Annotated in this window: 36 protein-coding genes (1 of these 36 only partly in view); 28 read left to right on the top strand and 8 right to left on the bottom strand. The window is 35.9% G+C overall.

The window, feature by feature from the left end:
* From B5X51_RS12680 to B5X51_RS12665, 4 genes are all read left to right on the top strand, one after another.
* On the top strand, positions 1 to 509 hold a 509-nt coding region (locus tag B5X51_RS12680), incomplete at its 5' end, for an IS1595 family transposase (RefSeq protein WP_139374892.1).
* Between the two features lie 426 nt (positions 510 to 935).
* Entirely contained in the window at positions 936 to 2804 is a 1869-nt protein-coding gene (locus B5X51_RS12675) for a TIGR00341 family protein (protein ID WP_079721556.1), read from the top strand.
* A gap of 246 nt (positions 2805 to 3050) precedes the next feature.
* Positions 3051 to 3530 (top strand): DUF4168 domain-containing protein, encoded by a 480-nt coding sequence (locus B5X51_RS12670; protein WP_079721555.1) that lies wholly within the window; start codon positions 3051 to 3053, stop codon positions 3528 to 3530.
* Between the two features lie 225 nt (positions 3531 to 3755).
* On the top strand, positions 3756 to 4334 hold the full coding sequence (locus B5X51_RS12665) for a hypothetical protein (protein WP_079721567.1): 579 nt from the start codon (positions 3756 to 3758) through the stop codon (positions 4332 to 4334).
* Here the strand turns inward: B5X51_RS12665 and B5X51_RS12660 are convergent.
* Positions 4331 to 5857 (bottom strand): GH3 family acyl-acid amido synthetase, encoded by a 1527-nt coding sequence (locus tag B5X51_RS12660; protein ID WP_079721554.1) that lies wholly within the window; start codon positions 5855 to 5857, stop codon positions 4331 to 4333. The genes B5X51_RS12665 and B5X51_RS12660 overlap by 4 nt on opposite strands.
* Positions 5858 to 5964: 107 nt before the next feature.
* Complete coding sequence (locus B5X51_RS12655) at positions 5965 to 7524, bottom strand: NAD(P)/FAD-dependent oxidoreductase (RefSeq protein ID WP_079721553.1); 1560 nt, start codon at positions 7522 to 7524, stop codon at positions 5965 to 5967.
* Between the two features lie 172 nt (positions 7525 to 7696).
* Here B5X51_RS12655 and B5X51_RS12650 point away from each other — a divergent pair, with 172 nt between their 5' ends.
* From B5X51_RS12650 to yidC, 6 genes are all read left to right on the top strand, one after another.
* Complete coding sequence (locus tag B5X51_RS12650; RefSeq protein WP_079721552.1) at positions 7697 to 8269, top strand: carboxymuconolactone decarboxylase family protein; 573 nt, start codon at positions 7697 to 7699, stop codon at positions 8267 to 8269.
* Positions 8270 to 8280: 11 nt separating this feature from the next.
* Positions 8281 to 9147 carry a hypothetical protein gene (locus B5X51_RS12645; RefSeq protein WP_079721551.1) on the top strand — a complete coding sequence of 289 codons (867 nt, stop codon included), beginning with the start codon at positions 8281 to 8283 and terminating at the stop codon, positions 9145 to 9147.
* The gene (locus B5X51_RS12640) at positions 9144 to 9512 is read left to right on the top strand and encodes a response regulator (RefSeq protein ID WP_079721550.1); all 369 of its coding nucleotides are present in this window, start codon (positions 9144 to 9146) and stop codon (positions 9510 to 9512) included. The genes B5X51_RS12645 and B5X51_RS12640 overlap by 4 nt, the downstream gene beginning before the upstream one ends.
* Entirely contained in the window at positions 9513 to 9749 is a 237-nt protein-coding gene (locus B5X51_RS12635) for a DUF3820 family protein (RefSeq protein ID WP_079721549.1), read from the top strand.
* 121 nt (positions 9750 to 9870) lie between these two features.
* Entirely contained in the window at positions 9871 to 11505 is a 1635-nt protein-coding gene (locus tag B5X51_RS12630; RefSeq protein WP_079721548.1) for a CTP synthase, read from the top strand.
* A 52-nt stretch (positions 11506 to 11557) separates the two neighbouring features.
* Positions 11558 to 13429, top strand: coding sequence for a membrane protein insertase YidC (gene yidC / locus B5X51_RS12625; protein ID WP_079721547.1), 1872 nt, complete (start codon positions 11558 to 11560; stop codon positions 13427 to 13429).
* A 174-nt stretch (positions 13430 to 13603) separates the two neighbouring features.
* Here the strand turns inward: yidC and B5X51_RS12620 are convergent, their stop codons facing one another.
* Complete coding sequence (locus B5X51_RS12620) at positions 13604 to 14245, bottom strand: protein-L-isoaspartate(D-aspartate) O-methyltransferase (protein ID WP_079721566.1); 642 nt, start codon at positions 14243 to 14245, stop codon at positions 13604 to 13606.
* A 136-nt stretch (positions 14246 to 14381) separates the two neighbouring features.
* Here B5X51_RS12620 and B5X51_RS12615 point away from each other — a divergent pair, with 136 nt between their 5' ends.
* From B5X51_RS12615 to miaA, 7 genes are all read left to right on the top strand, one after another.
* Positions 14382 to 15347, top strand: a complete 966-nt coding sequence (locus B5X51_RS12615; protein ID WP_079721546.1) for a Gfo/Idh/MocA family protein — start codon at positions 14382 to 14384, stop codon at positions 15345 to 15347.
* Positions 15348 to 15401: 54 nt separating this feature from the next.
* Complete coding sequence (locus B5X51_RS12610; protein WP_079721545.1) at positions 15402 to 16289, top strand: 3-hydroxyacyl-CoA dehydrogenase family protein; 888 nt, start codon at positions 15402 to 15404, stop codon at positions 16287 to 16289.
* 206 nt (positions 16290 to 16495) lie between these two features.
* Complete coding sequence (locus B5X51_RS12605) at positions 16496 to 17740, top strand: DUF1015 domain-containing protein (protein WP_079721544.1); 1245 nt, start codon at positions 16496 to 16498, stop codon at positions 17738 to 17740.
* 12 nt (positions 17741 to 17752) lie between these two features.
* Positions 17753 to 18403, top strand: coding sequence for a YggS family pyridoxal phosphate-dependent enzyme (locus B5X51_RS12600; protein ID WP_079721543.1), 651 nt, complete (start codon positions 17753 to 17755; stop codon positions 18401 to 18403).
* A 26-nt stretch (positions 18404 to 18429) separates the two neighbouring features.
* Positions 18430 to 19803, top strand: coding sequence for an exonuclease domain-containing protein (locus tag B5X51_RS12595; protein ID WP_079721542.1), 1374 nt, complete (start codon positions 18430 to 18432; stop codon positions 19801 to 19803).
* A 65-nt stretch (positions 19804 to 19868) separates the two neighbouring features.
* The gene (locus tag B5X51_RS12590) at positions 19869 to 20702 is read left to right on the top strand and encodes an ion transporter (protein ID WP_079721541.1); all 834 of its coding nucleotides are present in this window, start codon (positions 19869 to 19871) and stop codon (positions 20700 to 20702) included.
* Positions 20692 to 21615: a tRNA (adenosine(37)-N6)-dimethylallyltransferase MiaA gene (gene miaA, locus B5X51_RS12585; RefSeq protein ID WP_079721540.1), complete on the top strand. Its 924-nt coding sequence runs from the start codon at positions 20692 to 20694 to the stop codon at positions 21613 to 21615. Before B5X51_RS12590 ends, miaA begins: the two co-directional genes overlap by 11 nt.
* 365 nt (positions 21616 to 21980) lie before the next feature.
* Here the strand turns inward: miaA and B5X51_RS12575 are convergent, their stop codons facing one another.
* From B5X51_RS12575 to B5X51_RS12560, 4 genes are all read right to left on the bottom strand, one after another.
* Complete coding sequence (locus tag B5X51_RS12575; RefSeq protein WP_079721538.1) at positions 21981 to 22556, bottom strand: DJ-1/PfpI family protein; 576 nt, start codon at positions 22554 to 22556, stop codon at positions 21981 to 21983.
* Positions 22557 to 22775: 219 nt separating this feature from the next.
* Positions 22776 to 23882, bottom strand: coding sequence for a sensor histidine kinase (locus B5X51_RS12570; protein WP_079721537.1), 1107 nt, complete (start codon positions 23880 to 23882; stop codon positions 22776 to 22778).
* A gap of 11 nt (positions 23883 to 23893) precedes the next feature.
* Positions 23894 to 24658 (bottom strand): LytR/AlgR family response regulator transcription factor, encoded by a 765-nt coding sequence (locus B5X51_RS12565; RefSeq protein ID WP_079721536.1) that lies wholly within the window; start codon positions 24656 to 24658, stop codon positions 23894 to 23896.
* Positions 24659 to 24972: 314 nt separating this feature from the next.
* Positions 24973 to 25527 carry a hypothetical protein gene (locus B5X51_RS12560; protein ID WP_139374891.1) on the bottom strand — a complete coding sequence of 185 codons (555 nt, stop codon included), beginning with the start codon at positions 25525 to 25527 and terminating at the stop codon, positions 24973 to 24975.
* A 246-nt stretch (positions 25528 to 25773) separates the two neighbouring features.
* On the opposite strand from B5X51_RS12560, the gene B5X51_RS12555 reads away from it, so the two are divergent.
* The 3 genes from B5X51_RS12555 to B5X51_RS12545 all read left to right on the top strand — a co-directional run bounded on the left by B5X51_RS12555 (position 25774) and on the right by B5X51_RS12545 (position 31208).
* Complete coding sequence (locus B5X51_RS12555) at positions 25774 to 26955, top strand: GAF domain-containing sensor histidine kinase (RefSeq protein WP_217699549.1); 1182 nt, start codon at positions 25774 to 25776, stop codon at positions 26953 to 26955.
* A 1090-nt stretch (positions 26956 to 28045) separates the two neighbouring features.
* Entirely contained in the window at positions 28046 to 29497 is a 1452-nt protein-coding gene (locus B5X51_RS12550; protein ID WP_217699546.1) for a sulfatase, read from the top strand.
* Positions 29498 to 29594: 97 nt separating this feature from the next.
* Complete coding sequence (locus B5X51_RS12545) at positions 29595 to 31208, top strand: glycoside hydrolase family 31 protein (protein ID WP_079721534.1); 1614 nt, start codon at positions 29595 to 29597, stop codon at positions 31206 to 31208.
* A gap of 122 nt (positions 31209 to 31330) precedes the next feature.
* Here the strand turns inward: B5X51_RS12545 and B5X51_RS12540 are convergent, their stop codons facing one another.
* Positions 31331 to 34246, bottom strand: coding sequence for a ligand-binding sensor domain-containing protein (locus B5X51_RS12540; RefSeq protein ID WP_176132761.1), 2916 nt, complete (start codon positions 34244 to 34246; stop codon positions 31331 to 31333).
* Positions 34247 to 34727: 481 nt separating this feature from the next.
* Here B5X51_RS12540 and B5X51_RS12535 point away from each other — a divergent pair, with 481 nt between their 5' ends.
* The 8 genes from B5X51_RS12535 to B5X51_RS12500 all read left to right on the top strand — a co-directional run.
* Complete coding sequence (locus tag B5X51_RS12535) at positions 34728 to 37862, top strand: SusC/RagA family TonB-linked outer membrane protein (RefSeq protein ID WP_245828751.1); 3135 nt, start codon at positions 34728 to 34730, stop codon at positions 37860 to 37862.
* Between the two features lie 12 nt (positions 37863 to 37874).
* A complete protein-coding gene (locus B5X51_RS12530; protein ID WP_079721531.1) occupies positions 37875 to 39860 on the top strand; it encodes a RagB/SusD family nutrient uptake outer membrane protein in 1986 nt (661 codons plus the stop codon).
* A 1711-nt stretch (positions 39861 to 41571) separates the two neighbouring features.
* Positions 41572 to 43686: a BACON domain-containing protein gene (locus B5X51_RS12525; RefSeq protein WP_079721530.1), complete on the top strand. Its 2115-nt coding sequence runs from the start codon at positions 41572 to 41574 to the stop codon at positions 43684 to 43686.
* 62 nt (positions 43687 to 43748) lie between these two features.
* Positions 43749 to 46961: a SusC/RagA family TonB-linked outer membrane protein gene (locus B5X51_RS12520; protein ID WP_079721529.1), complete on the top strand. Its 3213-nt coding sequence runs from the start codon at positions 43749 to 43751 to the stop codon at positions 46959 to 46961.
* A gap of 107 nt (positions 46962 to 47068) precedes the next feature.
* On the top strand, positions 47069 to 48979 hold the full coding sequence (locus B5X51_RS12515) for a RagB/SusD family nutrient uptake outer membrane protein (RefSeq protein ID WP_079721528.1): 1911 nt from the start codon (positions 47069 to 47071) through the stop codon (positions 48977 to 48979).
* Positions 48980 to 49097: 118 nt separating this feature from the next.
* Positions 49098 to 50636 (top strand): sulfatase family protein, encoded by a 1539-nt coding sequence (locus B5X51_RS12510; RefSeq protein WP_079721527.1) that lies wholly within the window; start codon positions 49098 to 49100, stop codon positions 50634 to 50636.
* 112 nt (positions 50637 to 50748) lie between these two features.
* Positions 50749 to 52425 (top strand): sulfatase family protein, encoded by a 1677-nt coding sequence (locus tag B5X51_RS12505; protein WP_079721526.1) that lies wholly within the window; start codon positions 50749 to 50751, stop codon positions 52423 to 52425.
* 9 nt (positions 52426 to 52434) lie between these two features.
* On the top strand, positions 52435 to 53836 hold the 5' portion of the coding sequence (locus B5X51_RS12500; RefSeq protein WP_217699545.1) for a beta-N-acetylhexosaminidase. 359 nt of this gene lie beyond the right edge of the window; the window shows 1402 of its 1761 coding nt (coding positions 1–1402); its start codon is at positions 52435 to 52437; its stop codon lies off the right edge, out of view.

The following is a 53836-nucleotide window of genomic DNA, read 5'->3' as shown; positions in this document are numbered from 1 at the left end:
ATTTTTCTGTCGAAGCTTCGGCAGTAGAGCGCAATAAGCAGAAAGCCGGTCGGGGCAGCAAGACTAAATCCAATGTGATGGTGATGGCAGAGAGTACTATACTTGAGGATATAGAAACCAGGAAAATAAACCGGCAATGTCGTTATTTTAAGGCAAGGGCGCTCGACGATCACAAGGCAGACAACGCTGACCAAGCACTAAAAAAGGCCATTGATGGCGAAAAAGCTATTATATTTTCAGATAAAAGCACATCCTATCTTAATATAGAAGATTATGTGAGTATACATATGACCGAAAAATCAAGCCAGCAGACAACAAAGCAGACCCTAAGATGGGTTCACATTGCTATTGGAAATGCAAAAAAAGACTTGCAGAAATTCCATAAAATAAAGAGAAAATATCTGCAATTATATCTCAATGAGTTCATTTACAAACTCAACAGAAGGTATTTTGGAGACAAAATATTCAACAGGTTAATAATAGCAGGCATTACAGCTACTGGACGTTAAACGGATATGCAAAAAAGTTTTCTTCAAAATAGTAATAAAGACCATTTTTTACAAAAAAACTATTCTTCTGTATATTTAATTAAAAAAGAAGATAAAGCCGGTTACTGAAGCAAGCATTTTTACCTATTGAAAATAGAAATTCAACAGATCTAACGCCGGGTAAAGTAAACTACCTCGGGGCAAGCCCACGAGGCATTCGTTGGAAACAAATTTTTAATTTCGAAGCAAGCGTCGGGGTATTACATCCTTTGGCGGTGCCAATAAAAAAGTACGCTTTGAGAATTGGAACGACAATAAAACTGGCGTCTACTATATTTCTAATAAATGAAAACTAAAACTGCTTTAGGTTAACTCCAAAACTCAGGTTAAACATTTAGTACCGATTTCAAAAAACCGTACCTTGCTTTGCAATCGCAATAACTAACTATGCTGTATATTGTACATCACCCTAAGGATAGGGCGAAAATGGAAGAGGATATTTTTCCATTATTAGAAAATACTGAAAAAGAAATTCTAAATTATCCAGAAGTAGATTTTAAAATTAGCGATGAGGATATTTTAGTAACTTATTTAAGTGATGAGTTCTTAAGGGCATTTTTACCCAAAGCAGCACAGCAAAAAATCAAAATTGGTATTTTACCTCATCCCGAAAATACGTATACCACGAAAGGTTTAGGTATTTCAAACGATCCAGAAAAAGTTATAGAGGAAATCCTAAATAATAAAGAAGTACATAAACTGGATATGCTCTTCTGTAATAACACGCCCGTATTCCAATCGGTAAATATTGGTAATGTTTTTATTTTTACTGAAGAACATCAGAATAATAATGTATTTCGTGAACTCTTTTCCTTCTATAAAAACATTAGACGCTTATCTTCCCTTTCCCATAATTCCTATGAAATAACTTCTGAAGACGAAAAGATAATTCACACATCGGCTTTGGGGATAATTGTGGTGGAACATGCACTAAGTTCGGTAGTAGCCAGAAGATTGGTTTCAGATAGTACTTTAAATGATGGAATGTTTAGTGCACTTATTATTTCGCCTACCAATCTATTACAATTAGTCTGGTTTTTATTGCGCAGTTTAATCCCTTTTGGAAAGCAATTAGATATAGCTCCATCTTTTATAGGAAGAATAAGAATTACCAAACTTAAAATAAAAAACAATGCTTCTATTGAATTTACGGTAGATGGCGAAAAAGACCAGGCAGAACAAATAGCCATTAGGGTAGAGCCAGAATCATTGCTCCTCGCCCAATCCAGTAAATATGGCTCGGAAAAAGAAGAAGCTAATCTCAAAAAAAGTATTAAAACCAATACTTTACCAACCGGAGAAAAACGTGAAGAATTAACCAAACGCACCCTTCCCATATATCCCAGAGCTACCACTGAAGAATTTCAGGAATTATTTAAGGTATTACGGGAGAACTCTAAAACCACTTCTGTCTATGTTGTCATGATGATTTTATCTACCCTAATTGCAACATTTGGCCTTTTTGGTGATTCTTCTCCTGTAATAATTGGTGCCATGATCCTGGCTCCAATTATTGCTCCAATCGTCTCTTTCGCAATGGGTATGGTACGTTATGATAAGAGAATGCTCAAACAGGGAGTTATTACAATTTTAATTGGAACGGGAGTTTCTTTATTGTTTTCAGCGGGAGTAAGTCTTATTATCCCTATAAAACTAATAACTTCTGAAATAGATGCCAGGCTCTCTCCTACCCTATTAGATATGGGTATTGCCATAGTCTCTGGAGTCGCTGCCGCCTATGCCCACGCCAAAGAAGGTATTGCAAAAAGTTTGGCAGGGGTAGCTATTGCAGTTGCTTTAGTGCCTCCATTAGCAGTAGCCGGCATAGGAATTGGCTGGTGGGACTGGCAGGTATTTTCGGGAGCATTCCTATTATATCTAACCAACCTCGCCGGGATTATTATGTTTGCCGGGATTACCTTTCTTGTGTTGGGGTTCGCTCCATTTAAAAGAGCTAAACTAGGCTTAATCTATACCTTGATTCTAATTGGAATGGTAATGGTCCCCCTATCACTCTCCTTTAACCGTATTCAAAAAGAAGCAAGTATAACCCGCGAATTAGAAGGAGCTACCATAAATGAATTGGTTATTAGAAACGTAAAAGTGAGGTTTGGCACTCCACTTAGAGTTTCCCTTACCCTGGTAAGCCCAAATAATTTGGGAGGAGCTGAAATTAGAGAAATTAAAAGAGAGATAGAAGAAAATATTGGTGAACCTATTAGCCTGGAAGTTATTCCTGCCAGGGGATTTAAATAAACTAAAAACCCAGTTGTTCCCAAAGAATATTGAAGTATAGAAATCTATTCTTCTTAAAACTGATTTATAAATAATTGGAATTACAAAAGTTTAAATCGAAAATCATACTATTAGGTCGTGAAATTTAACATCCTATTCAATTTGAGTTAAGCTTCTCTAAAAAACAATAATTATTGATCTATATTTTTTGAATCGCAATAACGTATTTATAGATTGCAAGCTATTCAAAAACTTTAAACAAAGATTATGATTAAGTCAAAGAAGATTGCAGGTTTATTAATCGCTTTCGCCCTTATGGGTAGCACAAGTGTATTTGCTCAAACCCAGCAATTACCGCAACAGCAACAAACTGTAGAAATAGATGTTAGCGACGCAGAGCTTTCTAAATTTGCTGATGCTTATCAAAGAATTAGAATGGTAAATCAGAAGGCGCAACAGGAAATGGCGAAGAAAGTTGAAGATAGCGGATTTGATATTCAACGTTTTAATGAAATTCACCAGGCAGCTCTAGACCCAAATACCGAAAGTGATGCCACAGAAGAAGAAAAGAAGAAACATAAAGCTGTAGTTGCAGAAATTGAAAGTATGCAAGGTAAATTCCAAAAAGAAATGGAAGATGCTATTTCAAATCAAGGTCTCGAGGTTGCCCGTTACGAAAAAATAGCCATGGCACTTCAAACCGATACCGAACTACAACAGCGTTTACAAAAGCTAATGCAAGGATAATCTCTAATATCTTTAGAAATTTTAAAAAAGGTCCCTTCTAAAGGCGACCTTTTTTTATGTTTATTTTATAACCTCATTTTTGGTGCAAACTGCTAAGTATGCTATATTTTTAAACAGAAAATAAAGAAATTAAATTTGACAACTTGGCCTAAAACTTACGTTATAACACTAACTTCAATTTTAATAGTTCTATTGAATTGGAGTGCCCTTTATGCACAAAATACCATGAAACAAAAAGACACTTTAAAGTTTGAAAACAAAATAGTGCCAGATGAAATTTGGCGGGAAACCTACATTGCGCTTTCCCATTATCCTGAATTAAAAAATACGCCTATTGAGTTCAAATTTAAAAAGAAGATCCAAAAATCTTTTATGCAAGCTCAGCCTAAACTTTCAGGCTTATTAAAAAATAAGAAAAAGCGTTCTTATTTTGTTATGATCAGTGAACATATAAAAATTGAAGATGAAATTTTTGATGTAAAAAATGTTCCTTCAGAAGTATTAATTGGTTGGATTGGCCACGAATTGGGACATATCATGGACTATCGCGAACGCAGCGCGCTAAATATGGTTTGGTTCGGCATTAAATATCTAACCTCAAAAAAATCTATACAGGAAGCTGAAAGAGCCGCAGACACCTATGCGGTAAACCACGGCCTTGGTAAATATATTATCGCTACTAAAGACTTTATCTTAAATCACACACATCTTGCAGATGCTTATAAAGCACGAATCAAGAAATTATATCTCTCGCAAGAGGAAATTATGACTTTAATTGACGAAATAGATGAAGATGACGATTAAGCATTTTTATCTTTTACGAATTTTTCCCACTTCGCAAATTTTTCTTCGTCCATAACTTTTTCCATTTTCACCTGTCCGCCTTTTTTCTTATTGGCAGCACTCCACTCTGGAAACATATTTGGATTAACTTTAGTTACTTTAACTCCTTTTAAAGCTTTAGAACGAGCTACTTTATAATTTTTATTAGCATTTTTCAAAGATTCATCTAAGGCCTCTTTCAGTTCTTCCTCTGGCGTCTCACCTTCAGTTCCTAAATACCAGTGATGATGAAATTCACCATCAATTCGTACTGCAGCTAATGTAAATTCTGGAATTTTTATATCAAATTTCTCTTCAAGCTCCTGCAATGCATCATTCATTTTATTAACCGAAAGTTGAGAGCCTACAACGTTTAAGAAGAACTTTGTTCTTCCGGTTATGCGAATTTCCTTTCGTTTTACATCAGTGAATTTAATAGTATCTCCAATTAGATATCTCCAGGCACCGGAAACGGTACTAATTAGCAATACATAATCTTTTTCTTCTTCAACTTCATCTAAAGAAATAACTGGCGCATCATCAACTATAGAACCATCTTGATTAATATATTCAGCCTTAAACGGAACAAACTCAAAGTAAATTCCATTATCCAAAATAAGCTTCATTGCATTAGTTTCAGGTCTTGCCTGTACTGCCAAAAACCCTTCTGAAGCCAGGTAAGTATCAATAACTGTAATAGGTCTCGCCAACAAAGCGTTAAAACTTTTTTCATAAGGCTCAAAGGCAACTCCACCAGAAGCATACACCTGCAAGTTTGGCCAAATGTCATGTATGTTTTCAAGGTTATTGTATTCAATTACCTTTTTCATCATTAATTCCAACCAGGAGGGAATCCCGCTAAGGGCACCAATATCCCAATTTTTAGCATTTTCAGCTATGCGTTGTACCCGCTCGTCCCATTCTTCAATTTTAGAAATTTCTTCACCTGGTTTGTAGTAGCCGCGAAACCAGAAGGGAATATTACTGGCGCTAATTCCGCTAATTTCACCTTCCTTATGGTCTCCTTCCTTTTCCAGGTCGGTAGAACTTCCCAGCATCATAATTTCCTTTTCAAAAAAATCTGGTGGAAGATCAAAATTGCTCAGGGCACTAACCTGCTTTATCCCAGCTTTTCTAATAGATTCCAGCATTTCATCGGTCACGGGAATACGTTTACTTGATTTCCCCGTGGTTCCAGAGCTCACCGCAAAATAAGGCGGTCTTCCCGGCCAGGTAATATCTTTCTCGCCATCATGAAGTTTATGCCACCATTCGTCATTTAGTTTATTATAATCAAAATAAGGAACCTTTTCAGCAAAGGTTTTTTTAATATCCTCGGCTTTTAATATAGCTTCAAAATCGTAATGCTTTCCAAACTGTGTGTCTTTGGCTTTCTTTAGTAATTTAATGAGCACTTCCTTCTGCGCTTCTTCTCCTTCAGGCTCTGAAACTATAGTATCACGAAGGTCTATAAGACTTTTTATTAAGGAACCTACTATGGGCATAATTCTGGTTTTTATTGATGGTTATTTTCAAAAAATGAAGATAAAAAAAACCAAAATCAACATTATTAATGTCTTGACAATTATCAAGAATTTAACCTTTCAAAACACTAAGAATTCTGTGAACTCTCTACGCATTTTTCGGCACATCTTTCTCCATCTATTGCCGCAGAAATTATTCCGCCAGCATAACCGGCACCTTCCCCGCAAGGATAAAGTCCTTTTATTTGTACGTGTTCAAAACTATATGGATCCCTTGGAATTCTTACGGGAGAAGAAGTTCTGGATTCCGGCGCGTGAACCACGGCATCGTTGGTTAAAAAACCACGCATACTTTTATTGAATTCCTTAAAGCCTTCCTGTAAAGTTTTATGAATGAATTCTGGGAATACATTTCCTAAATCGGCAGAAGTTACCCCGGGCTTGTAGGAAGTTATGGGAAGATTTTCCGATATTTTCCCTTGCGTAAAATCTACTAAGCGCTGCGCCGGGACTTTTTGTGTGCTTCCGCCTTCCAACCAGGCTTTTTGCTCTATTTTTTTCTGAAACTCCATTGCCGCCAACGGATTCTCTTTAACATTAACAAAATCTGACAGTCTTAATTCTATTACAATTCCTGAGTTTGCCGTAGGTTGATCGCGCTTGCTGGGAGACCAGCCATTGGTAACCACCTCTCCCGGGGAAGTTGCACAGGGAGCAATAATGCCACCGGGGCACATGCAAAATGAATACATTCCCCTACCCTTTATCTGTTTTACAATACTATAGGGTGAAGGCGGAAGAAATTCTCCCCTGGAATCGCACTTATATTGAATTTGATCTATGAGCTCCTGCGGATGTTCAACCCTTACCCCAAGTGCAAAAGCTTTGGCCTCTATCTTTATATTTTTTTTGTGTAATAGTTCAAAAATATCCCGCGCCGAATGTCCTGTAGCCAGGATAATCTTTTTGGCTTTAATACTTTCGCCACTTAAAGTTTTAATTCCTGCTACTTGATTATTTTCAATAAGAATATCGGTTAGCCGGGTTTCAAAAAGAACTTCACCTCCACAAGCAATAATACGCTCACGAATATCAGCAATAATTGCCGGAAGCTTGTTAGTTCCAATATGCGGGTGCGCATCTACCATAATCTCTGGAGTAGCACCAAAACCTACCAATAGTTTTAGAATACGGTCTACATCGCCCCGTTTTTTAGAACGGGTGTATAATTTACCGTCACTATAGGTGCCCGCACCGCCTTCCCCAAAGCAATAATTAGAGTCTTCATTTACAATATGCTCTATATTAAGAGCCTTGAGATCGCGACGGCGTGTTCTTACATCCTTTCCGCGTTCAATAATTATAGGCTTAAATCCTAATTCGATACAGCGTAAGGCGGCAAACAATCCTGCCGGGCCTGCTCCTACTATTATAATTTCCTCTTTATCACTTACATTATTATATTCGGGTGGAGTAATTTTTTCTTCAGTAAACTTTTCATTTACATAAACATCTAACTTTAAATTGATCTTTACCGCCCGCTGTCTGGCATCTATAGATCTTTTTAGAATATTTATTGCAGTTATTTCTTCCTTAGGAATACTGGCGTGGCCAGAAACAGCTCTTTTTATGTGTTGCTCATTTGCAGCTTCTTGCGGACTTAGTCTAATTTGGTATTGATATTTCATGAACTTATATCTGTTGCAAAAATATACTTTTCAAAATTACTCGATCAGAAATTTTGTTATTAGACGCTTGTTATAGAAAAAAATAATTCAGTATTTTTCATTTAATCTATTAAATTTTTAACTTCATTTGTGTAGATTTTTAACCCCAACTATATTAAAAAAAATTACTAGAATGAATTTAACCTCAAGATATCCTATGGTTTCCTATGAAGAAGCCACGCCAGATGTTCAGGCTATTTATGATGATACCAAGAAGACCCTACAACTTCCTTTTGTTCTTAACTGGTTTAAATGCCAGGGCAATAACGCTACATTACTAAAGGGAAATTGGGGTAAATTGAAAAGTACATTAATGGAAGGTGACGTACCTAATGTACTCAAACAACTTATTATTTACAATGTATCCAAACAGCGCGGTTGCAATTACTGCTCACACGCACACGGAATATTTGCCGATAGTATGAGTGCAATGATTTCTGAAGAGGAAGGTTTTAGGGCTACAGAGCATATTGATTCTCCTACTATGCCTGCCAGTTTTAGAACAGCTGTAAAAATTGTTACTAATGCTGCGCTTAATCACAGTGAAGTATCAGACGAAGATTTTCTGGAACTGGAAAAAGTAGGTTTCACTCAAAATGAAATTCAGGAACTAATGGCACAGGCAGATCTAGTGAATATGCTAAATACCATTGCTGATGTTTCTGGAATCAAGATAGACAACGAATTACTGGAAACTCCAGAATAAGTTCAGTTCTTATGGAATCCCTACAGGATAGGAACTCTCGGGTTTATAGAATTACCTACGAAACTTTTTCAAAATTCAGCAACAATTTAAACCGTTGTAAAAGTTTGGATGATGTTTCGCGGGTTTCCGTGCGTTTCTTAAAATATTTGCTGAATTTTCATCTTTTCAGGATTAGTGTCAACCAGGTCGGTTCTTACCTGGTTTACTGCCAATGTAATTCCACAGGACGCTTTGAACTTATTCAGCGCGAAAATCTTTTTCCGTATGAAATAAAAATAATGGAAGACAATATTCCTATTAGAACAGGAAATGTCCCCACTGAATTAAGCGAAAAAATTTCTGAAACCAATTTAGAGGCGCCATTTCTTTGGTCTTGGACCTTTAAAAAAATGGATCTAGATTTCACCGTTTCTCTGGTTGCCGATAAAAACAAAGCCTTTGATGTTGGTGATATTGAAATGCTAAAATTAATAAGTGATAGTTTCCAGGCCAAATTTCAGGAAATCTATCTTAAAGAAGAATTAGACCATAAAAACAAATCGCTTCTTCAGGCCTTAGATGTTATTAAAAATCAGAATAAAAAGATCAATCAAATTGTAGAAAATCAAAAGCAAACTATTGCCGATCGTACGAAGGAAGTGGTTGAAAAAAATGAGAAACTACTTCGTATTTCTGCTCTAAACGCACATAATGTTAGGGAACCATTATCCAGAATTCAGGGTATAGTTCAGCTTTATGATGTTTTTGATGATAAGACCTGCAGGGAAGAACTTTTACCAAAGCTTAAACAATCTTCAGAAGAAATGGATCAGGTTTTGCAAGAAGTAATTAATATGGCAACAGCCGAAATAAATCAACTAAAAGCTAAAGAGTTATGAGCACTATTATCCTGGTAGACGACCAGCCCATAGCAAATTTTATAACGCGCAAACTCTTAGAGATTGAAGGGTTTAATGAAGATGTTTTAGATTTCACCAATCCCGAAAAAGCATTAGCCTATTTAAAAGGAAAGCAAAATGCTCTTATTTTTCTAGACTTAAATATGCCTGAAATGAATGGTTGGGAGTTTCTGGATCACTTAAAATCCAAAGAGCAAAGCCATAAAATAATCATTCTTACTTCAAGTACCAGCGCAATAGATAAAAACCGGGCTAAAGAATATGACTCGGTAATAAAATATGTAGAAAAACCCTTAAACAAAAATAAGTTCAATCAACTTCAACCTTTATTGAAGACTTTATAAATGAGCCTAAAACCAAACCACAAAGCACTCTTAGAACTTGCACACGCTAAAATGCATTTTGGGAAATATAGAGGCTATTATTTAAGTGACATTCCCGAATATTATTTGGTATGGTATCGCCAAAAAGGCTTTCCCGAAGGAAAGCTTGGGATGCAAATGAGTGAAGTCTTTGAACTTAAACTTAATGGAATGGAACAATTGCTTAGGGATATTAGAAGAAAATTTCCAAAATATTGAGCTTTTCGCACTTAATAAGCTACTTTTTACTTATAAAATATTAGGTTTAAAATTAACGGCTTTTCTATTCTTCTTTGTAATTTAGCGCCCTGAATAAAACAACGCAACAAACACTTCAAAGATGGCCGAAACCAAGTATATTTTTGTCACCGGCGGCGTTTCTTCTTCTCTTGGAAAAGGGATTATAGCAGCTTCACTGGCAAAATTATTACAAGCACGCGGATTTAGAACCACGATTCAGAAACTCGACCCTTATATTAACGTAGATCCCGGTACACTTAATCCTTATGAACATGGCGAATGCTATGTAACCGAAGATGGTGCTGAGACAGATCTAGACCTTGGTCATTACGAACGATTTTTAAATGTTAATACTTCTCAGGCAAATAATGTAACAACGGGACGTATCTACCAAAGCGTTATAGAAAAAGAACGACGCGGAGAATTTTTAGGAAAAACCGTTCAGGTGGTTCCGCATATTACCAATGAAATTAAAGACAGAATCCAGATCCTTGGACAAAATGGGGATTACGATATTGTAATTACTGAAATTGGGGGTACCGTAGGAGATATTGAATCTTTACCATATATTGAAGCGGTACGCCAATTAAAATGGGAATTAGGAGATGAAAATGCTTTAATTATTCACCTTACACTTGTTCCTTATCTTGCTGCTGCTGGAGAGCTCAAAACAAAACCTACCCAACATAGTGTAAAAACTTTGATGGAAAGCGGACTTAAAGCTGATATCCTAGTTTGTAGAACCGAACACGAACTTTCTGATGATATTCGCCGCAAACTGGCTATTTTCTGTAATGTAAGACAGGAAGCAGTTATTCAAAGTATTGATGCCGCCACTATTTATGACGTTCCAAACCTTATGCTAAAAGAAGGCCTGGACACAGTAACTCTAAAGAAATTGCATTTACCAGACGAAGTTACACCTAATTTAGATAGATGGAACCAATTTTTAAATAGACATAAAAACCCTAAAGCCGAAATCACTATTGGTTTAATTGGAAAATATGTAGAATTACAGGATTCTTATAAATCTATTCTTGAAGCTTTTATACATGCAGGTGCCGAAAATGAAGTGAAGGTGAATGTAGAAAGTATTCATTCAGAATTTATAAATGAAAATACTATAGACCATAAATTCGCGAATTTAGACGGAGTTTTGGTTGCGCCCGGTTTTGGAGAACGCGGTGTAGAAGGAAAAATTGATGCTGTAAAATATGCAAGAGAACATAATTTGCCATTTTTAGGCATTTGTTTAGGAATGCAAATGGCAGTGATTGAGTTTGCCAGAAACGTATTAAAGTTAAAAACTGCCAATTCTACCGAAATGGATCCTAAAACCAAACATCCGGTTATAGATCTTATGGAAGAGCAAAAAGAGGTAACTCACAAAGGCGGAACAATGCGACTTGGAGCCTGGGATTGCAAACTTACTGAAGGCTCTAAAATTCAAGATGCTTACGGCAAAACCGAAATTAAAGAAAGGCACCGTCACCGTTATGAATATAACAACAAATATAAAGACGAGCTTGAGAAATTAGGGATGCTAAGCACAGGAATTAATCCTGAAACAGGCCTGGTAGAAGTTATAGAGTTAAAAGACCATCCATGGTTTGTAGGTGTGCAATACCACCCCGAATATAAGAGTACAGTTGCTACTCCGCATCCGGTATTTATCGCCTTTATTAAGGCAGCATACGATTTTTCAAAAAATAAAGAAAATGCCAGTCTGGCATAAAATAAATAATGGCCGACTTATTGACCAAAAGCAAGTTATAGTTTAGAAAAGCATGGAAGAAAAGAAATTTGATGTTCAGTCCTTAATTGGATTTATACTTATTGGTGGAATATTAATTTGGATGCTCTACACCAATAGTGCTTCAGAAGAGGTAATAGATCCACAACAAGAAACCGAGCAGGTTGAAATCCCCAAAAATACAGATTCCAACCAAACACCATTACAAGAAGAGGAAGTACAAAGCCAGGGCGCAGACTCTACTGCACTTGCACAGGCCCGTGAGCGTTTAGGCGCTTTTGGTTACTCGGCAAGTCTTCCATCAGCTACAGAAAACACCACTACAATTTCTAACGATGTTTTAGAACTTAAAATAGACAATAAAGGTGGGTATATTTCAGAAGCAAGGTTAACCAATTACAAAACCTTCGATTCTATTCCGGTTTACTTAATTAAAGATGGAAATGCTTCCTTCAACATTAATTTTACCACTACAGACGGTAGAACGCTAGACACCGAGAACCTTTATTTTGAACCCGAAGTAACACAAAGTGGAGAGAACCAAATTATCTCTATGAAGCTTAAAGTTTCAGAAAACGAATTCCTGGAATATCGTTATGTGCTGAAACCCGGTGAATATATGTTAGATTTCAGTATAAGCTCTCAAGGCTTAAACGGTGTTCTAAACAGCTCTCGTGATATTAACATGAATTGGCAATTAAAAGGTTACCGCCACGCGAAAAGTATTTCTTACGAAAATCGTTATACCGATCTTATTTATGAGTATGATGATGGCAACGACGATTATCTTGGGGCAGGTGATTTTGAAGAACAGGAAGACGAAAATATCACTTACGTAGCTTTTAAACAGCATTTCTTTACTTCAATTTTATTAACAGATAATCCATTTACCCGCGGAAAATTCATTTCACAAAACCTTGTAGATGATGAAGAAGTAGACACGGTTTATACTAAAGATTTTGCAGCACAACTACCTTTAGAATTAAAAGGCGGCGAGCTTAATTATAATATGAACTGGTATTATGGGCCAACAGATTATAAGATCTTAAACGATTATGACCGTAACCTGGATGAAGTTGTACCCTTAGGTTGGGGAATTTTTGGATGGATTAACAAATATGTATTTATACCATTTTTCGCATTTTTAAGCGGAGTGCTACCAAGCTACGGTATTGCAATTATTGTAATGACCATTGTAGTGAGAATTGTACTTTCTCCGGTTACTTACAAATCTTATCTCTCACAGGCTAAAATGAAGGTTTTAAGACCTGAAATTAACGAGCTGAACGAGAAGTATAAGGATAATGCTATGAAAAAGCAACAGGAAACTATGAAACTGTATAGTAAAGCAGGAGCCAGCCCAATGAGTGGTTGTTTACCGGCTTTGATGCAAATTCCGGTTTTCTATGCGCTGTTCCAGTTTTTCCCAAGTGCTTTCCAATTAAGACAGAAAGGATTTTTATGGGCAGACGATTTATCAAGTTATGATACTATAGCTCAATTACCATTCAACATTCCGTTCTACGGAGATCACGTGAGTTTATTCCCAATTTTAGCATCTATTGCCATATTTATCTATATGATGATGACTACGGGACAAAGTATGCAGCAGGCCCAGCAACCGGGAATGCCTAATATGAAATTTATTATGTACCTGTCTCCTCTAATGATGTTGTTCTTCTTTAACAACTATGCCAGTGGACTTTCACTGTATTACTTCACCTCTAACCTTATTACCATTGGAATTATGCTGGTAATTAAATATGTGATTATTGATGAAGATAAAATTCATGCTAAAATCCAGGAGAACAAGAAAAAGCCTAAAAAGCAGAATAAGTTCACCAGGAAAATGCAGGAAATGATGGAGCAGGCTGAACAGCAAAAAAATCAACAGAAGAAGAAATAAGCTTTCAAAAGCTTAAGCATAAAAAAGCAGGTTTAAAATATTTTAAACCTGCTTTTTTATTACGTCATCCTGAACTTGTTTCAGGATCTAATAAGCTTAAAAATTAAATCAAGTTAGAAGCTGAAACAAGTTCAGCTTGACGGAAAGAGCATTTTAAACAAGCTATACTACTATTTAATTCTTATCCCCAAGTAAAGGCACGAACCTGAATTGTCCAAATTCGGTTTTATCAAATTCTGTAGGAGATTTTCTTATAAAAAGAGTCATAGTTTGCACATCGTCTCCTACAGGAATTACCAACCTTCCTCCAATTTTTAATTGTCCTAAAAGATCATTAGGCACAAAAGGAGCACCAGCAGTTACAATTATTTTATCAAATGGCGCATAATCTGGCATTCCTTTGTAACCATCTCCAAAACTAAGATGTTTAGGACGATAACCTATTTTACTCAAAAACATTTTTGTTTTTCTATATAGCTCACGTTGGCGCTCTATGCTGTAAACTTTGGCACCTAATTCACACAAAACAGCAGTTTGGTATCCACTTCCCGTGCCTATTTCCAAAACCTTTTCTCCCTTTTCAATTTCTAATTTTTCTGACTGAAAAGCTACGGTGTAAGGCTGGGAGATCGTTTGATCTGCAGCGATAGGAAAAGCTTTATCCTGGTAGGCATGATCCTCAAAACTACTATCCATAAATAGATGCCTGGGAATTTTCCCAATGGCATCTAAAACTGCTTTGTCGGTAATTCCTTTCTTTTTGACGGTTTTTACCAATTGCTGCCTTTTCCCTTTATGTCTAAAATTGTCCTGAATCACTTAATTTCCCGTTTAGCTTGCAAAAATACTCATTACAAGTCAAAGTTGCCAATTGAAATCGGGGGAGATTCCCCGCCGTATTGCTAAACTATTTGCTATCAAAATGCTATTTTTGTGAAAAATGCTAAAAAATATGTTGAAAGTTGGCGTACTTGGTGCAGGACACTTAGGAAAGATACATTTAAAATTACTCAATCAGTCTGAAAAATATGAGCTTGTAGGTTTCTACGATGCAAATTCTGAAAATGCTGAAAAGATTTCTGCTGAATTCGGTTATAAAAAATTTGATACTATACAAGATCTCATCGCAGCAGTAGATGTGGTAGATGTAGTCACTCCTACCCTTTCCCATTTTGAAGTAGCTAAAAGAACAATTACCGCAGGTAAGCATCTCTTTATAGAAAAACCCATTACCAACACTTTTGCTGAAGCCGAAGAACTTATTGCATTAGCCAAAGAATACGGTGTTAAAGGCCAGGTTGGTCACGTAGAACGTTTTAATCCTGCATTTAGAGCGGTAGCTTCCAGAATTGAAAATCCTATGTTTATTGAGGCGCATCGTCTTGCAGAGTTTAATCCGCGTGGTACAGATGTCCCCGTAGTTCTGGATTTAATGATCCACGATATTGATGCTGTTTTAAGCGTAGTGAAATCTAAAGTGAAAAATATTAATGCCAGCGGAGTTTCAGTAATTAGTGATACTCCAGATATTGCTAATGCAAGAATAGAATTTGAAAATGGATGTGTGGCCAACTTAACCGCCAGCCGAATTTCAATGAAAAACATGCGTAAATCAAGGTTTTTTCAGCGAGACGCTTATATCTCGGTAGACTTTCTAGAGAAAATATGTGAGGTTGTAAAAATGAAGGATGCTCCCGAAACTCCCGATGACTACGCGATGATCTTGCAAAATGCTGAAGGGGTGAAAAAACAAATCTATTTTGATAATCCTGATGTTTCTCCAAACAACGCTATTTTAGATGAATTAGAAACTTTTGCCGACGCCATAAATAATAATACCACTCCAATAGTGACACTGGAACAGGGGGCTGAAGCTTTGCGTGTTGCCAACGGAGTTATTGAAAGTTTTAGTAAATAATATAAAATCTATTTCAGTCTGTATTTAAGCTGAAATTCATAAAAACCACACACAATGAAAAATATAGCAGTTATAGGAGCAGGAACTATGGGCAACGGAATCGCCCACACTTTCGCCCAGTTTGGATACAAAGTAAACCTTATTGATATTTCAGAAGAAAGTTTAGATAAGGGAATGAAAACTATTTCGGGGAATTTAGACCGTATGGTTTCCAAGGAAAAAATAAGCGAAACAGATAAAGAAGCAACGCTTATCAACATCACTACATTTACTGATATTCCTAAAGGTGTAAAAGATATAGATCTTGTAGTGGAAGCAGCTACCGAAAATGAAGATCTAAAGCTTAAAATATTTAAGCAACTGGACGAAAACTGTTCGGCAGAAACCATTTTGGCAAGTAATACTTCCTCAATTTCTATTACAAAAATAGCTTCTGTAGTCTCCAATCCAGAACGTGTAATTGGAATGCATTTTATGAACCCGGTGCCAATCATGAAATTGGTAGAGATTATTCGCGGTTATAATACCAGCGATAAGGTTACTAAAAGCGTTATGGAACTTTCAGAAAACCTGAAAAAAGTTCCTGTTGAAGCTAACGATTACCCGGGCTTTGTTGCTAACCGTATTTTAATGCCTATGATAAACGAGGCAATTGAAACTTTTTATAATAATGTGGCTGGTGTTAAAGAAATTGACACCGTAATGAAACTTGGAATGGCGCACCCAATGGGTCCACTGCAATTAGCAGATTTTATTGGTTTAGATGTTTGTCATTCTATTCTTGAAGTAATGTACGACGGTTTTAAAAACCCAAAATATGCACCCTGCCCCCTATTGACCAATATGGTGATGGCCGGCAAACTGGGAATAAAATCTGGTGAAGGTTTTTATGATTATTCTGAAAGTAAAAAAGCCGAAAAGGTTTCTTCACAATTCAGTTAATTGAGAAAATATTTTGAAAAATAAGAGTAAAATTAAGTAACAAATTAATGAGTTTTTCTATTAGTTTTTACTCGTTACTCTGAACTTGTTTCAGAATCTAAGTTGTCTTTAATTAAAAACAGGTTAGAAGCTGAAACAAGTTCAGCTTGACGAATTTAGACTTTATTTTAAAGCTCAATAATTAAGTGAAATTTCAATAATTACATTTGACCAAGATACTTCCATTTAGGGCGGTTAGACCGCAACGGGCCAAAGCTGGTCTTGTAGCTACAAAATCTTTTGAAGATTATAATGAAGCTGAAATAAGAGCAATCTTGCAGTATAATCCGTATTCATTTTTACATATTCTGAATCCGGGTTATAAATTTCAGCACGAGATTACCGGCGGACAACGATTTCAAATGGTGAAAAATCGCTACCTGGAATTTAAAGAAGAAAACTCTTTTATAAAAGATGAAAAACCGGCTTACTACCTTTATAAGATTGTAAGCAGGGAAAGTAGTTGCTGCGGAATTATAGCCGCGGCCAGTGCCGAAGATTATGAAAATAATCTCATAAAAAAGCACGAAGATACCATTGCCCACCGCGAAACCATGTTCAAGGATTATCTAAAAGTGGTGGGCTTTAATACCGAACCGGTATTGCTTACCTACCCCGATAATTCTAAGATAAATGAAGTGATAGACCAGGTTATGCAAACCCGAGCCGAATACGAATTTGCTACTGTAAACCGGGAAATTCATTATTTATGGAAAATTGATGAGGAGGATTTACTGGAACAAATTAAAGAAGAGTTTGACCAGATGCCGCATCTCTATATTGCCGATGGCCACCATAGAAGTGCTTCCTCTTATTTGTTGGGCCAGGAATCTAAAGCAGCCAATAAAAATCACACCGGGAAAGAAGCTTATAATTATTTTATGAGTTACCTTATTTCAGAAAGCAATTTAAAGATCCACGAATTTAGTAGATTGATAACCGATTTGAATGGGCATACCAAAGAAGAATTCCTTATTTTACTGGATGAATACTTCCGAATTGAAAATCATGGCATGGAAGTGTATGAGCCGCAACAAAAACATCATTTCAACATGTATTTGGATGGGGAATTTTATTCCCTTTATTTACGTAAAACAAACTACGAATTTAGTGACTCTTTAAGTAAATTAGATCCTTATATCCTGTATAAGAAAGTGCTTCAGCCAATTTTGGGCATTGAAGACCTTAGAAATGACAAGCGTATTTCTTATATTCACGTTAAGAACGATCTCATAGAAATTAAAACCCGTATAGATAAAGGAGAGTTTGCAGTAGGTTTTGGAATGCTTCCATTAAGCATAGAGGAAATTAAGGAAACTGCAGATGAAGGATTAACAATGCCTCCAAAAAGCACTTATATTGAACCCAAACTATTAAGCGGATTAACCATCTATGAGTTTGAAATCAACTAAAAATTAAATTGCATGAATATTTCAGAGAATATTAAAAATTTTCAGGATGAACTACCTGATGATGTAACCCTGGTGGCTATTTCAAAAACCAAGCCTGTAGACGATCTTTTAGAAGCTTACGAAGCCGGTCAAAGACATTTTGGGGAGAACAAAATCCAGGAAATGACTGAAAAATGGGAAAAACTTCCCAAGGATATTAAATGGCATATGGTGGGTCATGTTCAGCGAAACAAGGTAAAATATATGGCGCCATACGTTTCCCTTATTCACGCCGTAGATAGTTTAAAATTATTGAAAGAAATTAATAAAGAAGCCGACAAAAATGACCGTGATATAGATTGCCTGTTGCAAATTAAAATTGCTGAAGAAGACAGTAAATTTGGAATTTCAACAGAAAAGGCTAAAGAGATTTTAGATTCAGAGGAGTTTAAAAAATTAGATCACGTAAAAGTAAAAGGCCTCATGGGAATGGCTACTTTTACCGATGACGAGACACAGGTAAAAAAAGAATTTGAGCACCTAAAATCGGTTTTTAAAGATTTTAGTGAACAATATGTAGATATGAAAGTACTTTCTATGGGAATGAGCGGCGATTATAAAATTGCTGTAGATTCCGGTAGTAATATGGTACGCATAGGCAGTGATATATTTGGTGCCAGATAATTAATTAAAAAAACATAAGCTAATTTTTGTACGCAGTAGTAGACATAGAAACCACCGGTGGTAAGTATAATGAAGAGGGAATAACCGAAATTGCTATCTATAAATTTGATGGTCTTAAAGTAGTAGATCAATTTATAAGCCTTGTAAATCCGGAAAAAGCCATTCAGCCATTTGTGGTTAACCTTACCGGCATAAATAACGACATGCTTCGTAATGCGCCTAAATTTTATGAGGTTGCCAAACGTATTGTAGAAATCACCGAAGATTGTGTTTTGGTAGCTCATAACTCAAAATTCGATTATCGTATTCTTCGCACCGAATTTAAAAGATTGGGCTTCGATTTTGAAAGAAGATCGCTGTGTACGGTAGAGCTTTCCAAAAAACTTATTCCAGGCCAGGAGTCCTATAGCTTAGGGAAACTGGTTAGAGCTTTGGGAATTCCTTTAAGTGACCGGCATAGGGCTAGCGGAGATGCTCAGGCAACGGTAAAGCTTTTTAAAATGTTACTTGCCAAAGATGTGGAAAAGAATATTTTAAAAGATGCCGTAAAACTGGAACCCAAGCGCCAGGTTGATACCCGCCTGGTTTACATTTTAGAAGATCTCCCGGGTATTACCGGTGTATATTATTTACATAATGCAGAGGGCGATATTATTTACATCGGGAAAAGTAAAAATATAAAAAAACGAGTAACCCAGCATTTTACCAGTGAGCAACACAAAGCCCGCCAAATGCAAAAAGAAGTTTCTTCTGTAAGTTATGAGGCTACTGGTAATGAACTCGCGGCATTATTAAAAGAAAATCAGGAAATAAAGCAGAACAAACCAAAATATAACAAAGCTTTAAAAAAGAATATTTTTAGTCATGCGCTTTACCATTCTACAGACGAGCAAGGCTATATAAACCTATATATAGCCAGGGCAGGGAAAAAGAATAGTATCACTACATTTTCTTCCTTAAAAAGAGCCAGGAATGTATTGGAAATGTGGATAGAAAAATATGAACTCTGCCAACGACTTTGTTCCCTGGAAAAAGGATCTGGAAATTGTTTTAATTATAGTATTAAAAAGTGCCACGGTGCCTGTATCCAGGAAGAACCGGCAGAAACTTATAACGAAAGGGTTAGAGAACTAATTAATCAGCATTCTTATAAGAACCAAAATATGCTGGTTATAGACCGCGGCCGTGAAATAGATGAAAAAAGTGCTTTGCTTGTTGAAAACGGCGAATTTAAAGGTATTGGCTATTTTAATCTAAATCATCAAATTAACAATATAGATATTATTAGATCTATAATAACGCCAATGAAAAACGACAGGGATTCCCAGCATATTATTCAGAGCTATTTGCGTCGCAATTCCAGGTTAAAGATTGTTCCATTAAATCCACTAGCTAAATAAGTTCTAAATTACTGACTGGCTTGAGTAATTTATTTAAATTTGAATAATTCGTAAATCACTAATTTTTGCCGAAAATAGAACCAAAATCAGGCTGGAAAGCAAAACTTCATGAAGTAATTTATGAAGCCGACACACCGGCAGGAAAGTTTTTTGACGTGGCCTTACTTATTGTAATTGCCATAAGTATCGCATTGGTAATGTTAGAAAGCGTAGGTTCCCTTAACACAAAGTATTACTGGCATTTCTATATCGCTGAATGGATAATTACTTTAATTTTTAGTGTAGAATACATCCTTCGAATAATATCTATTAAAAAACCCAAACACTATATTTTAAGTTTCTATGGAATTGTAGATCTACTTTCTACACTACCAACCTATCTGGCTTTTATTTTCGGTGGGCATAATCTGCTCTTTGCTGTAAGAGCTTTAAGATTACTAAGAGTTTTCAGGATTTTAAAAGTCTCCAGATATATAGGCGAGTCTAACCGACTTTTATTGGCTTTACGAAATAGTAGACCTAAAATTACTGTATTCTTATTTGCCGTACTTATAATCTGTATTATTATGGGTACAGTAATGCACTTAATAGAGGGCGAAAAAGGAGGTTTTGATAATATACCACTTAGTATTTATTGGGCAATTGTAACCCTTACTACGGTAGGCTTTGGTGATATACATCCGGTAACCCCATTGGGCCGGCTAATCGCATCATTTATAATGATTGTAGGTTATGGTATTATTGCGGTTCCTACAGGAATAGTTACTTCCGAAATTACTCGCTCCCAAAAAGATAAAATTCCTAACAACACGCAAGTCTGTCCGCATTGTAATGAAACAAAGCATTTAGATGATGCTGAATTTTGCCATAACTGCGGAAAATCACTTCATGAACACTAATTATCTTCTTAATATTGTAGGGCCAACGGCAATTGGCAAGACTTCCTTGGCCATAAAACTCGCAAATAAGTTTAATACTGAAATAATTTCAGCAGATTCCAGGCAGTTTTATAAAGAAATGAGCATAGGTACTGCTGTTCCTTCAAAAGAAGAATTAAGAGCGGCTAAACACCATTTTATTCAGCATATCTCTATTGAAGATAATTATAATGTAGGTGATTTTGAAACTGAAGCCATTCAGAAGTTAAATGAATTATTTCAGCATAAAAATTTTGCAATCATGGTTGGTGGCAGCGGACTGTACACTAAAAGTGTTTTGCAGGGTTTAGATTATTTTCCTGAAGTTTCATTAGAAATTAGGCAGGAGCTTAATCTGAAATTAGAAAAAGAAGGTTTAGCACCATTGCAGCATCAATTGCAAAAGCTGGATCCACATTATTTTAAAATTGTTGATATAGAAAATCCGCATCGGGTAATCAGGGCACTGGAAGTTTGTATAAGTAGCGGAAAACCATATTCCTCCTATCTAAACCAACCAAAGAAAAAACGTGATTTTACTACAATAAGTATAGGACTTGATGCCGACCGTAAAATAATCTATGACCGCATAAACCACAGGGTAGATCTTATGATGGAGGAAGGATTGCTGCAAGAAGCTAGAAGCCTCTTCCCAAAACGCCAACTAAATGCCTTAAATACCGTTGGTTATAAAGAGCTTTTTTCTTTCTTAGAAGGAAAAGATTCCCTGGAAACTGCAATTTCAGAAATCAAAAAAAATACCAGGAGATTTGCAAAAAGGCAACTTACCTGGTTTAGAAAAGATCAGGAAATCAACTGGTTTGATAACCAAACGCCTATAGAAGAAATTCAGCAATTCATTGAAACAAAAATCAGTGATAGATCTCATTCTTGAACAATAGAAAAAATTTCAACAACAACCCCTCCACCCTGCGGCCACCTCCCCTTGAAAATAAGGAGAGGAGCTTTAAAAGTTCTTTTGAAACTGCAGCCTGTTTCCCTTCAAAATACCTGGAGGAGCTGAAAAAGTTCTTCTAAACAATCATTGAAATCAGGAATCAATGTTTAAAAAGCTTTAGTTTCTGGCTCTGATTTAGAATAAAAAAAGCTCCCCTACTTTCAAAGGAGGGGAATGAATTCAGCTTTGCTGAACAAAGGGGTGGTTGAAACCCCTCCGGCCTGCGGCCACCTCCCCTTGAAAATAAGGGGAGGAGCTTTAAAAGTTCTTTTAAAATAACAGCCATCTCAACTTCAAATCTTTTAAATCTCAATTTTGGCTCCCAGAAGTTTTACAAATTCCCTAATAAAAGCCGAATGCCCAGGCCAGGCCGGTGATGTCACTAAATTACCATCTACTACAACTTCGGTAGGATCAACTTCTTGGTACTTCCCTCCTACCAATTCAATTTCAGGTCCTATTGTTGGATAAGCTGTAAGCGTTCTTCCTTTTAAAACATCTGCCACCGTAAGAATTTGAATCGCGTGACAAATTGCAGCTACCGGTTTGTCTTTTTCAAAGAAATGCTTAGTATATTCTATCACTTTTTTATTTAATCTAAGGTACTCTGGTGCGCGGCCGCCGGCCATTATAAAACCTGCATAGTCTTCTATATTTATATCTTCAAAAGAGTAATTGAGTTCAAATAAATGGCCTGGCTTTTCAGTGTAAGTCTGGTCTCCTTCAAAGTCATGAATAGCGGTTTTTATCTTTTCCCCTTTTTTCTTTCCGGGGCAAACGGTATGAACCGTATATCCTAGCATAACCAACATTTGAAAAGGCACCATAGTTTCATAATCTTCAGCAAAATCTCCAGTTAAAAAGAGTAGTTTTTTCATAATTGATAAGGTTTTAAAATCTTCCTTTAAATTATGAAAATTGAGTCTAAGCCTTTTAAATTAAGCTTTAAAAAATAGTTAAATATATTTGCTTGAGTAAGTCCATTTCAGGGAGTGCTAAGTTTGGTCACTAAAAACTGAGCTTATTTCAGCATTAACATGCTTTTTGATTAACGATATTCTAGAGCCATACATATAAGGTAAGTACAGGTTATATAGTCAAGTTTTGGAAAATGGAATTCTTATTACAGTTTCTACTCCAGACTCTTTATTGCGAATTTTAAAAACAGCTTTTTTGCCGTAAAGGGTTTGCAAACGGTCCCTGGTATTAGAAATTCCCACACCTTTATCCAACAAAGCTTCCTGTTTTTTAGTAAGAGTCTTTCCGTTATTATAAACACTAAGCACGAGATATCCTTTTTCTTTGAATATTTTGATTATAATTTTTAAATGTATGTTATGGTAAGAATAACCGTGTTTTACCGAATTCTCTACTATAGGCTGTAATAATAAAGACGGCACTAAGCGATCTACAAGACTTTCATCTATTTCTTTTTCAATTATTAAATGATCTGAAAATCTTAGGGTGAGAATATTTAAATAATAGTCTAACATTCTTAATTCCTTTCTCAAAGTAACCTTATAATTCTCACTACTATATAAGATTTCCCTTAGTAGATCACTTAAATCTGCAATAGTATCCTGAGCTTTTTTAGCATCCATCTCTACCAAGACCGAAATTGAATTTAAAGTATTGAATAAAAAATGTGGCTGTAGCTGAGACGATAGCATTTTCATTCGTGTATTGGTAAGCTGAGACTCCAGAAATGCTTTTTGTTTCTGGGTCTCTTTTACCTGCTTTAGATAGTAATAGGTATAAATGATAAAGATCATCGCAAAATAGATAAGGAAATTAAGATCTATCACAAATATCATTCGGTCTATGCTAGCCTTTAAACTATAATCGGCAAAACTCATTCGGCCTAGCAAAATTCCATGTAGATCAAAAAAGAATCTGATTACAAATCCTATTAAAATTGAAAACAAAGTATGTAGTAAAAAAATCTTTACCCAGGAGTAATTTTTATCTAATAAGCGCTTAGTACTTATGGCAATTAAGCTCATATACACTACAACAATAATCCAATCTATAAGCAGGTTATGAATTATAATATCGTGCCATGATTCTACTATTTCTTTATACACAAAAGCACGCATATAAGCCAGTTTACCCAAGTATATCAGGTTAAATAAAGTATAGAAAGTAGCTAAAAGTAGAATAAGCTTAACATCTATATATTTATTTTTTAAGGAGGAAAGGCTCATAACAAGATGCTTTAAATTCCAAGTTTCTCAAACAGTTCTTTCTTATGGGATTTACTGATGCGCAGTAATTTATCGTCTTTCATTCTTACATCTACTTCAGAGAAATCTGAATGAACAATTTCTTTAATATGATTTAAATTAACGATCACCGACCTATGAATTCTAAAGAAAGTGTAATCCTTTAAAAAATCATTTAAGTTATTTAAGGATTCCCGAAGCACATATTTATTTCCTTTAGAAAAGATTTCAGCATAATAACCCGAAGCACAGATATAACCAATCTCTTCAGGCCTTAACAGTATTGTTTTATTGCCCTGCCTAACCGGTAGCTTTAATGGAATATTTGCACTTTCCTGGTCTTTACTATAAACTTCGAACAAAGTTTGTAAACGTTTCTCAAAATTATCCTGGGCTTCATTTTTTGATATATTAAGTACCTTCTTTATTGTTTTAAAAAAGCGTTCGTCCCTAAATGGTTTCAATAAAAAATCAAAGGCGTCTACATCAAAAGCTTTCGTAGCATAATTATCATAGGCTGTTACGAAAACCACTACTGGTTTTGGTTTCACCTGAAGTTCCTGTAGCACTTCGAACCCATTCATATCTTTCATATTTATATCAAGAAAAACGAGTTCCGGTTGAAGTCTATTAATTTTTGCAATAGCAGATTTCCCATTAGAACACTCTCCTAAAATTTCAATCTCCTGTACTTCAGCGAGCAAGTTAAGCACTCTTCTTCTTGCAAGTTCTTCATCATCTACTACAAGTGCTTTCATAATTTTCACATTTAAAATTTTCTTATGTAATTTAAAACTATTTTTCTTGTTATAAATAATTTTAAATCATAAGTAACTGATATCAAATAAATTGATGCGATAAACATATCAATTTTTGCTTTGAGAGCTATCTTCTATGATGTAAAAGACCTTCTATTTGCAGTAAATCACCTCGCGCAAGCCCACGAAGCGTTCAATGGAAAATTTTTAAATACAATTGAGTAAAGACATAAAAAATGCCTGTAAAGTTTTTCGAGCTTCATTTATACTGAAGCATAATCTTTACAAGCATTAAGTTTATGTATTTCAGGTATTTACATACCTGCAACACGCTCTTCATTTATATTTTTAGGATCAATTTTGATGATTTTTGATTTATTATCGCCTACCACCTTAATTCTATAAAGTTCTTTATCCAGAATGCGACCTTTACCTTTAGCTATGTAATTGTTTTTCACCATTCTCCAGCCTTTGGTTTGTCTCCATAATTCATTTCTTACGGCAAGTGGCAATGCAATATTCTTAAAAATTTGTCTTGTTCGTTCTAATTCTCCTTCTTTAGAATATCTGGCTTCAAGAAAACCTTTATCTGTAGAGAAAGTCACCAGGTAAGAATTATAATCCTTATCTTTTACTTCTTCAATGAATTTAGAAATATCAAAATAAGATTCCATAAATGCCATCGGATTTTTAGTGAATTCAACCGCAAAACCATCGTTCACTTTATAGCGATATTCATCGGGATTATTGGTTTCGGTAAAACTAATAGGAGAAAAAGCAACTCTAGTTTCTTCCAGTTCTGTAATTCGCTGAGCATAGCTACCAAAGCTAAAGCTTACAAGCATCAAAATAACGACTAATGTTTTCATAACAATTTTATTTTAGGATTTATAAACAGTTTAGGTACAAGCTTATATCTAATTATACCCTAAAGTTAAGATGCAATACAGCTGAAATTGTTATTAATGATCTAGAATAGATTTTTTTGATATTGAATACTTTAAAAACTGATGTAAAGCCCAAAACATTCAATTTAACTATTTCACTAATAATTTTTTTCACTAATTTTATAAACTTTTCACATTCAAAAATTCACCCTTATCGAGACTTCCACTTTGCACAAAGATTATAAAGCAGACGTTGCTAATATTAATAAAATCCCAATCGTCTCTCAGCTATTAGACATTGTTTGCCTTAATACAGGAATGGGATTTGCAGCAATTGCGCGCGTTACTGAAGACAAATGGATTACCTGCGCCAGTAAGGATGAAATTTCATTTGGCTTAAAACCAGGTGATGAACTGGAAGTAGAAACTACACTTTGCGAGCAGGTACGCCGGGAAAAAGAACCAATTTATATTGATAATGTAGCAACCAGTGAAACTTATGCTAAACATCCTATTCCAGCGATGTTCGGCATTTGCAGTTATATATCGGTACCGATCTATAAAAAGGATAGAAGTTTCTTTGGCACGCTTTGCGTTATAGATAAAAAAGCAGCAAAAGTTGATAATGAAGCTACAAGGGGTATGTTTAAACTATATGCTGAATTAATAAGTTTTCACCTGGAGGCTATTGAAGAAAAGCAAAAGGCTTTGGCAGAGCTTAATGAAGAGCAGCATATAGCAGAATTGCGTGAACAGTTTATAGCTATTTTGGGACATGATCTAAAAAACCCTATTGCCACTACCCGAATGAGCGCTGAAATTCTTATGAAATTTAGCAAAGAAGATCTTGTGAAACGCAATGCCGCGCTTATTAAATCTACCAGCATTAGAATGGAAAACTTAATAGATAATCTTCTGGACTTTGCTAGTGGCCGCTTAGGGGAAGGAATTAAATTAAATAAAAAACAGGGAGTTGAGGAACTAGAAAAAATTTTAGAACAGGTAGTGAATGAAATAAAAATAATATCTCCCAACCAGAAGTTCTCTTCCAATATTCAAATTAAGAATCCTGTTAACTGCGACCCTAATAGAATTGCACAATTATGCTCCAATCTTTTAGGGAATGCGGTTACCCACGGTTCGTTAGATAATCCTATAGAACTTGAAGCTGTTTGTGTTAATGGAGAGTTTAAATTAGATATCACCAATAAAGGAATGAAAATTCCAGAAAAAGTAAGAGAAAAATTATTTGAGCCTTTTTATCGCATAGAAGGAGAAGAGCCCAAAAAAGGCTTGGGTCTAGGATTATATATTGCATCAGAAATTGCCCTTGCCCATAATGGAAATATCAATGTGAGCTCTACAGATAAAGAAACTATATTTAGCTTTACCATGCCGGCGTTGCACTAAACCAGGCAGGAACATCTATTTTCATTGTTCTAAAATAATAAATTTAGTGTTCCAAGAACTGCAAAAATAGCGGCAACAACAATGCATATAAGAATTAACAAAATGAATACCTTGGCCAGAATATGAAAACCGGCCGTAGCTGTTTTGTAATTTTCGAAAAAAATATGGAATAGGTTCATAGCACAGAAATTAAGTTAGACTTAAAAACTTTTGATAGGCTATTATTATAAGGTATGTCTATTTAAAATAATTTACTTGAAATTAGAAGGTTCTCTTTAATTAGAAACCCTGGAGGTATTTTTTCACCATACTTTATAAAATAAATCCTATTAAAAAATTCCACTTTAATTTAAGGCAAATAAAGCTTTAATGATATTGGGGAAATCCCCCTAATTAGTAAAAACAAAGGCTACCATTACCATAAAAAGAAACCGCCCGCGATAAATCGAGGACGGTTTTCCAGCTAACACATATAATTAAAAAACTAACTTGGTAAGATTAATTTTCCCGGCCCCTAAGGCCAAATACTATCATTCTTATCATTAATACGTTATTATCCCACACTACCATTCCTTATGTTTTCCATAAGATAAAAGTGGAATGTAAACCTAAAACGCAATCAATATGATTAAAACTAAAAAACATCCTCTAAATTTAACATTATTTTTTACAAAATAAAATACTTCTACGATTTTTTTTATAAGTGATAATTTTCATCATTTTTATTGATTTAACTATCTTTCCATAATTAAAAAATTATAGTTAAATATCTTCCTGGGTTAAAAGAAGTTAATAAGACATATTATCCAGAGTGTATTTAAAAATAATTACAGAGCGTTTAAAAAACCATTGGTATTACAGCTGCCTTATAATTCTTAGAAACTATAGTCTACTGCAACCAGTTAATCTTTGAATTAAAACAGTTTTAATTTTTAGAATAAAATCATTAATCAATCTATACTTTCAAGGACTAAGAAAGAACCTGACACTTAAACTATAATATATAATGATTAAAACAAACTCAATTATAGAAGGAGAAAGCAAGAATAAATCTCTAAAAAAAAGTCGAAAACCGAACAACAAATCAATAATGATGAAATCTAGCATTATTTTCTTGTTGTGTTTAGGTTTAATAAGTTGCAAAAATAAAACCCAGGATAGCCAAGCAGACGAATTGGTCACTAATAAACCTAATGTTCTATTTCTTTTAGTAGACGATCTTGGTTGGAAAGATCTTTCTATATATGGTAGTGATTTTTATGAAACTCCAAATATAGATAGGCTTGCCCAAACAGGAGCTAGATTTACCAATGCCTATGCTCCCAACCCAGTTTGCTCCCCTACGCGGGCAGCCATTCTTACTGGGAAATACCCTTCACGTGTAGGAATTACAGATTGGATACCGGGCTACGATCCTCACGATAGAAAACTTAAAGGGCCTGAAGATCTTCATCAATTGCCCTTGGAAGAAAAGACTATTGCAGAAACTTTAAAAGACCAGGGATACCAAACATTTTTCGCGGGCAAGTGGCATTTAGGTGGAGAAGGGAATTTACCTAACCACCAGGGCTTTGATGTCAATAAAGGAGGCTTTCATTACGGGCAACCTCCAGGAGGCTATTATTCTCCTTATAAAAATGAAAAATTAAAAGATGGTCCAAATGGAGAATATTTAACCGATAGGCTCACCAATGAGTCCATTCAGTTTATGGAAGAAAATCAAAATAAACCTTTCTACCTTCATTTGGCATATTACACCGTGCATACTCCTATCCAGGCCAATAAAGAATATATTGAGAAGTTTCAAAAAAAGAAAAACCAACTGGAAGAAAGCAAACCTATTATCAAGCAGGATGGCCGTGGCAACACTGTTCAAAATCAAAACAATGCAGCTTACGCTTCTATGGTTTATGCCTTAGACAAAAGTGTAGGGACACTATTAAATAAACTTGATTCACTGCAACTTACAGATAATACACTAATTATTTTCACGTCAGATAATGGCGGACTCACCACTTTAGCCAATAACAGAGGTACTGCCCCAACTTCTGTAAAACCCTTGCGCGCCGGGAAAGGCTGGGCATATGAAGGTGGAATTCGTGTCCCCTTTATCATAAAGCCTCCAAAAGAAAAATCTGATCAAAAAGTTCTAGAAGACCCTGTAATTAGTATGGATCTCTATCCTACTATTTTAGATTATCTAAATATAGAGAAGGTACCTGAGCAGCATAAAGACGGAAAAAGTTTATATGCTTTAATTGAAGAAGATAAAAGACTAGAACGGGAATCCTTATTTTTCCATTTTCCTCACTATCATTCAAGTGGTTGGAGACCAGGAAGTGCACTTAGAAAAGGAAATTGGAAGCTTATGCATTTCTATGAAAATGATGCTTATGAATTGTATAATTTAAAAGATGATGTTGGAGAACAAGAGGATTTATCAAAAAAACATCCTGAAAAATTAAAAGCGCTAAAACAAGATTTAAAAAGAATGATAAAAGAAACCAATAGTCAGTTGCCAAAAGAAAATGATGCTGCTTAGCGGGAGCAAATATTCTGTTTAAAAATAAATACCTGAACCTCAAACCGCATGTTAGAGTGTTAAAAACCCCATTTAATAACTATTAAGTCAATAAAATATGTTTAAAATAAAAACACTATTAATCGCTTTTAGCCTATTTTCTAACCTGTTTTTGGTAGCTCAAAACACCCAAGTAGTAGAAATACAAAACAACGAATCCTGGTGGGGAGGTGCGGTAAACGATGGCCATACAATGCCTTTTTCTGCCGGCTACTCTTACGATATGTATGGAAACAATAAAGGCAACCAGGTCCAACCCCTGTTGGTTTCCAGTAATGGAAGGCTAATCTGGTCTGAAGAGCCTTTTAAATTTAGTTTTTCTAAAAACGCGATAAAATTGGAAGCAAGCGCTGATATACAGATTATTGATGCTGGAGAAACCTTAAAAGAAGCCTATGCATATGCTTCAGGACATTTTTTTCCTTCTACCGGGAAACTACCCGATAGATTGCTTTTTAAAGCTCCCCAATATAACACCTGGATAGAGCTTATGTATAATCAGAATCAAAAGGATATTTTGGAGTATGCCCATGCCATTATAGATAACGGACTGCCTCCGGGAGTACTTATGATAGACGATAACTGGCAGGAAGATTACGGGAAATGGAATTTCCATAAAGAGAGATTTCCAGATCCCAAGGCGATGATGAATGAATTGCACGAACTTGGCTTTAAAGTGATGCTGTGGGTATGCCCTTTTGTAAGTCCAGATAGTGATGTTTACAGAGATTTAGCAAAAAGAGAGTTGTTTTTAAAAAACCCTGAAACAGCGCAAACTACTCAAACAGGACTGCTGCCACCTAACCAACCTGCCATGATTCATTGGTGGAATGGGGTAAGTGCCTTGCTTGATTTTTCGAATCCAGAGGCTCAGAAATGGTTTAAAGGGGAGTTACAAGACCTTACTGAAAATTATGGTGTGGACGGTTTTAAACTGGATGCAGGGGATTTTTATTTTTATCCAGACATCCTGAAATCTTATGATCCAAACATTACACCTAATGAGCATTCGAAGCTTTTTGGGGAGATAGGACTGGATTTTCCATTAAACGAATATCGCGCTATGTGGAAAATGGGAGGACAACCCCTGGCGCAACGCCTTAGTGATAAAGGGCACAGTTGGGGAGACCTTTCTACCCTTATTCCTAATATTACCGTTCAGGGATTAATGGGATACGCCTATAGCGCTCCAGATATGATTGGCGGCGGAGAGTTTTCTTCATTTCTAAATGCAGAAACCATAGACCAGGAACTTATTGTACGATCGGCACAAGTTCACGCTTTAATGCCTATGATGCAGTTTTCTGTAGCTCCCTGGCGTATTCTAGACGAAAAACACCAGGAGGCGGTAAGAAAAAGCGTAGCTTTAAGAGAAAAGTTCACTCCGCTTATCATGAAACTTGCTGAAGAATCGGCTAAAACCGGTGAACCTATTGTTCGCACCATGGAATACAGTTTTCCAAATAATGACTATCAAAATGTAAAAAATCAGTTTATGCTTGGCGATCAGGTTTTAGTGGCCCCGATACTAAAAAAGGGACAAACGCAACGTAGTGTTCTCTTGCCAAAAGGAACATGGAAAGATTCTTCCGGCAACGTAATTAAAGGCCCTATTAAAAAAACAGTGCAAGCTAATTTAGACGAATTACCTTATTTTTCTAAGATCAAGTAAACTTCGGAGCAAGCTCACAAAGCATTATTATTGAAAAATATAATTTGATTTCGAGGCAAGCCTCGGAGCATTCAATCTCGATTATCGAGTAAATAATACAAACAATTAAAGGCTAAGGGGCGCTAGAGCCCCTTAGCTTCAAAAAAATCTTCAAAAGAACTACCTTCTTCCATATTCAATTTTTTCCTTAACCGGTGTCGCGCTACTTTTATAGAATTTAAAGAAATCCCAAACAAAGTGGCTATTTGCTGAGAAGGAAAATTTAATTTTATAAGTGCACAAAGTCGTAATTCTCTATCGGTGAGAGAAGGAGCTTCTTCTTTTAAACTAGGTATAAAGCCTGCATGCACCTGGTTAAATATGCTGTAAAACTGCTTCCATTCAGTATCTATAGTAAGACTATCCTCTATTTTCTCTACAATATTTTTGAAAAATTCTTTATTCTGGGAGTCTTTTTTTCCTTCCGCTATAAAATTTTCTTTTATTTCTACGAGTAAATTATTTTTATGCACGGTTCTCAATGTACTATTGGTAAGTTCTTCCGTTTTAAAGTTTAGCTCATCACTAAGCCTTTTTTGTTTAAGTAATTCATTTTGCCTTTCAGTTTCCAATAATTCAAGCTCATTTTTGTAAGCCCTATCCTTTTCCTTTTCTACCTCCTTTGTCCTAATAGCGACTATCTTCTTAAATTTATCTCTTTGTTTTATAATATTTCTATTTCGCCATCGAACAAGAAAAAAGATCATAAGACCTATTAAAAGCAACATTAAAGCCTGTATTACCTTTCTTTGGAAAAAAGAAGGCAATACTTTTATTTGAATGTTTGCTTCTTGCTGTGATAATTCTCCTGTATCATTTCTTGCAGCTATATGCAGCGTATAATCTCCTGGAGCAAGATTAGAAAAGGTAAGCGATTTACGTTTATTTAAAGAATGCCATTGATTATTTAAGCCCTCTAATTTGTAAAAATACTCGGTGTCTTCCAGGTCGAAATAATTAGAACTGGAAAAATTAACAGTAAACAAACTATAACCGGGCTGAAGCTTTAAAATATCTGACTCTTGATTATTCAAAAATACCGCGGGATTAATTTCTCTTGAGCCTTCTTCTTCCACAATCTTAAAACTCGTAAAAAAAACAAGTGGTTTAGGGATGTCCTGCTCTAGACTTTCGGGTTTGAAATAAGATAATCCTTCATTGCCCGCAAAATAAATACGACCCGATTTACTTAAACTTGCCTTACCTCCGTGGAAAGGTGGAATTCCCTCTTGTATTCCAAAATTTCTGATTATACTGTCTTTTATTCTACTTAAACCAAGGTTAGTACTTAGCCATATATTCTTTTGTTTATCTATAAGAATACCTCTAACTATTTTCCCCTGCAAACCCTCTTGCTCTCCTATTCTTTCAAAGTTATCACCTCTCCTGGAATATCTATTTAAGCCAAAACCATAGGTTCCTACATAAACCGACAAGTCCGGCCCCTCATTAATAGAAAGAATATGATTCCCACTTAAACTTTTAATATCATCCTTAGAAAAAGAAAAATTACGGAGAAACTTTCCTTTCCCAGATAAAATATTGAGACCATTTTCTGTACCTACCCACATTTCATCTTTAGCATCCCGATAAATACTGGTAATTCTATTATCACTTAAGCCTTCACAGGTAAGGGTGTTGACGCGTTTAACAATATCTAATTGCTCATTAAAAACTATTATTCCATTTGCCGTTCCTACCCATATATTATCATTTGGCCCCTTTTCTATAACGTAAATTGACCTTAAATTCTTTTTTTCTGGAAAAATTAGAAATTTCTTCAGGTTTCTATCATATACATTTAAACCTCCTCTAAGAGTCCCTATCCAAATACGACCTTTATTGTCTTCTTCCATAGAGAGCACAATATCTCCCCCTAAGTCACTATTGTTTTCTTTATCATCTATAAAAATTTCTACGTTTCCTGTTCCAGTATTATATTTTCGCAATCCATTTCTACCGGCCGTAATCCAAAGGTTAGCTTCGGTATCCTCCAGAATTTGGGAGCTTTGTTTATCTGTACCGAAACCTAATTGTCTTGGAGAAACATTATACACATTCGTATGATCTTTAAAATAACTAATTCCTCCATGAACAGTGCCTGCAAATATCATATTGTGCATTCCTTTCCCAAAACATAAAATAGAATTATCTGATAACCCCCACTCTCCAGATTTTTGTTTAAAATAGGTAAACCGATTTTTTTCTGGATCATACAAATTAATTCCACCTCCATCGGTTCCTATAAAAATTCGTTGTTTATTTCCTTCGTATAAATCCAGAACTATATTATTATTAATACTCTCCCCATTTTTAGCATTAGCCTTATAATGAACAAGGGAATCAGATTTCAAATCGTATTTATACAAACCATTTCCATAAGAAGCTACCCATAGTTGATTTAGACTATCTACCAAAATATCATTTATAGCTGAAGCGTTATCCAGTCCATTTAAAGGTGTAATTTTTTTTGTTTTCAGATTAAAATTCCAGACTTCTCCATTACTTGTGCCGAGCCATAAACCTCCATCCTGATTTTCAAAAATTGAAACAATATTAGTATTTGGAAAGCTAGCATTTAAATCGAGTGCATTAAAGCTGTAATTTTTCTGATCTTCGCGAACATAATGGAAATTCCCTGCGCTTCCTCCTATCCAAAAATTTTGAGAATTGGAATTGGAAATACTAAAAATGTTTTGAGTAAAAATAGATTTAGTGGATTCTTCTTTTTCAGCATTATAATTTTCAAACCTATCGCTTTCTTTATGATAACTGTATAAACCTTTATCAGTTGCAACCAATATACCATCTACACCTATAACTTTTAAATCATAAATAACCTTAGTATTAGCTAAAGCATACTTACTTACTTTTTCGCCATCATACCTATTAATTCCAAATCGAGTTGCAGTCCAAATAATCCCATTATTATCTTGTACTACCCTATTTATCCTATTATCTGAAAAACCATCGCTCATATCCAGATGCTTAAACTGCAAAACAGGTTTTTGAGCATAACTCACTGTGGAAAAAAAAAATAAAATTTGAAGAAAAAGAATCTTAAGAAAGTCCAAATTGTAACTATTAAATAGTGCGTTTATTTTTGTGAAAATTCCATTAAAAAACATACTAAACTGATTTGCAGGTTTTTATAATTTAATAATAACTCAAAAGTAATACTCTTGTAACCCAAATGTATACCTGCAAATTATAAAATTATTTAACATATTTATAATTTCGTTAAGAAATAATTAAGAGCGAAAACGATTTAGGTATTATCACTAACTAAAAACCCAAATATTCCTCCTAAAAGGACTGTAGTGGCTTAAATCTGATAAAAAAATTTACTAAAAAAACTTCAAAAAGTATGTAAACAAAATTCAAAACTACCAAAATTCCTAAAAACTCTATAAACAAGAGTTTGACTAACTAAAAACTAAATAAATTATTTAAATGATGAAAAACATTTTTACTTTTTGCATGATAGTATTATCGTGCCAATCATTTTTATTCGCACAAGAGTCTATTACGGTTCAAGGGAAAGTAACCGAAACAGATACGGGGGTCCCAATACCGAGTGCTAATATTATAGAAAAAGGAACCAGTAACGGTGTCATGACAAACTTTGACGGTGAGTTTAGCATTAAAGTTCCGGCAAATGCTACCCTATCCATTTCATATATTGGTTATGCCACTAAAGAAGTTCCGGTACAAGGTAGAACTAACCTAAACATACAATTGCAAACAGAAGCAGCAGCGCTGGAAGAAGTTGTAGTAGTAGGTTATGGTACGCAGAAAAAAGCTAACCTAACGGGAGCAGTAACCACAGTTGATTCTGATGTATTACAGTCAAGACCTGTTCCAAAAGTAAGCCAGATGCTTCAGGGAGTTGTACCGGGTTTAAACTTTCAAACTTCAGGGCTTGGGGGAGAATTGAACTCCGGACTTAATTTTAACATACGGGGAGCTGGTACCATTGGTTCGGGATCTAATTCAGCTCCTTTAGTTTTAGTAGATGGAATGGAAGCATCTTTAGATGCTATTAATCCCCAAACCATTGAGTCTATTACGGTTCTAAAAGATGCTGCCGCCTCGGCGGTTTATGGATCCAGAGCGGCCTTTGGGGTGATTTTGGTAACAACCAAAGACGGACAATCTGGCGCACCTAGAGTATCTTATTCAAATAACTTTAGATTCACATCGCCAATTCAGGTTCCAGAAATGATGGATTCCCACACCTTTGCTTTATATTGGAATGAAGCTGCAACTAATGCCGGGCAGGCTCCTCCTTTTTCCCAGGAAGTAATTGACAGAATTATCCAGTACCAAGCAGGGGAAATCGACTATGGAACTGTACCAAACGCCAATGGAGATCGGTATCAATATTACACAGGCTCTCATGCAAATACAGATTGGTTTGATGAGCTTTACAAAGATTTCTCTTTTTCTCAGGAACACAATTTAAGCCTTAGTGGAGGTTCTGAAAGTACTACATACTATACATCAGCCCGAATAGTAGATCAAGTGGGATTATTAAAATACGGAGAAGACAGACTAGATGAATATGATTTTACAGGGAAATTAAGCACTGAAATATCAAAACACGTTAAATTCAATTATAGTACGCGTTTTTCAAGAAACAATTATAATAAGTCTACCCAACAAGGAGGTTTATTCTATCACAATATTGCTCGTAGATGGCCAACTGTGCCAGTAAGAGATCCTAATGGATATTTTACAGATTCATCTGGTGAAATAATTCAGTTAGAAGATGGAGGAAGAACCGACAACCTAACAGATAGATTATTTATGCAGGGGCAGCTTACTATTACACCTATTGAAGGGTGGAATATATACGCTATTGGAAATTATAAAATTACCAATATGAACAATCATGTAGATGTGCTTCCTGCATATGGATACGATGTAGCTGGTAATCCATATCCAGTATCTGTAGGCTGGAATTCTCCGGGATACAGTTCAGTATACGAATACAATAGAAAAGAAGATTATTTCAGCACAAACATTTATTCAGATTATGTTTTTGATATAAACCAGGAACATAATTTTAAGGTTATGGCCGGTTTTAACTCTGAAATTACTAAATATAGAACCATAGGTGCTTCCAGAAGTGGTTTAATTACACCCGATTTGCCAACTATTAACACTGCTACAGATGAAAGCAGGGCTACCGAAGGCCAATATCAGCACTGGTCTGTGGCCGGATTCTTTGGAAGGTTAAATTATAATTTTAAGGAAAAATACTTACTGGAGCTTAATGCCAGATATGATGGTTCTTCAAGGTTTATAAACGATAAACGTTGGAATCTATTCCCTTCAATCTCGGCCGGTTGGAATATAGCAAAAGAAGACTTTTGGAAATGGGATAGTATTCAACTTTTAAAATTAAGAGGATCGTACGGGGAACTAGGAAATCAAAATACCAGTAATTGGTACCCGTTCTACCAATCTATGCCCATAGGTACCGCAAATGGTGGCTGGTTATTAAACGGCGAAAGACCAAACACGGCAAGTGCACCCGGCTTAGTTAGCTCATTATTAACCTGGGAACGAGTAACAAGCTGGAATGTTGGACTTGATATGGCATTATTAAAAAACAGATTGAATTTAAGTGCTGAGTACTTCAACAGAAAAACTTTAGATATGGTAGGGCCGGCTCCGCAACTACCCAATATTCTAGGAACCGCTGTACCTCGTATTAATAATGCCGATATGGAGTCTTACGGTTTCGAATTAGAAATTAATTGGAGAGATAAAATTGGTGACTTTAATTATAGCGCGAGAGGAGTTCTTTCTGATTCTCAACAAAAAGTAGTGAGCTACCCGAACCCTACAGATAATATCTGGGATTGGTATAACGGAAGAAAAATGGGGGAAATTTGGGGATACACTACAGTGGGAATTGCTAAAACCGACGAGGAAATGCAAAATCACTTAGCCAATACCAATCAAAGTCAATTAGGAAGTGACTGGCAAGCCGGTGATATTATGTATGCCGATTTAAATGGAGATGGAGAAATTAATTCAGGTAATGGTACTTTAGACGATACCGGAGATTTAAGCATTTTAGGAAATTCTACGCCTCGTTATAGGTTTGGACTTGATTTAAATGGTGATTTCAAAGGTTTTGATTTTCGAGTATTCATAGAAGGCTTTGGAAAAAGAGATTACATGCCAAATGGCCCTTATTTCTGGGGTGCTAATGGAGGAATGTGGCAATCTGCCGGTTTTGAAGAACACATGGATTATTTCAGAAATGAAGAATCGCCTATGGTACAAGCTGGTCTGGCCGATGTTAACCTGGATGCCTATTATCCACGCCCTTCTTTTAGAGGTGGTAAAAATCAACAAACTCAATCTCGTTATATCCAGGATGCTTCTTATATAAGACTAAAAAATGTGCAGCTGGGTTATTCATTTAATTCTTATAACGACTCGAGAATTAGAGTATATGTTTCTGGTGAAAACTTGCTTACCTTCTCTAATATGATCGATATTTTTGATCCTGAATCTGTTGGCTTAGGAGGTTGGAGCGATGGAAAAACCTATCCTTACTCGCAAGTGCTTTCTGTAGGACTCAATGTTAACTTTTAATTAGTAATAAATATGAAATCAAAAAAATATATAAAATCAGTTTGTTTATTATTCGCAGTTGTTTTTATGACAAGTTGCGAAGTTGATGATTTTTTGGATAGAGAACCACTCTCTGATGTTACTCCAAACGATTATTTAAACAGAGAAGCCGACCTGGCTGCATATACCATTGCGAGGTATAATTTCCCTACCCACGGTGGTTGGAATATTGGAACCTTTGGTAGAGATAATCATACCGACAACCAGGCAACCTCTGGCTATAGTAGAATTTGGGCTCCCGGTGAATGGCGCGTACCACAATCTGGCGGGGCCTGGAATTTTGGCAATATTCGCCAATTAAACTATTTCCTGGAAACCGCAGTACCAAAATTTGAAGCGGGTGAAATTAAAGGAAATCCTTCAAGTATTGCACATTACGTTGGTGAAGCTTATTTTTTAAGAGCTTACGAGTATTTTCAAAAAGTTAAGCAAGTTGGAGATTTCCCTATCGTAAAAAATACCCTGGAAGATAATTTAGAGCAGCTTATTGCAGAATCAAAGCGTGACCCACGAAATGAAGTTGCAAGGTTTGTCCTGGCTGATTTAGATAAGGCAATTACTTTATTGCAAACAGATCCACCAAACGGAAAAAACAGAATTTCTAAACACACAGCTTATCTGTTAAAATCCCGCGTTGCTTTACACGAAGGTAGTTGGTTAACTTATCATCGAGGTACTCCTTTTGTTCCAGGAGGTGATGGTTGGCCAGGAGCTGGAGAGATTGATGGTTTTAGTATTGATATTGATGCTGAAATAGATTTTTTTCTTAGCCAGGCGATGGAAGCATCAGCGAATGTGGCCGATGCAATTTCTTTAACCCCCAATATTCCGGCAGAAGATATTGCTTATAATAGCTCCAACAATCCATACTTCACCATGTTTGGATCTGAAAACCCAGGACAATACCAGGAAGTGTTGTTATGGAGAGATTACGACCCAAGTATAGGCATTAATCACAACGTTAATCATTATTTAAACCAAAATGGAGGTAACTCGGGATATACAAGAAGCTTTGTTGATAACTTCTTAATGAGAAACGGATTACCTATTTATGCTGATGGTTCTGGATATGCCGGTGATGATTTTATTGATGATGTAAAGGAAAATCGCGATCTAAGGCTTCAACTTTTTATGAAACAACCGGGAGAACTTAGACTTACTGATGCGACCGATACCAATGGAGACCCGCTCCTAATCCAAAAACCTGAAATTACAGGTTTGCAGGAAACCAAGGATGTTACCGGTTATTCAGTTAAAAAAGGATTATCCTACCTTCAAAGCAATGTTGATGGCAATAGTGGTTCAACTGGAAGTATCGTTTTTAGAGCTACCGAAGCCTATCTCAATTATATAGAAGCTTCCTATTTAAAAGAAGGAAGTCTTAATACCAAAGCCACCGAATACTGGAAAGCTATTCGTGAAAGAGCAGGCATAGAACCGGACTTCTCGATAACCGTTGCTGCTACAGATATCTCTAAAGAGGCAGAAAATGATTTTGCTGCCCATTCTGCGGGGCAACTTTTGGACGATCCTATTCTATATAATATTAGAAGAGAGCGACGCGGAGAATTAATAGCAGAAGGAATGCGTTTGTTTGATCTTAAACGATGGAGAGCACTTGACCAATTACAAGACAATCCTCACATTATTAAAGGTTTCAAATTATGGGGTCCTATGGAAGATTGGTATCTAGACGATGAAGGTAACTCTACCCTAATTGAACCAGGAGATTCTGGAGTTCCTAATGTTTCAAGTAGCGACGAAAGTAAATATTTAATGCCATATAGAATCAATTTAGGTTCTGGAAACCCGGTTAGCGATGGTTATTCGTGGGCAGATGCTCATTATTTAGAGCCCATTGCCACCGAACATTTTCTAATAACTGAAACAGGAGATGGATCTGCAATTTACCAAAATCCAGGATGGTCTAAAGAAGCTGGTACCAGTGCCGAATTCTAAGTAAGTATTTTTAGCAATAGCAACTTTAATTCAATTTAAAAAGATTGAGTTAGCCTAAAGAGGCCATCTAAAACTAATTTAGATGGCCTTTTTACTTATAATAATTCTTTTCTAGCAGAAACACTTTTTGAGCTATCTTTAATAATAAAAAGCAAAGAGTCCCCCTTGTTATTCTATACTTCCTGGGGTTTTGCACCATAGCTACCAATCCTAATTCCGTAGTAACCTCATCCATTCAGGCATCAAAAAATTAAACCTCTTCATTGATTTAATGTTTCCCAAACTGATCTAAAAAAATCGTATCAGATCTCGTGCCATCCACCCTCGGCGCTTAAATAATCTTAAATTTAAAAAGGTGTTTACGTTTTAAGAAATATTCTACATACGATTCCGATATCATCGAGATTATCTGAGCTAAAGCTCTATAAAGCAAACCAAACCAGTACATAACTAATTAACTAAAATTATTGATAATTAATTGATTTACATTTCTTCTAAATCGGTATAATTTTTTCGTTAACATGGCCGATAGCTGCCGTAATGCATTGTAGCTTTTGATCGTACAAGCCTAAATGATCAAACATATGTCTTTTAAGCTAGTGGTATTAAATGTAGCTTAATAAGATCATTGAGTGTAAACTGTTTATTGGTGGCAGCATAATGCTTATAACAAATAGCGAAAAACATAACTGCTACTGCCTATAGGTGCTAAATACAACTATTATCATTTTATTCCCTGAAGAATAAAATTAGCTCTACAAAAAAACTGCCTTTTGTGACTACTACTTTAATACAAACATTTTACGCACAGCTAAATAATTGCTCACGAGCTTTAAACCAATAAAAATATTTAGGTTTTATATTTATTAATCGTCCTTAAACTTTTTTTAACGACAGAAAGGATTTTTATTAATTGCTCTTCCATTATTCTTTAATTTCCAAACGTTTAAAAGTTAATATCTAGTAATTACCTGCACTACCTCCTATCCAAAATCCCCGGAATCGGAATTAGAAATGCTAAAAACTGCATAATTCTTTTTAACAGAACTCTTCAGTTTCCTCAAAAAAAAAACTCAAAACTATCCCCAATCTTTTGATGTTATAAAGTTCTTTTACTCATAGCCATAATATTTTGGCGACACCAATAACCTGTAAATCAAAAATTGAAGTATTCTCCCCCAGCGTATAGATCTTTTTTTCACCATAATACTTTTTAATACCAAACTGTATTGCAGCTCAAATATCAGGAAAGTTATCCTGTGCTACCCAGTTTATTCTATTATTAGAAAATCTATCGCTATCGTTTAAATGTTTCAATTCGAAAACCGGTTTTTTTACGCAATTTTTTTGAGCATTAGTAAAATTGCTTTAAAAAGAATAAAACATCAATAAAGCAAGAATTGTAACCTCATATCTTTCCAATTATTAACCATTATAACCTCAATAAAAAACTCAAAACACTGTATAACATGTTTTTAAAATATTTTTAATAACCCAAAAGTAATATTAATGTAACCCAAAAGTACACCCGGTAAAGTAAGATATTATTAAACATACTCATAAATTCGTAGAGAAATAGAAGCATATAAAAGAAGCGAAAACGATTTAGTTTATATCACTTTTTAAATGTTCTTCTATTCTTTTTAAAAGTGTTTTTAAAATAAAGCCTGTTGGTTTTAAAAATTGAGTTAACAAAAAATCTTCTAAAAGTATGAAATTACGTTTACCATTTAAGCTAATTATTTGTCTCGGAATTTCGGGAGCCTTTTTTCTTGCCTGTAGTAGCGATGATGAGGACTCTGAAGTTTCTAGAGAGCCATTTTTCAACTTTAGCACTCGTTATTTTGACGAAGGAATATTGAAAAATGAGACCGATTCCATTAAGATTGATATTGAAACAAATTCTTATTGGAATATAGAGAAAGAATCAGATCTGGATTGGGTGTCTATCCAACCAAGTAAAGGTACCGGAAGCGGAGAGTCTACTATTCAAGTTAAAGACAACAAGACAGTTGGAGATAGATCTGCCTGGATTTACCTTAATGCTTTTGAATTTAAAGACAGTATTGAGGTTAAACAACGAGGAAGAGAGCTATCTATTTCAAAAGAAGCATTTACCGATGTTAATGGTGAAGCTACAGATTTGGAATTCACCTTAGAAGCTATTGAAAAATGGGTTTCGAATAAAGGTGACAATGCAGACTGGTTAACATTAGATCCCAAAAGTGGTGATGCCGGGGAACACGAAATTAAGCTAAGTCTTAAGGAAAACCCAACCGACACTACAAGAATGGATTCTATTTCCTTTATGCTTGCGAATCAAAATGCCATTGAAAAAGTATGGTTACATGTTTCACAAAACGCAAAAGAAAAAGTAGAACCAAAATTAACTTTAGAATCTTCTCAAAAAACGGTTGAAGCGATAAAAGGAAGTGTAGAGCTATCACTTACCACCAATATAGATTGGCAAGCTACTTCAGATATAGATGGTGTTACATTAACTCCTAATGAAGGAACAAAAAGTGATGAAGTTCAAAAAATAACGGTGGAATATCCAGCCAATACTACTACTGAAAAAAGAAACATAGAGATCAGTTTTTCAGGAAAAGAACCTAATGAAGAAGTAACAGCTACTTATACCATTGAACAATTAGGGCAAACTGCTTCAGAAATAGCAGTTAAGAATAACATAGTAGAAATAGATGGTAAAAACCAGGTTTTTGAAATAGAGCTTACTTCCTCTAATGTTGATTGGAAGGCGGTTTCAAAGGACTCGAGGTTTACGGTGATAGAAAACGAAAGCGGAATGGCTACTGTTACACCGGTTCTTATTAAGGTTAATGCCACCGAGAATATGAGTTTTGAGTCTGTATCTGGTGCGATTGAAATTCAAAAAGCAGACGATCCAGAGGTGAAGACCGAAGTGGCAATTAAACAAGGTTTACACCCTATGAACGATGAGTCTTTGGTTTATACTACTCCTTCTCAAACAGCTTCTCAAATTGGTTTAGACCGAGGTGTAGCCCACCCATCTCAAGAGAATTGGGAGTTTTGGAATGCCCATGAATTTACAGATAACGCTACTGGTTTTTGGAACTTTAATACCAAAGGCGGTATTGAAAATGCTGTATTTAATGGCGATATGAAAGTAGTTAAAGATGGAACTTTGAAAATAAAAACCCGAAAACTGGCAAGCCCTACTACTAATATTCACGGAGATGCTGCCGAATATGAAACCGCATCTTTATACAGTAAGAGACACCATCAAGGAGGCGTAAAATGGGTGAAATTCACAACTAGCATGAGAGTTGAAGTAAGATACAAATCTTCCGGACATCAAGGGTTTAACGAAGCGCTATGGTTTATGGGCCAGAGTAATTTTGATGGGCAGGGCATTCCATGGCCAGATTCAGGTGAAATAGACCTAATGGAAAGTCCGTTTAAAAATCAAGCTCATTTTTCCTTACACACAGAAAATTTCTCTGCTAAGACCGGAAACGCTGAAACTGCCAGTATTAATATTCCAGATGAGACCAAATGGAACATTTTCTGGGTAGAGATTTTAGAGGATAGAATTATAGGGGGCATAAACGGCTTTCAATATTTTGAACATATAAAAGGAGAAGGCGGTAATAATGATTGGCCCTGGGATAATCCTGCTGGGATGATGATGATTATAACTCCTGGAATTGGCGGCTGGTCTGGTGAGATGCCAAATATGTCTGCTGGAGAAGAAGCTTTTATGGAGCTAGACTGGATAAGGGTTTATACCAACGACAAGTTTGATGCCTCATCTCAAACTGGGCACGACGGGAAATTCTATTAAGAAAAATAAATAAACAGAAGCGCTTTTTTAGCGCTTCTGTTTAAAATCATAAAATATTGAATATGAATTTTAATAAAAAATTATGGCTTGCTTTAGCCTGTTTTTTCATGATCGGGCTATCCTATGCTCAAGATCAAAAAATTAAAGTTTCAGGAACCGTGACCGATAGTCAAGGAATGCCTTTGCCGGGTGTTACTATTATGGAAAAAGGAACTGCAAATGGAACCAGCACCGACTTTGATGGGAATTATCTCATTAATATTCCGGCCGCCAAGAGTAACATTCTGGAGTTTAGTTACATCTCCTTTGAAACTCAAAGCATACCGATTAATAGCCAAACAGATGTAGTAAAGAATATTATTATGAAAACCTCCCAAAATGAATTGGAAGAAATAGTGGTAGTTGGTTTTGGTAGAAAGAAAAAAGAAAACCTTACCGGGGCGGTTAGCCAGGTAGGTGAAGAAGTGTTTGAATCAAGGCCGGTACTAAGTGCAGATAAGGCACTACAAGGTGCTGTTGCAGGCTTAAACATTAGCACAGATGCCGGAGGGGAACTAGATGGAAACCTGGATATTAATATTAGGGGTATAGGTACTATTGGAGAAGGTTCTTCGGGTAGCCCACTGGTTCTTATTGATGGGATTGAAGGCGATTTGAATACTATTAACCCCAATGACATTAAAAACATTTCTGTTTTAAAAGATGCGGCAGCAGCATCTATTTATGGATCACGTGCCCCTTTTGGAGTAATCTTAGTAACTACAAAAGAAGGAGTACAAGGTAAAACACGAATCAACTATTCTACGAACTTTAGATACAAAACTCCTATAAATGTCCCAGAGCGAATGAATTCCCTGGAATACGCGTATATGCTAAACGATCTTTATGTTAATACGGGTAGAAATCCAATTTATAATGAAAACAGGATAGACCTCATTAAAAGTTACAGAAATGGGGATTTAGCCTTTGGTACCGAACCAAACTCAAGTGGAACAAACTGGACATTAAACAGAGCTGCTTATGGAGATGAGGATTGGTATAACATCCATTTAAAAGATCTTAGTTTAGGGCAGGAACATAACTTAAGTGTAAATGGCGGTAGTGAGAAAATAACCTATTATACTTCGGCAAACTTCTTAACTCAGGAAGGAATATTTCATTATTCTAATGAAGATTTTGACCGGTTCTCTCTTAATGCGAAAATTAATGCTGAGCTAAGCGATAAATTTGATTTGAGCCTAAATACAAGATTTATGCGTAAAAACCAGGATAGACCAACTGCACAGGGTTCTCGTTTTTATCATAACTTATCTAGATCTGTTCCTACCAGTCCGCTTTATACTCCTTATGGAGAATATATGGAAAACTCCATGGTACAACAGCTTACCGATGGTGGAAGATTTAAAGAACAAACCGATTATTTTTACAATACAATAAAGTTAACTTATGAGCCTATTGAAGATTGGAAAATCTACGGGCAGGTAAATTCAAGAATAGAAAATCATGATGATACCAAGCATATAGCAAAAATATCGGTAACCCAACCTACAGGAGAAAGTGAATATATTCCTGTATTCTCGGGATACGTTCCAAATATTGAAACGAGAGATTGGGGAATATCAGCTATTACAGCACCGGGACAAAATTACTATCAGGTAAACAATGGCCAGGTAAATTATTTGGGAGTTAACTTCTATTCAGATTACGAAACCTCCTTTGGAGATCATAACTTCACCTTTCTTTTAGGAGCGCAAAGTGAACTTTATCAATCTCACTTTTCTCAATTAGGTACAGATAATATTGAGTCTGATGATACTCCTTTTATCTCTCAAAACGGAGAAAAATATGTGTTTGAATCTAAAGGAACCTGGAGTAACGTTGGGGTTTTCTCAAGAATAAATTACGATTATAAACAACGTTATTTGCTAGAAGCTAACTTTAGGGCAGACGGAGCTTCACGTTTCCCATCAGACGAGCGTTGGGGGTATTTCCCTTCCTTTTCTGCAGGATGGAATATTGCTAAAGAAGCATTTTGGGATGATTTTAAACGAAAAGTTTCAGAGTTAAAAATTAGAGGTTCCTGGGGTATGTTAGGAAATCAAAACACCAACAGTTTCTACCCTTATTTCCAGAATATGAGTATTCAGAATGGAAACTGGATAGTAAACGACAATGTCCCCTCCTCTATTTATGCACCTAGACCTTTTAGTAGTTCTATTACCTGGGAGAAGATTATAAGCTACAACTATGGTTTTGATATAGCAGCATTTAATAACAGGTTAACGGCTTCCGCAGATATTTTTGAAAGAAAAACGAAAGATATGGTAGGCCCTGCTCCTCTTAAACCCGGTACTTTTGGTACCGTAGTGCCAAGAACAAATAATGCAGAATTGGTATCAAAAGGTTGGGAGCTCTCTTTAGGATGGAAAGATAGAATTAATGATGATTTCTCTTACAACGCAAATGTGGTGGTGAGTGATGTAAAATCTGAAGTTACCGAATATAGTAATCCAGATAAGATTATTATGGTTAACGGTAGAGATCAATTTTACAAAGGAAAAAACATTGGTGAAATATGGGGTTATGAATCAGCAGGGATCGCAAAATCCGATCTAGAAATGAACCAATGGTTAGAGAGCAATAAACCTAACTTCGGTTCAAACTGGGCAGGTGGTGATATGAAATACAAAGATTTAAATGGGGATAACCTTGTTGATGCCGGTGCTCGTAAATTAGATGATAGAGGAGATTTAACCAGAATAGGTAATAGTACCCCAAGGTATACATTTGGTATCAATCTAGGTTTTGAATATAAAGCTTTCGATTTTAGAGCTTTTGTACAGGGCGTTGGTAAACGAGATGTATTACTATCTGGCGGTGCCTTCTATCCGGGAATTAACCAGTGGCAAATATCTCCATATTCAGCCCACCTGGATTATTTTAGAGCTTATGGAGCAGATTTGGGCGCAAATTTAGACTCCTATTATCCACGTCCGTTTATTGGTGATAAGAACTATAAAGCCCAAACACATTTCTTACAGGATGCATCTTATGTTAGGTTAAAAAATGTCCAAATAGGATTTAATGTACCAAACCAACTCTTAAAAAAATGGGGGTTCCAAAATTTAAGACTGTATATCTCTGGCGAAAATATTTACACACACACCAATTTACGCATGTTTGATCCAGAAGGTATTCAGGATTTAATTAACGGAAGTGGAAAAACATATCCTATGTCTGCTACTTTTTCAACCGGATTAAACGTGACATTTTAAATAATGAAGAAAATGAATTCAGCATTATGCTGGACCCAAAAGAATAGCAACACACAGGGAGGTTATCCTGTGATGAATTCCCAAACTGGGATTAAAATTATAAACAGATGAAAAGAATATTTTTTGTATTTACTGTACTTGCCACAAGTATATTAACACAAAGCTGCGAAGATTATTTAGAACGTGAGCCCGAAGATTTCTTATCTGAAGAAGCTTATTTTAATAAACCTTCAGACCTGGAACTTTTTGTAAATAAATTCTATACCTCTTTTGATGTTAATTCAGAATACGGCCGAAATTCACTTTATGCTACAGATAGAAATAGCGATGATTTAATTGGCCCTTTTGAAGAGGAAAATTTATTGAAGGATTATAAATTGGTTCCTTCTTCTGCTGGTAACGGATTAGGCGATTGGAATTTCTCAAATATTAGAGAGACTAATTATTTTATTGAAACTATAGAAAAACGTATAGCTGCAGATGTATTAGATGCCGAGAACGCACAGGTGCGTCAATATCGGGGGGAGAATTACTTTTTTAGGGCCTGGTTCTACTTTAATAAATTACAGGCTTTTGGAGATTTCCCTATAGTAAAAGAGGTTTTACCAGATGATCTGGAAACCCTAATATTGGCTAGCAAGCGCGAACCCAGAAATGAAGTGGCGCGTTTTATACTGGAAGACCTTACCAAAGCCATAGATTTACTTCAGGATGGTGTATCTAAAAACAGGATATCAAGATCATCTGCACAACTGTTGGCATCAAGAGTAGCCTTGTTTGAAGGCACCTGGCTAAAATATCACCAGGGTACTGCAAGGGTTCCGGGAGGGCCAAATTGGCCTGGAGTATCTCAGCATCCTAACTTTTCTTATCCCTCTGGAAGTATTGCTGCAGAATCTGAGTACTTCCTGGACAAAGCCATGAAATATGCCGATAATGTTGCAGGTAAATATAATTTGTATAACGATTACCAAAAAATGTTTATATCGGAAAACCTGGAAAGTATAGATGAAGTGCTTTTTTATAAAAGTTATGGAATTGAAAATGTATTAGGTCACGGTGCAACACATTATTTACAACGTACCGGTGGCGGGGTAGGTTATACCAGATCACTGGTGGAGTCTTACCTTATGCAAAATGGATTGCCTATTTATGCCGCAGGTTCCGGTTATGAAGGTGACGCTACTTTAGAAGATGTAGTAACCAATAGAGATCAAAGACTACAGGTTTCTGTATTATCTGAAGGCGATGTAAGAAAGGAAAATCCCGATGGCTCAAAAGAGTTTTTTGACTATCCAGATTTAACTTCAGGTTCGGGTTGGCAAAGTGTGACTTCTGGTTACCAATTACAAAAATGGATGACTACAGACCCTACGCAAGCCGAATCTTCCACCTCTGGTACCACTGAGACGCCTATTTTTAGAATAGCAGAAGCTTATCTAAATTATATAGAAGCTTCTTACGAAAAAGAAGGAAGCCTAAACGGCAAAGCTACTACTTATTGGAAAAGCTTAAGAGAAAGAGCCGGAGTAGATACCGATATTCAGAAGACCATTTCCAATACTAATCTGGAGAAAGAGCGCGACCTTGCAAAATTTTCGGCAGGAAACGAGGTAGATGCTGTACTTTATAATATAAGACGTGAGCGCAGAAATGAATTTATTGCTGAAGGTATGCGTCTATTCGATATATACAGATGGAGTGCTTTTGATACTATGGAAAATTATATTGTTGAAGGCTTTAATCTTTGGGAAGAGTACGATGAAGACTATGGTACTCAAATAGAACAAGGGGAAAATGTATCTTATTCTCCAGAAAATGGAGGCTCTACTTATTTTCAGCCATTTAGAATAAAAAGTTCAAACCGAGCTTATGAGGGCTATTCATTCCCTGAAGCACATTACCTGGATCCTGTACCTTTAGATCAATTTACTTTAACTAACTCTGTTGATGCAGATGGGATTTTATATCAAAACCCAGGATGGTCTAAATCTGCTGCAATTCCGGCAGAGTATTAATAAGGTTTCATAAAAATATAAGTAAAAATTTAAATATATGTTTATTAACTATTAGGTTTGAATTAGCTTTAAAAGACAGGTTTGTTATGAACCTGTCTTTTGTTATAAAAATTTACAGATGAAAATTAACTTTAAATCCGGTATTTATTTCTTAGTGTTCATTTCGTTGGGCCTTATACCGTTTATTGCTAAAAGCCAAAGCAACAATCCGAACATTATACTTATTTATACCGATGATCTTGGGTATGGGGATATTAGCAGTTATGGAGGAGAAATCCCTACACCACATATTGACAATTTGGCTAAAAATGGTTTAAAATTTAGCAACGCCTATGCAACTGCGGCTACCTGCACGCCTTCGCGTTATGCCATGCTCACAGGAGAATATGCCTGGAGAAAAAAAGGGACTGGAGTGGCGCCTGGAGATGCTACCAGCCTTATTTTACCTGGACGCACAACGCTTCCAGGGGTTTTGCAGCAAGCGGGATACAAAACTGCTGCAATAGGAAAATGGCATCTTGGCCTGGGAAAAGAAGCTCCCATAAATTGGAATAAAGAAATTAAACCCGGCCCCTTAGAAATAGGTTTTGACTATGCCTACCTCCTACCTGCCACGGGCGATAGGGTACCAACGGTTTTCTTAGAAAATCACCGGATAGTTAACCTAGATCCGGAAGACCCGATAAGCGTAAGCTATCGCAAAAACATAAATGACAAGCCTACCGGAAGCAAAAACCCTGAGCAATTAAAAATGATGTATTCTCACGGTCACGATCAGAGTATTACAAATGGAATAAGCCGAATTGGATACATGAGCGGTGGAGAAAAAGCCCTATGGAGAGATGAGGACATAGCTGATGTATTGATAAAAAAATCGACTGGATTTATAGAAGAAAATAGCAATTCTCCATTTTTTCTTTACCTCTCAACTCATGATATTCATGTACCCCGCGTACCGCACGAACGTTTTGCCGGCACTACCGGAAAAGGTCCTCGTGGAGATGTTATTGTTCAACTGGATTATACGGTAGGTGCTATTCAGAAAAAGCTTCAGGAATTAAATTTAGAAGAAAATACACTTATAATTTTCACCAGTGACAACGGGCCTGTTTTAGATGATGGGTATGTAGATGGTGCGGCAGAAAGATTAGGTGATCACAATCCTTTTAGCAAGTTCCGTGGCGGAAAATACAGCAGCTTCGAGGCCGGCACAAGAGTACCGTTTATAGTACAATGGAAAGGTAAAATAAAACCGAACCAGGAATCTACTGCATTAATGAGCCAGGTAGACTTCCTAAGGTCTTTTGCTACCATGACCGGGCAACATGTAGCCAAGAACAAGGCTATAGACAGTCAAAACCAATGGAAAGCTCTTATAGGTGAGGAAAAGGATGGAAGAGAATCCCTGATACAGCAAGCTATTAGAAATGTATTGTCTTATGTTGAGGGAGATTATAAATATATAGAACCTAACTCTGGCCCATTAATGGTGCCCTGGGGTGTAGATATAGAAACCGGGTTTAATAAAGAACCACAACTTTACAACCTAAAAAAAGACCCCGGAGAAACGGAAAACTTAGCCATAAAAATGCCCGAAAAAACGAAGAAGATGAAAGAGGAATTAAAAAATATACGAAATGCTAAAAAGTTAAATTAATGTCTGCCCATATTGTTAAGTGTCTAAAACAGACTTACCATATAAGGCATAAAGCAGCTATCTAACTTAATACGTATGCATTAAATCAAAAACGAAAATCTAAATTAAACTCATGTCAAATTACAAAACTTTACTTTGCTCGCTAGGAATAGCAGCAGCCTTATTTTCTTGTAAGAATCAAGAAGAGAAAAAAAAGACAGAAGAAAGTAAACGTCCAAACATCGTCTTTATGATGTCTGACGATCACGCTTATCAAGCAATAAGTGCTTATAATAATAAGCTTATTAACACCCCAAATATAGACAGGCTGGCGCAGGAAGGTGTCCTTTTTGACAATGCCTCTGTAACCAATTCTATTTGTGCGCCTTCTCGTGCGGTTATTTTAACCGGGAAACACAGTCATTTAAATGGCAAAATAGACAACCTCAGCGAATTTGACACGACTAATGTAACTTTCCCGCAAATCTTACAGGATGCCGGTTATCAAACCGCAATGTTTGGAAAATTGCACTTTGGAAACAACCCAAAAGGCTTTGATGAGTTTAAAATCTTACCCGGCCAGGGAAGTTATTATAATCCCAGGTTTATAACTAAAGACGGTGATACGGTAATAGATGGTTATGTTACCGATATTATTACAGATCTTACCATAAACTGGCTGGAGGAAAAACGCGATAAGGAAAAACCATTCTTGTTGATGTATCTACACAAAGCTCCCCACCGTGCATGGTTACCAGCAGAAAGACATTACAAAGAATTCACAAAAAAAGAATTCCCATTACCGGAAACCCTTTTTGATGACTACACCCGTATTCAACCAGAAGACCTTAAAGCAAGTTCTCCCGATGCGTCTAAGGAATACAATCTAGATGAGCCAAAAAGCCGCAAAAGTACAGCTGCAAAAACGGCTGAAATGAATATTCTTACCCACATGATCCTTACTAATGACAATAAATTGAAAGATTCTACGGTTAAAAATTTGGGAATAAAAGAACGTTACCTGGGTGATCCTACCAATAGAATGAACAAAGAGCAAAAAGCTGCCTGGGATAGAATTTACGATCCAATAAACAAAGAGTTTGAAGAGAAATATCCAGATATGGATGATGAAGATTTAATGAAATGGAAGTACCAGCGCTATATGCAGGATTACCTGGGAACTATTGCTTCAGTAGATGAAAACGTAGGTAGAGTACTTGATTATTTAGATGATAACAACTTATCTGATAATACTATTGTGGTTTATACCTCAGACCAGGGCTTTTATCTTGGAGAGCACGGTTGGTTTGACAAACGTTTTATGTATGAAGAATCTTTTAGAACTCCTTTACTTATAAAATGGCCTAATAAAATAAAAGCAGGTATCACCGAAGAGGAAATGGTACAAAACCTGGATTTTGCACAAACCTTTTTAGATGCTGCCGGTGTGAATGCACCAGATGAAATGCAGGGTAAAAGCTTATTACCATTATTAACAGGAGAAAAAGAGGCCTGGGATAGAGATGCTGTTTATTATCATTATTATGAATATCCTGCAGAGCACGCAGTAAAAAGACACTACGGCATTGCTACCAAAGATTATAAGATCATCCACTTTTACTATGATGTAGATGAATGGGAACTTTACGACCGTAAAAACGATCCGCAAGAATTACACAATGTATTCTACGATCCAGATTATGCTGAAGTAAGGGAAATGATGATGAAAAAATTAGAAGAAACCCGGAAAAAGTATAAAGATTCTGAAGAGTTGGATAAGCAGTTTATTAAGGTTTACGAAGATAAATAAGCAGTAATTATGAAGATCAATTTCAAAAGAAACTCCGGAAATTTATCTCCGGAGTTTCTCTCACACAAAACACCGCAAGCTAGAGTAAAAGTTATTTCAGCTGATAAAAGTTTATGGCTAAAAAAAAGCTTTAGCGCTCTAATTCTTTTTCTATTCCTTTTTGGAGTATCTAATTCAATGCAAGCTCAGCTTATCCCCGCACCTACAAAAATGGATCTTGCATCAGGGGCATTTGAAGTAGATAAAAATACTTCTCTTCAATTTTCTAAAAACGATGGTTTAGAAGAAATGACCATCTATTTTCAACATCAGGTAAAACGTTTAAGCGGAATTCAGCTTCCGATAAATCAAACTGCAGGAAAGTCGATAAAACTGGAAATAGATAAAAATTTAGATTTAGCAGAAGAAGGCTATCAATTAAAAATTTCTGCAGATAATATTGCTATCTCTGCTCCTACTACCGCGGGTATATTTTATGGAATGCAGAGTATTCTACAATTATTCCCAGGCATACGCACTAACGAAAAAATTACGCTTCCGGCTATGGAAATTACCGATGAACCGGCATTTGGCTGGCGTGGTATGATGCTGGATGTGAGCAGGCATTTTTATTCCGTAGAAACTATTAAAGAAATTTTAGATTTAATGGCTTTCTACAAATTAAATACTTTTCATTGGCACCTTACCGATAATGAAGGCTGGCGATTGGAGATTAAAAAATATCCAAAACTAACCAGTGTTGGAGCCTGGCGGGAAGAAATTCCTGGTAGTGTTTTTTACAAAAAAGATTCTACTTATGCTGAACCATTAACCGGGAAGCCTTACCGTTATGGCGGGTTTTACACTCAGGAACAAGCCCGCGAAGTGGTTGCTTATGCAGCAAAACGGAATATTACTGTAATTCCCGAAATAGAAATGCCGGGACACTCTGCCGCAGCTCTTGCCGCTTACCCAGAATTCTCCTGCGCACAGCCAAAACAGGATCCTCCAGGATCAAATCTTTGGAACGATGTGACAGACACCGAAAATATGGCGTTTAATTATTGCGCCGGAGAAGAAGCCCCTTTTCATTTTTTACAGGACGTATTGGTGGAAGTCATGAATATTTTTCCTTCAGAATATATTCATGTGGGAGGAGATGAAGTAGATAAATCTTATTGGGAAAAATGTGAATCCTGCCAGGAAAGAATTAAAATAGAAAACCTGAAAGATGAAAAAGGTCTGCAAAGTTATTTTATAAAAAGAATGGAGAAATTTCTTCAGGCAAACAACCGTAAACTCCTTGGTTGGGACGAAATTCTGGAAGGTGGCTTAGCGCCAAATGCCACGGTAATGAGTTGGCAGGGTGAAAAAGGAGGAATAGCAGCAGCAAAATCAGGGCACGATGTAGTGATGAGTCCTAGTGATCCAC

This window comes from Salegentibacter holothuriorum (assembly GCF_900168045.1).
Lineage (GTDB): Bacteria > Bacteroidota > Bacteroidia > Flavobacteriales > Flavobacteriaceae > Salegentibacter > Salegentibacter holothuriorum.
The sequence above is the reverse complement of the archived record's forward strand: the minus strand, read 5'-3'. Positions and strand labels throughout refer to the sequence as shown.

What these genes read in the sequence shown, in the direction of transcription:
- B5X51_RS12675 (WP_079721556.1), top strand. Translation starts at nt 936, where the DNA reads ATGCTGTATATTGTACATCACCCTAAGGATAGGGCGAAAATGGAAGAG.
- B5X51_RS12610 (WP_079721545.1), top strand. Translation starts at nt 15,402, where the DNA reads ATGAAAAATATAGCAGTTATAGGAGCAGGAACTATGGGCAACGGAATC.
- B5X51_RS12510 (WP_079721527.1), top strand. Translation starts at nt 49,098, where the DNA reads ATGAAAATTAACTTTAAATCCGGTATTTATTTCTTAGTGTTCATTTCG.
- B5X51_RS12665 (WP_079721567.1), top strand. Translation starts at nt 3,756, where the DNA reads ATGAAACAAAAAGACACTTTAAAGTTTGAAAACAAAATAGTGCCAGAT.
- B5X51_RS12645 (WP_079721551.1), top strand. Translation starts at nt 8,281, where the DNA reads ATGGAATCCCTACAGGATAGGAACTCTCGGGTTTATAGAATTACCTAC.
- B5X51_RS12615 (WP_079721546.1), top strand. Translation starts at nt 14,382, where the DNA reads ATGTTGAAAGTTGGCGTACTTGGTGCAGGACACTTAGGAAAGATACAT.
- B5X51_RS12655 (WP_079721553.1), bottom strand. Translation starts at nt 7,524, where the DNA reads ATGAAATATCAATACCAAATTAGACTAAGTCCGCAAGAAGCTGCAAAT.
- B5X51_RS12520 (WP_079721529.1), top strand. Translation starts at nt 43,749, where the DNA reads ATGAATTTTAATAAAAAATTATGGCTTGCTTTAGCCTGTTTTTTCATG.
- B5X51_RS12505 (WP_079721526.1), top strand. Translation starts at nt 50,749, where the DNA reads ATGTCAAATTACAAAACTTTACTTTGCTCGCTAGGAATAGCAGCAGCC.
- B5X51_RS12640 (WP_079721550.1), top strand. Translation starts at nt 9,144, where the DNA reads ATGAGCACTATTATCCTGGTAGACGACCAGCCCATAGCAAATTTTATA.
- B5X51_RS12650 (WP_079721552.1), top strand. Translation starts at nt 7,697, where the DNA reads ATGAATTTAACCTCAAGATATCCTATGGTTTCCTATGAAGAAGCCACG.
- B5X51_RS12660 (WP_079721554.1), bottom strand. Translation starts at nt 5,857, where the DNA reads ATGCCCATAGTAGGTTCCTTAATAAAAAGTCTTATAGACCTTCGTGAT.
- B5X51_RS12600 (WP_079721543.1), top strand. Translation starts at nt 17,753, where the DNA reads ATGAATATTTCAGAGAATATTAAAAATTTTCAGGATGAACTACCTGAT.
- B5X51_RS12575 (WP_079721538.1), bottom strand. Translation starts at nt 22,556, where the DNA reads ATGAAAAAACTACTCTTTTTAACTGGAGATTTTGCTGAAGATTATGAA.
- yidC (WP_079721547.1), top strand. Translation starts at nt 11,558, where the DNA reads ATGGAAGAAAAGAAATTTGATGTTCAGTCCTTAATTGGATTTATACTT.
- B5X51_RS12530 (WP_079721531.1), top strand. Translation starts at nt 37,875, where the DNA reads ATGAAATCAAAAAAATATATAAAATCAGTTTGTTTATTATTCGCAGTT.
- B5X51_RS12570 (WP_079721537.1), bottom strand. Translation starts at nt 23,882, where the DNA reads ATGAGCCTTTCCTCCTTAAAAAATAAATATATAGATGTTAAGCTTATT.
- B5X51_RS12565 (WP_079721536.1), bottom strand. Translation starts at nt 24,658, where the DNA reads ATGAAAGCACTTGTAGTAGATGATGAAGAACTTGCAAGAAGAAGAGTG.
- B5X51_RS12515 (WP_079721528.1), top strand. Translation starts at nt 47,069, where the DNA reads ATGAAAAGAATATTTTTTGTATTTACTGTACTTGCCACAAGTATATTA.
- B5X51_RS12550 (WP_217699546.1), top strand. Translation starts at nt 28,046, where the DNA reads ATGATGAAATCTAGCATTATTTTCTTGTTGTGTTTAGGTTTAATAAGT.
- B5X51_RS12525 (WP_079721530.1), top strand. Translation starts at nt 41,572, where the DNA reads ATGAAATTACGTTTACCATTTAAGCTAATTATTTGTCTCGGAATTTCG.
- B5X51_RS12545 (WP_079721534.1), top strand. Translation starts at nt 29,595, where the DNA reads ATGTTTAAAATAAAAACACTATTAATCGCTTTTAGCCTATTTTCTAAC.
- B5X51_RS12635 (WP_079721549.1), top strand. Translation starts at nt 9,513, where the DNA reads ATGAGCCTAAAACCAAACCACAAAGCACTCTTAGAACTTGCACACGCT.
- B5X51_RS12630 (WP_079721548.1), top strand. Translation starts at nt 9,871, where the DNA reads ATGGCCGAAACCAAGTATATTTTTGTCACCGGCGGCGTTTCTTCTTCT.
- B5X51_RS12670 (WP_079721555.1), top strand. Translation starts at nt 3,051, where the DNA reads ATGATTAAGTCAAAGAAGATTGCAGGTTTATTAATCGCTTTCGCCCTT.
- miaA (WP_079721540.1), top strand. Translation starts at nt 20,692, where the DNA reads ATGAACACTAATTATCTTCTTAATATTGTAGGGCCAACGGCAATTGGC.
- B5X51_RS12560 (WP_139374891.1), bottom strand. Translation starts at nt 25,527, where the DNA reads ATGAAAACATTAGTCGTTATTTTGATGCTTGTAAGCTTTAGCTTTGGT.
- B5X51_RS12535 (WP_245828751.1), top strand. Translation starts at nt 34,728, where the DNA reads ATGATAGTATTATCGTGCCAATCATTTTTATTCGCACAAGAGTCTATT.